At 43.9% G+C, this 55939-nt stretch carries 60 protein-coding genes and 1 riboswitch (2 of these 61 cut by a window edge); of the genes, 44 read left to right on the top strand and 16 right to left on the bottom strand.

Annotated features, from left to right (window positions below; all coding sequences use genetic code 11):
* The 6 genes from glmS to AC3AQ9_RS17645 all read left to right on the top strand — a co-directional run.
* On the top strand, positions 1-1527 hold the 3' portion of the coding sequence (glmS, locus tag AC3AQ9_RS17670; protein ID WP_488308798.1) for a glutamine--fructose-6-phosphate transaminase (isomerizing). Its footprint begins 276 nt before the window's first position; the window shows 1527 of its 1803 coding nt (coding positions 277-1803); its start codon lies beyond the left edge, outside the window; it ends in the stop codon at positions 1525-1527.
* A gap of 487 nt (positions 1528-2014) precedes the next feature.
* Positions 2015-3439, top strand: coding sequence for a purine-cytosine permease family protein (locus AC3AQ9_RS17665; protein ID WP_488308797.1), 1425 nt, complete (start codon positions 2015-2017; stop codon positions 3437-3439).
* 86 nt (positions 3440-3525) lie between these two features.
* The gene (locus tag AC3AQ9_RS17660) at positions 3526-4008 is read left to right on the top strand and encodes an SRPBCC family protein (protein ID WP_488308796.1); all 483 of its coding nucleotides are present in this window, start codon (positions 3526-3528) and stop codon (positions 4006-4008) included.
* A 134-nt stretch (positions 4009-4142) separates the two neighbouring features.
* A complete protein-coding gene (locus AC3AQ9_RS17655; RefSeq protein ID WP_488308795.1) occupies positions 4143-4916 on the top strand; it encodes a hypothetical protein in 774 nt (257 codons plus the stop codon).
* Between the two features lie 2 nt (positions 4917-4918).
* Entirely contained in the window at positions 4919-5488 is a 570-nt protein-coding gene (locus tag AC3AQ9_RS17650) for a histidine phosphatase family protein (RefSeq protein WP_488308794.1), read from the top strand.
* A complete protein-coding gene (locus AC3AQ9_RS17645) occupies positions 5485-6624 on the top strand; it encodes a GNAT family N-acetyltransferase (RefSeq protein WP_488308793.1) in 1140 nt (379 codons plus the stop codon). Before AC3AQ9_RS17650 ends, AC3AQ9_RS17645 begins: the two co-directional genes overlap by 4 nt.
* A gap of 68 nt (positions 6625-6692) precedes the next feature.
* On the opposite strand, the gene AC3AQ9_RS17640 is transcribed toward AC3AQ9_RS17645, so the two are convergent.
* Positions 6693-7139, bottom strand: coding sequence for a GDYXXLXY domain-containing protein (locus AC3AQ9_RS17640; RefSeq protein WP_488308792.1), 447 nt, complete (start codon positions 7137-7139; stop codon positions 6693-6695).
* The gene (locus AC3AQ9_RS17635) at positions 7136-8308 is read right to left on the bottom strand and encodes a DUF2157 domain-containing protein (protein WP_488308791.1); all 1173 of its coding nucleotides are present in this window, start codon (positions 8306-8308) and stop codon (positions 7136-7138) included. The genes AC3AQ9_RS17640 and AC3AQ9_RS17635 overlap by 4 nt, the downstream gene beginning before the upstream one ends.
* A gap of 287 nt (positions 8309-8595) precedes the next feature.
* Here AC3AQ9_RS17635 and AC3AQ9_RS17630 point away from each other — a divergent pair, with 287 nt between their 5' ends.
* Positions 8596-9687 carry a GGDEF domain-containing protein gene (locus AC3AQ9_RS17630; protein WP_488308790.1) on the top strand — a complete coding sequence of 364 codons (1092 nt, stop codon included), beginning with the start codon at positions 8596-8598 and terminating at the stop codon, positions 9685-9687.
* 38 nt (positions 9688-9725) lie between these two features.
* On the opposite strand, the gene AC3AQ9_RS17625 is transcribed toward AC3AQ9_RS17630, so the two are convergent.
* On the bottom strand, positions 9726-9950 hold the full coding sequence (locus tag AC3AQ9_RS17625; protein WP_488308812.1) for a hypothetical protein: 225 nt from the start codon (positions 9948-9950) through the stop codon (positions 9726-9728).
* Between the two features lie 281 nt (positions 9951-10231).
* Here AC3AQ9_RS17625 and AC3AQ9_RS17620 point away from each other — a divergent pair, with 281 nt between their 5' ends.
* From AC3AQ9_RS17620 to AC3AQ9_RS17580, 9 genes are all read left to right on the top strand, one after another.
* Positions 10232-11884, top strand: coding sequence for a peptide ABC transporter substrate-binding protein (locus tag AC3AQ9_RS17620; protein WP_488308789.1), 1653 nt, complete (start codon positions 10232-10234; stop codon positions 11882-11884).
* A gap of 104 nt (positions 11885-11988) precedes the next feature.
* Entirely contained in the window at positions 11989-12918 is a 930-nt protein-coding gene (locus tag AC3AQ9_RS17615) for an ABC transporter permease (protein ID WP_488308788.1), read from the top strand.
* Complete coding sequence (gene opp3C / locus AC3AQ9_RS17610) at positions 12915-13973, top strand: oligopeptide ABC transporter permease (RefSeq protein ID WP_488308787.1); 1059 nt, start codon at positions 12915-12917, stop codon at positions 13971-13973. The genes AC3AQ9_RS17615 and opp3C overlap by 4 nt, the downstream gene beginning before the upstream one ends.
* A 13-nt stretch (positions 13974-13986) precedes the next feature.
* On the top strand, positions 13987-15006 hold the full coding sequence (locus tag AC3AQ9_RS17605; RefSeq protein WP_488308786.1) for an ABC transporter ATP-binding protein: 1020 nt from the start codon (positions 13987-13989) through the stop codon (positions 15004-15006).
* A gap of 530 nt (positions 15007-15536) precedes the next feature.
* Entirely contained in the window at positions 15537-16310 is a 774-nt protein-coding gene (locus AC3AQ9_RS17600; RefSeq protein WP_488308811.1) for a transporter substrate-binding domain-containing protein, read from the top strand.
* An 88-nt stretch (positions 16311-16398) separates the two neighbouring features.
* Positions 16399-17553, top strand: a complete 1155-nt coding sequence (locus AC3AQ9_RS17595; protein WP_488308785.1) for a saccharopine dehydrogenase family protein — start codon at positions 16399-16401, stop codon at positions 17551-17553.
* A 40-nt stretch (positions 17554-17593) separates the two neighbouring features.
* Positions 17594-18250, top strand: a complete 657-nt coding sequence (locus tag AC3AQ9_RS17590; protein ID WP_488308784.1) for an amino acid ABC transporter permease — start codon at positions 17594-17596, stop codon at positions 18248-18250.
* Positions 18251-18273: 23 nt separating this feature from the next.
* The gene (locus AC3AQ9_RS17585; protein ID WP_488308810.1) at positions 18274-19032 is read left to right on the top strand and encodes an amino acid ABC transporter ATP-binding protein; all 759 of its coding nucleotides are present in this window, start codon (positions 18274-18276) and stop codon (positions 19030-19032) included.
* 97 nt (positions 19033-19129) lie between these two features.
* Positions 19130-19777 (top strand): NUDIX hydrolase, encoded by a 648-nt coding sequence (locus tag AC3AQ9_RS17580; protein WP_488308783.1) that lies wholly within the window; start codon positions 19130-19132, stop codon positions 19775-19777.
* A 125-nt stretch (positions 19778-19902) separates the two neighbouring features.
* Here the strand turns inward: AC3AQ9_RS17580 and AC3AQ9_RS17575 are convergent, their stop codons facing one another.
* From AC3AQ9_RS17575 to pxpB, 4 genes are read right to left on the bottom strand one after another with little or no spacing between them, the layout of a single operon-like run.
* On the bottom strand, positions 19903-21090 hold the full coding sequence (locus AC3AQ9_RS17575) for an NRAMP family divalent metal transporter (protein ID WP_488308782.1): 1188 nt from the start codon (positions 21088-21090) through the stop codon (positions 19903-19905).
* Positions 21091-21117: 27 nt separating this feature from the next.
* Positions 21118-21888, bottom strand: a complete 771-nt coding sequence (locus AC3AQ9_RS17570) for a LamB/YcsF family protein (RefSeq protein WP_488308781.1) — start codon at positions 21886-21888, stop codon at positions 21118-21120.
* The gene (locus AC3AQ9_RS17565) at positions 21885-22865 is read right to left on the bottom strand and encodes a 5-oxoprolinase subunit C family protein (protein ID WP_488308780.1); all 981 of its coding nucleotides are present in this window, start codon (positions 22863-22865) and stop codon (positions 21885-21887) included. Before AC3AQ9_RS17565 ends, AC3AQ9_RS17570 begins: the two co-directional genes overlap by 4 nt.
* Positions 22849-23547 carry a 5-oxoprolinase subunit PxpB gene (gene pxpB, locus AC3AQ9_RS17560; RefSeq protein WP_488308779.1) on the bottom strand — a complete coding sequence of 233 codons (699 nt, stop codon included), beginning with the start codon at positions 23545-23547 and terminating at the stop codon, positions 22849-22851. Before pxpB ends, AC3AQ9_RS17565 begins: the two co-directional genes overlap by 17 nt.
* Positions 23548-23761: 214 nt before the next feature.
* On the opposite strand from pxpB, the gene AC3AQ9_RS17555 reads away from it, so the two are divergent.
* Positions 23762-24304 carry a hypothetical protein gene (locus tag AC3AQ9_RS17555; protein WP_488308778.1) on the top strand — a complete coding sequence of 181 codons (543 nt, stop codon included), beginning with the start codon at positions 23762-23764 and terminating at the stop codon, positions 24302-24304.
* A 112-nt stretch (positions 24305-24416) separates the two neighbouring features.
* Here the strand turns inward: AC3AQ9_RS17555 and AC3AQ9_RS17550 are convergent, their stop codons facing one another.
* A complete protein-coding gene (locus AC3AQ9_RS17550; RefSeq protein ID WP_488308777.1) occupies positions 24417-25265 on the bottom strand; it encodes a transporter substrate-binding domain-containing protein in 849 nt (282 codons plus the stop codon).
* A 180-nt stretch (positions 25266-25445) separates the two neighbouring features.
* Here AC3AQ9_RS17550 and AC3AQ9_RS17545 point away from each other — a divergent pair, with 180 nt between their 5' ends.
* Genes AC3AQ9_RS17545 through AC3AQ9_RS17530 form a run of 4 tightly spaced genes read left to right on the top strand, consistent with a single transcriptional unit; the run spans position 25446 to position 28998 of the window.
* Positions 25446-26084: a TetR/AcrR family transcriptional regulator gene (locus AC3AQ9_RS17545; RefSeq protein WP_488308776.1), complete on the top strand. Its 639-nt coding sequence runs from the start codon at positions 25446-25448 to the stop codon at positions 26082-26084.
* Positions 26081-27010 carry an ABC transporter ATP-binding protein gene (locus tag AC3AQ9_RS17540; RefSeq protein ID WP_488308775.1) on the top strand — a complete coding sequence of 310 codons (930 nt, stop codon included), beginning with the start codon at positions 26081-26083 and terminating at the stop codon, positions 27008-27010. The genes AC3AQ9_RS17545 and AC3AQ9_RS17540 overlap by 4 nt, the downstream gene beginning before the upstream one ends.
* A complete protein-coding gene (locus tag AC3AQ9_RS17535) occupies positions 26991-28595 on the top strand; it encodes an ABC transporter permease (RefSeq protein ID WP_488308774.1) in 1605 nt (534 codons plus the stop codon). Before AC3AQ9_RS17540 ends, AC3AQ9_RS17535 begins: the two co-directional genes overlap by 20 nt.
* 19 nt (positions 28596-28614) lie before the next feature.
* Entirely contained in the window at positions 28615-28998 is a 384-nt protein-coding gene (locus AC3AQ9_RS17530; protein ID WP_488308773.1) for a VOC family protein, read from the top strand.
* Positions 28999-29113: 115 nt separating this feature from the next.
* On the opposite strand, the gene AC3AQ9_RS17525 is transcribed toward AC3AQ9_RS17530, so the two are convergent.
* Complete coding sequence (locus AC3AQ9_RS17525) at positions 29114-29803, bottom strand: LrgB family protein (protein ID WP_488308772.1); 690 nt, start codon at positions 29801-29803, stop codon at positions 29114-29116.
* A gap of 2 nt (positions 29804-29805) precedes the next feature.
* Positions 29806-30177 (bottom strand): CidA/LrgA family protein, encoded by a 372-nt coding sequence (locus AC3AQ9_RS17520; RefSeq protein ID WP_488308771.1) that lies wholly within the window; start codon positions 30175-30177, stop codon positions 29806-29808.
* Positions 30178-30377: 200 nt separating this feature from the next.
* On the opposite strand from AC3AQ9_RS17520, the gene AC3AQ9_RS17515 reads away from it, so the two are divergent.
* From AC3AQ9_RS17515 to brnQ, 5 genes are all read left to right on the top strand, one after another.
* Positions 30378-31025, top strand: coding sequence for a LysE family translocator (locus tag AC3AQ9_RS17515; protein WP_488308770.1), 648 nt, complete (start codon positions 30378-30380; stop codon positions 31023-31025).
* 54 nt (positions 31026-31079) lie between these two features.
* The gene (locus tag AC3AQ9_RS17510) at positions 31080-31778 is read left to right on the top strand and encodes an AIM24 family protein (protein WP_488308769.1); all 699 of its coding nucleotides are present in this window, start codon (positions 31080-31082) and stop codon (positions 31776-31778) included.
* Between the two features lie 74 nt (positions 31779-31852).
* The gene (locus tag AC3AQ9_RS17505; RefSeq protein ID WP_488308768.1) at positions 31853-32770 is read left to right on the top strand and encodes a DUF2971 domain-containing protein; all 918 of its coding nucleotides are present in this window, start codon (positions 31853-31855) and stop codon (positions 32768-32770) included.
* Positions 32771-32795: 25 nt separating this feature from the next.
* Complete coding sequence (locus AC3AQ9_RS17500) at positions 32796-33575, top strand: glucose 1-dehydrogenase (protein WP_488308767.1); 780 nt, start codon at positions 32796-32798, stop codon at positions 33573-33575.
* Positions 33576-33883: 308 nt separating this feature from the next.
* The gene (gene brnQ, locus AC3AQ9_RS17495; RefSeq protein ID WP_488308766.1) at positions 33884-35254 is read left to right on the top strand and encodes a branched-chain amino acid transport system II carrier protein; all 1371 of its coding nucleotides are present in this window, start codon (positions 33884-33886) and stop codon (positions 35252-35254) included.
* Positions 35255-35369: 115 nt separating this feature from the next.
* On the opposite strand, the gene AC3AQ9_RS17490 is transcribed toward brnQ, so the two are convergent.
* Positions 35370-36020, bottom strand: coding sequence for a GntR family transcriptional regulator (locus AC3AQ9_RS17490; RefSeq protein ID WP_488308765.1), 651 nt, complete (start codon positions 36018-36020; stop codon positions 35370-35372).
* Positions 36021-36343: 323 nt separating this feature from the next.
* On the opposite strand from AC3AQ9_RS17490, the gene AC3AQ9_RS17485 reads away from it, so the two are divergent.
* The 7 genes from AC3AQ9_RS17485 to AC3AQ9_RS17455 all read left to right on the top strand — a co-directional run bounded on the left by AC3AQ9_RS17485 (position 36344) and on the right by AC3AQ9_RS17455 (position 44182).
* Positions 36344-37537: a class I SAM-dependent rRNA methyltransferase gene (locus tag AC3AQ9_RS17485; protein WP_488308764.1), complete on the top strand. Its 1194-nt coding sequence runs from the start codon at positions 36344-36346 to the stop codon at positions 37535-37537.
* A 155-nt stretch (positions 37538-37692) separates the two neighbouring features.
* A complete protein-coding gene (locus AC3AQ9_RS17480) occupies positions 37693-38904 on the top strand; it encodes an MFS transporter (protein WP_488308763.1) in 1212 nt (403 codons plus the stop codon).
* A gap of 23 nt (positions 38905-38927) precedes the next feature.
* On the top strand, positions 38928-39488 hold the full coding sequence (locus tag AC3AQ9_RS17475; RefSeq protein WP_488308762.1) for a GNAT family N-acetyltransferase: 561 nt from the start codon (positions 38928-38930) through the stop codon (positions 39486-39488).
* Positions 39489-39537: 49 nt separating this feature from the next.
* Positions 39538-41277: an ABC transporter ATP-binding protein gene (locus AC3AQ9_RS17470; RefSeq protein ID WP_488308761.1), complete on the top strand. Its 1740-nt coding sequence runs from the start codon at positions 39538-39540 to the stop codon at positions 41275-41277.
* A 62-nt stretch (positions 41278-41339) separates the two neighbouring features.
* Complete coding sequence (locus AC3AQ9_RS17465) at positions 41340-42104, top strand: MerR family transcriptional regulator (RefSeq protein ID WP_488308760.1); 765 nt, start codon at positions 41340-41342, stop codon at positions 42102-42104.
* Between the two features lie 206 nt (positions 42105-42310).
* Complete coding sequence (locus AC3AQ9_RS17460; protein ID WP_488308759.1) at positions 42311-43153, top strand: endonuclease/exonuclease/phosphatase family protein; 843 nt, start codon at positions 42311-42313, stop codon at positions 43151-43153.
* A gap of 180 nt (positions 43154-43333) precedes the next feature.
* Positions 43334-44182, top strand: a complete 849-nt coding sequence (locus tag AC3AQ9_RS17455; protein ID WP_488308758.1) for an endonuclease/exonuclease/phosphatase family protein — start codon at positions 43334-43336, stop codon at positions 44180-44182.
* Between the two features lie 169 nt (positions 44183-44351).
* On the opposite strand, the gene queF is transcribed toward AC3AQ9_RS17455, so the two are convergent.
* Positions 44352-44846 carry a preQ(1) synthase gene (gene queF / locus AC3AQ9_RS17450; RefSeq protein WP_488308757.1) on the bottom strand — a complete coding sequence of 165 codons (495 nt, stop codon included), beginning with the start codon at positions 44844-44846 and terminating at the stop codon, positions 44352-44354.
* A gap of 97 nt (positions 44847-44943) precedes the next feature.
* A riboswitch (PreQ1 riboswitch) is annotated at positions 44944-44991 on the bottom strand.
* 190 nt (positions 44992-45181) lie between these two features.
* Here queF and cypC point away from each other — a divergent pair.
* The 5 genes from cypC to AC3AQ9_RS17425 all read left to right on the top strand — a co-directional run bounded on the left by cypC (position 45182) and on the right by AC3AQ9_RS17425 (position 48818).
* Positions 45182-46444 (top strand): CYP152 family fatty-acid peroxygenase CypC, encoded by a 1263-nt coding sequence (gene cypC, locus AC3AQ9_RS17445; RefSeq protein WP_488308756.1) that lies wholly within the window; start codon positions 45182-45184, stop codon positions 46442-46444.
* A gap of 146 nt (positions 46445-46590) precedes the next feature.
* A complete protein-coding gene (locus AC3AQ9_RS17440) occupies positions 46591-47526 on the top strand; it encodes a phosphotransferase family protein (RefSeq protein WP_488308755.1) in 936 nt (311 codons plus the stop codon).
* Positions 47527-47616: 90 nt separating this feature from the next.
* Positions 47617-48150, top strand: a complete 534-nt coding sequence (locus AC3AQ9_RS17435; RefSeq protein WP_488308754.1) for a TraR/DksA C4-type zinc finger protein — start codon at positions 47617-47619, stop codon at positions 48148-48150.
* Between the two features lie 69 nt (positions 48151-48219).
* Entirely contained in the window at positions 48220-48348 is a 129-nt protein-coding gene (locus AC3AQ9_RS17430; RefSeq protein ID WP_488308753.1) for a hypothetical protein, read from the top strand.
* 68 nt (positions 48349-48416) lie between these two features.
* Entirely contained in the window at positions 48417-48818 is a 402-nt protein-coding gene (locus AC3AQ9_RS17425; protein WP_488308752.1) for a thiol-disulfide oxidoreductase DCC family protein, read from the top strand.
* A 60-nt stretch (positions 48819-48878) separates the two neighbouring features.
* Here AC3AQ9_RS17425 and AC3AQ9_RS17420 read toward each other — a convergent pair whose 3' ends face one another.
* A complete protein-coding gene (locus AC3AQ9_RS17420) occupies positions 48879-50090 on the bottom strand; it encodes a DUF3238 domain-containing protein (RefSeq protein ID WP_488308751.1) in 1212 nt (403 codons plus the stop codon).
* Between the two features lie 311 nt (positions 50091-50401).
* On the opposite strand from AC3AQ9_RS17420, the gene AC3AQ9_RS17415 reads away from it, so the two are divergent.
* The gene (locus AC3AQ9_RS17415; RefSeq protein WP_488308750.1) at positions 50402-51274 is read left to right on the top strand and encodes an STAS domain-containing protein; all 873 of its coding nucleotides are present in this window, start codon (positions 50402-50404) and stop codon (positions 51272-51274) included.
* 18 nt (positions 51275-51292) lie between these two features.
* Here the strand turns inward: AC3AQ9_RS17415 and AC3AQ9_RS17410 are convergent, their stop codons facing one another.
* The gene (locus AC3AQ9_RS17410; protein WP_488308749.1) at positions 51293-51793 is read right to left on the bottom strand and encodes a metallophosphoesterase family protein; all 501 of its coding nucleotides are present in this window, start codon (positions 51791-51793) and stop codon (positions 51293-51295) included.
* 218 nt (positions 51794-52011) lie between these two features.
* On the opposite strand from AC3AQ9_RS17410, the gene AC3AQ9_RS17405 reads away from it, so the two are divergent.
* Together AC3AQ9_RS17405 and AC3AQ9_RS17400 are read left to right on the top strand one after the other, a co-directional pair.
* Positions 52012-52542: a dihydrofolate reductase family protein gene (locus AC3AQ9_RS17405; RefSeq protein WP_488308748.1), complete on the top strand. Its 531-nt coding sequence runs from the start codon at positions 52012-52014 to the stop codon at positions 52540-52542.
* 14 nt (positions 52543-52556) lie between these two features.
* Entirely contained in the window at positions 52557-53033 is a 477-nt protein-coding gene (locus AC3AQ9_RS17400) for an SRPBCC family protein (RefSeq protein WP_488308747.1), read from the top strand.
* 64 nt (positions 53034-53097) lie between these two features.
* Here the strand turns inward: AC3AQ9_RS17400 and AC3AQ9_RS17395 are convergent, their stop codons facing one another.
* Complete coding sequence (locus AC3AQ9_RS17395) at positions 53098-53469, bottom strand: PaaI family thioesterase (protein WP_488308746.1); 372 nt, start codon at positions 53467-53469, stop codon at positions 53098-53100.
* Positions 53470-53736: 267 nt separating this feature from the next.
* Between AC3AQ9_RS17395 and AC3AQ9_RS17390 the strand changes: the two genes are divergently transcribed.
* From AC3AQ9_RS17390 to AC3AQ9_RS17380, 3 genes are all read left to right on the top strand, one after another.
* A complete protein-coding gene (locus AC3AQ9_RS17390) occupies positions 53737-54360 on the top strand; it encodes a cell wall hydrolase (RefSeq protein ID WP_488308745.1) in 624 nt (207 codons plus the stop codon).
* Between the two features lie 165 nt (positions 54361-54525).
* Positions 54526-54873, top strand: a complete 348-nt coding sequence (locus tag AC3AQ9_RS17385) for an ASCH domain-containing protein (protein ID WP_488308744.1) — start codon at positions 54526-54528, stop codon at positions 54871-54873.
* 3 nt (positions 54874-54876) lie between these two features.
* Entirely contained in the window at positions 54877-55308 is a 432-nt protein-coding gene (locus tag AC3AQ9_RS17380; RefSeq protein ID WP_488308743.1) for a hypothetical protein, read from the top strand.
* 574 nt (positions 55309-55882) lie between these two features.
* On the opposite strand, the gene AC3AQ9_RS17375 is transcribed toward AC3AQ9_RS17380, so the two are convergent.
* On the bottom strand, positions 55883-55939 hold the 3' portion of the coding sequence (locus AC3AQ9_RS17375) for a carbohydrate ABC transporter permease (RefSeq protein ID WP_488308742.1). The gene runs 753 nt beyond the window's last position; only the last 57 of its 810 coding nucleotides appear in the window; the start codon falls outside the window, past its right edge; its stop codon occupies positions 55883-55885.

The following is a 55939-nucleotide window of genomic DNA, read 5'->3' as shown; positions in this document are numbered from 1 at the left end:
CGTTTTACATTGGTGCACAATGGAGTGATTGAAAACTATCACCACATTCAGCGCGATTATTTAGCTGGCGTGCAAATGGAATCAGACACAGATACAGAAATCATTGTGCAATTGATTGGCAAATTTGTAGCGGAAGGCATGACAACCCAAGAAGCATTCAGCAAGACGCTGACTTTGCTAAAAGGTTCATACGCCATCGCGTTATTGGATGCGGAAGAAGAGCACACAATTTTTGTGGCGAAAAACAAGAGCCCGTTGCTTGTCGGACTTGGAGATGGCTTTAACGTGGTCGCTAGCGATGCAATGGCTATGCTGCAAATCACAGACCAATTTGTGGAATTGATGGACAAAGAAATCGTGATCGTACGTAAAGACAGCGTTGAAATTTTAACATTGGACGGCGAAAAAATTAGCCGCCAGCCGTTCAAAGCTGAAATTGACATGAGCGATATTGAAAAAGGCACCTACCCTCATTATATGCTGAAAGAAATTGATGAGCAGCCAGCAGTTATGCGCAAAATCATTCAAGCTTACCAAGGCGCAGACGACAAATTGACGATTCAGCCTGAAATCATCCAAGCGTTGAAAGATGCGGATCGCATCCATATTATCGCTGCAGGCACAAGCTATCATGCTGGATTGATCGGCAAAGAATACTTGGAGAAAATGGCAGGCATTCCAGTAGAAGTGCATGTATCAAGTGAGTTTGGCTATAACATGCCTCTTCTTTCAGAGAAGCCTTTGTTTATCTTTATTTCCCAATCAGGAGAAACTGCTGACAGCCGCCAAGTATTGGTGAAGATTAAAAAACTGGGCCATCCATCGTTGACGATTACGAACGTAGCCGGCTCTACGCTTTCACGTGAAGCGGATTACACATTATTATTGTATGCAGGACCAGAAATTGCAGTCGCATCTACAAAAGCGTATACTGCACAAATTGCTGTTCTTTCAATTCTGGCTGCGGTAACTGCAGAGTCCAAAGGCATCGACATCGGCTTTGACTTGGTGCAGGAATTGGGAATTGTAGCGAATGCAATCCAAGCACAAGTGGACATGAAAGAAGAAATGGAGCAAATCGCCCGCGATTTCCTTTCAACTACACGCAATTGCTTCTTTATCGGTCGCGTTATGGATTACTTTGTAGGCCTTGAAGGCGCATTAAAGTTGAAAGAGATTTCGTATATCCAAGCAGAAGGCTTCGCTGGAGGCGAGCTGAAACACGGCACGATTGCGTTGATCGAAGAAGGCACTCCGGTTATCGCGCTTGCGACGCAAGAAGCCGTTAACCTCAGCATTCGCGGAAACGTCAAAGAAGTGGCGGCTCGCGGTGCAAATCCTTGCATCATTTCTATGGAAGGTTTGCAAGAAGAAGGCGATAGCTTAGTTCTTCCAAAAGTCCATGAACTGCTGTCCCCGCTCGTATCGGTTATTCCGATGCAGTTGATCAGCTATTACGCAGCGCTTCACCGCGACTGTGACGTGGACAAGCCACGTAACTTGGCTAAATCGGTTACGGTTGAATAAAATAAGTTCTTTAAAAGCCACTTACGACATTTTGCCGTAAGTGGCTTTTTTTATATTTTTGTTTAAGCGAAAGCTAAATATTATTATATGAGAAGAATAATATTTCCTTCATTTTGCCATTCTTAGAAAAAATCAAATTAATGGATATTGAATAGACCGTTCGAATGACTTTACCTATAAAAACTACAAGAAAACAAAAATTATGTTAAAATATAAAAGGAAGTGATTCACCCGTTCTAGCAACTGTTGCTGACGGGCGGAATTCATCTTTTTTTTTATTTTGAACGCTGGTTTTAAGCCTGCTTTATCCTCCCTAACACTCCTGCCCGCCCCGCAAGGAAATAACATATACTTTCCTTCATCAACCGCATACTTACTAAACAGTCTTTGCTTGTCAATTAGGATAAAGCAGTACGATTTATTTTGCTTAAAACATGTTGTTCGAGATGAAAAACTAAATATTTGTGAAAGAAAGGAAGATGATTTTATGAGATCTGACATTACTGCAGATCATCGATCGAGAGAAAAGGAATTCGTCAACAAACACAAACCAGAAAAAACTGCAGATTACACATTTGACCGAGTGCCAAGAGAGGAAAGGAAAATGGGCTGGTTAAGCATCACCAATATTACATTCGGGATTGCTACCGCTATTTTTTATTTTCAGATGGGAAGTGTCATGGCTTTGCAATTCGGAGCGGCCAATGCCATTATCTCAGCTATCTACGCGATTATCGTAGCAGGAATACTTGGAACGATTATTGTTTACCTGTCGGCTAAATCCGGCATGAACGTCAACTTATTATCCCGCGGAGGATTCGGTTATATCGGCGCCTCATTAACCTCGTTAATTTACGCTTCCAACTTTATCATGTACTGTGCGTTTGAAGGCATGATACTTGTGGCAGCTGTCCATGCATTTTTCCCCGCAATCCCCGTGTGGGCCCTGATCGTCCTCTTTGGATCAATCGTCATTCCGTTAAACTGGTTTGGCATCAAGCAATTGGATAAGTTGCAAAAATGGTCTTTGCCCATTTTTGGTTTGTTTTTAATCGCTGCTATTTATGTAGCGTTTAATCGTCCTTCTTTGTATGAAGGGAGTTTCTGGACATACATGCCTGAAGGTGTTCAAATAGGCGGCACGGCGCTGCTATTGTGCATCGGTATGCAACACGGCATTATGGGGCTGACTGCTTTGATCGCCTCTGATTACGCGCGTTTCTTAAAACCGAAAGATATAAAAGTCGGTTCAATCGCCATCGGATTTATTCCGCAGATTTTCTGTTTTGGGGTAATGGGTGGCCTTGGCATCTGGTTTGGCGTTACTTTGGGTGAATCCAATCCCGGTGTTTATATCGTTGTCTTATTAGGTCTTGGCGGTGTGCTGTTTACGATGCTGACTCAAGTGCGCATTAACATCACGAATATCTATAGCAGTTCGTTGTCATTGTCGAGTTTCTTTGAAAATATGTTCAACTTTTCACCGGGCCGACGCTTCTGGGTAGTGGTTTCAGGCATTGTTGCCATCATGCTGATGCTTGGCGGCATTGTAGATCATTTAGGTGTAGCCATGACTTTCCAAGGCGTAGCGCTTATGACTTGGGCATCCATATTGGTGACCGATGCGCTTGTTGTAAAGAAAATGCTGAAAATCGGGCCTGGCTATTATGAGTCCAGACAGAGAAATTTATATAAATGGAATCCTGTCGGCGTGGTATCGCTCTTGGTGCCAACTGCTTTGGGGACCATTGCAGCACTTGGATATTTCGGCTTATTCCTGCAAAGCACGGCGGCATTTTTCGCGGCTATCATGGCTGCCATTTTGACAGTAATTCTAGCTGTTTTGACTAAAGGCCGCTATTATACGAAAAGAGAAGTTAACGATATTCCAAAAGAAGATTATATTGCCTGAAAAAATGTTTTGGGGTAAAGTGGCAGTAAAGAGCATGACTCGCTTCAAGAATTTACCTATTACTTGATTTGGAGAGGATGAGCGAAATGGCAATCACTTCAACCGTAACTTTGAATATGGCTCGGCGTTTTAATGCAAAATCAGAAACGGTATTTGAAGCCTGGACCAATCCGGAAATCATGAAAAAATGGCTGTTTACAATGGAATCGACCAACAAAGTTGCTAAAAGCGATCTTCGCATAGGCGGGGCGTGGGAGATCGTTGATCGCCGGAACGGTGTCGATTACCAGGCTTTCGGTGAATACGTAGACATTATAAAGCCGAATAAGTTGGTATTTACCTTTAAAATGCCACAATTCAGTGATACGGAAGATGTCATCAGAGTTTTCATCTCTCCCGTTCAGGCAATGTGTGAAATGACTTTTTCGCAGGAAATTGTAGTTCCACATGAAGAAATTTGGACAGAAGAAGATATTGAAAAAGCGAAAGCTGAATACAGCACCCAATCCGAAGAAGGTTGGGGCATGATGTTTGAGAATTTAAAAAAGCTAGTCGAAATTCCAACCTGAATAAATGAAAAGACGATAAACCCGGAAAGTGCTTATGCGCTTTCCGGGTTTATTTTTTAAACCAAATTAATGAAGGAATCCTCTGCCAGAAAGTTGAAATAGAATAGCAATCTGAAAAAGAAGGTGAGTAAGAGATGAAAGCCCCTGAAGAAATTTTGGCTGTATGGAGCAGGTTTCATGATTTTCCGATGGAGACATTGACGAAAGCCTGGTTTTATTCGCGGTCGGGAAACAAAAAGCAGCGCAGCGTAGAGTTGATGAAAGAGCATAAAGCGCAGTACGGGATAACCGGCAATTGTTTTGATTTAGCTATTTGGTTACTGGATGAATTTAAAAAGGCCGGTATCGAAGCCTATCCCATCGGCAATGAATTAGGGACAGAAGAAGCGCATGCAGCACTCATCGCGCTTGATGAAAAAGGCAACCGGTATTTATGCGATCTCGGAGATCAGTGGCTGCAACCGGTGCTGATTGAGAGGGGACATGAATCCTATGCAGGGGAGAAACTGAGTGGTTTTTATCCTGCAGCCGATGTAGAGATTGTGCCGCGGCAAAATGAAGTGGAAATCATTTATCACCGCCCAGGGGGGAAACAATCGCGTCAGACTTACGACACTACACCGGTAACGGAAGCGGATTTTTGGCAGGCAGGTGAGTTCTCTCAAAATCATGTTTATCCGAAGCCGCTCGTAGAAGTGCGGCTTCCATATAAAAAAGAAGTGGCGCATTGGGAGTTTGACAACTGGAAAAGCTTTTTAAGTACCACGGAAGGCCTTATTCCGGATAAACCGGTGGCTACAATGGAAGAGTGGGTGGATAGAATCGGACAAAAAACCCACTTTGACCAGCAATTCTTAATGGATTCATTGAGTTTTTACAAGCAGTTGAACAAAGAAAGCAGGAGATAAAATTGCAGACGCATTTGTATTTTGTACGACATGCCCATTCGGATTACACACCAGATGAATTGTCTCGGCCGTTGTCAGAAAAAGGAGCAGCAGATGCTCAGAGAGTGGCAGCGGCGCTGAAAGAGGAAAAGATCGGACGAATCATTTCAAGCCCCTACAAGCGGGCTGTGCAGACGGTAGAAGGCATTTCCCGGGAAATTGGCATAGATATTGAACTGCTGGAAGGGTTTCGGGAGCGTTTGTTAAGCAGTGAACCGGTTGCTGATTTCCAAACAGCTATTTTGAAGGTGTGGAAAGATGAGCAGTTCGCTTTTAAAGGCGGCGAATCAAATCAAACCGCAAGAATGCGCGGGGTAAAAGAAGTGCTGAAGATTCTTCGCCGTTATAAAGGCGAACGCATTGCTATTGGAATGCATGGCAATCTCATGGTGCTGATCATGAGTTATTTTGACAGCCGTTATGGTGTTCAATTCTGGCAGCAGCTTAAGGTGCCGGATATCTACTGTCTAACTTTCGACGGCATGGAGTTAAGAGAAGTGCGGCAGATTGCTTTGGATGTGAAGGCCATATGATTAAAGCAGTAGTTTTTGATTTGGATGGCACTTTGTTAAATCGGGATGCTTCTTTGAAGCTGTTTGTTGACGCGCAGCATGAGCGCTTAAAGCCAACATTGGGGGTTATACCGAAAGGTCAGTACATGGAGCGGTTTATCGAATTAGACGCCCGGGGGATGGTTTGGAAAGACCGGGTTTATCAGCAGCTAATAGAAGAATTCCAGCTCAAAGGAACCACTTGGGAAGAGCTGCTGGCAGATTACTTGAATGGCTTTAAACAGCATTGTGTGCCTTTTTCGAATTTAACACCCATGCTTAAAGCATTAAAGGGCCAACCGATGCGTTTGGGCATTATTACAAACGGCAGAGGACAATTTCAGCTGGATGCTATATCGGCTTTGGGAATTGAACATTATTTCGACGTCATTTTGATTTCCGAATGGGAAGGCATGAAAAAACCGGATCCCCGCTTATTCAGAAAGGCATTAGCGGTGCTTGGAGTAGAAGCGGAAGAGACCTTATATGTAGGAGACCATCCGGATAATGATGTGCTAGCTGCGAAAGCAGTGGGCATTAAAACGGTCTGGAAAAAAGATTCACAATGGAGCGGTGCAGAAGCAGATTATGTTATCGAAGATTTAAATGAAATAATGGACATCATTAAAAAAGAGAATATCATGATCAGAAGGTTCCAGAGCCCGGACGTGAAAGAGATTGTCTCGCTATTTTATGAAACGGTTCATGAAGTCAATGCGGCAGATTATTCAAAGGAGCAATTGGCGGTCTGGGCTCCAATAGAAGAACAAGCGGAAAAGGCGGCGATGTGGCAGGAGTCTTTGCAGCAAAACGTAACTTATGTGGCTGACATCGACGGCAAGATAGCCGGTTTCTGCGATATGACAGAAGGTGGCTATTTAAATCGGCTGTATGTCCATAAAAATCATCAGCGGCAAGGAGTTGCTTCGATGCTCGTCGAACTGCTTGAACAAGAAGCGCGAAGACTGAAGCTCCGGGAAATCACTACCGAAGCGAGCCTCACCTCAAAGCCTTTCTTCGAAGAGCGGGGATACCAGGTTATCAGAAAGCAGTCTGTAGAACGAAAAGGCGTTGTCATGGCGAATTACAAAATGCTCAAAAAACTTTCTTCCCTTTGAGGAAGAAAGTTTTTTATGTCGTTTAAGTTCAGGTAGAATGGAAAACCTTCATTGATTGCAATTATTCTTTATTGCTGCCTGGCTTCCAGAAACACCGGCCGGATGGTGCCCCATGGCGCAACGTCTACCGTTACCGCTAGTTTCTCGGCCTGTTCAAGTCCTGGCCCGGTCCCTTGTTCTACATAGTATTGCTCCAATTGAGGTGCTGTTAAGGTGTCGCCGTAATAGGTGCCATGAATGGCTCCGAAAAAAGGTTCATTCGAAATCCGATTCACTACGGCAAAGCCATCCTCCCCTTCTTTTAATGTGAAATAAACATCTCCGTTTCGCACAAGTGCATCAGGTTTTAAATCAGGATATTGAAGCAAAATGTATTCGCCGTAAAACGGGTCAGATGGATCGTATGGCTCCGCCCGCAGGACAAACTGATTGCCGAACCATGACGCTGCGTAAAAGCTCAAGACAATCATCAGTACAACGCAGGTTTGCAGAAATGGAAACAGATAGTTTTTCATGACGCAGTCCTCGCTTTCTTGCGGTTAAACCACCAGGCAACTCCAGATAAGCCAAACAGAAGAAGCGCACCAATCAGGAAGAACAGTGACATATTGAGCCGCTCCCAAGCGTAAATGAAATAAATTACAACCTGTACCAGGATAAAATAGACAAAAGCGATCCCGAGTGGCTGATTTTGGCGATGACAAAAAGCCAGATAACTAAGTGCCACGGTTTCTGTTAAGATGGCAAGCCCGATTGCTGAACTGTCAAACAACAATAACCCGACGGCACCGAGTGGTGAGACCCAAAAAATAGGGCGCGAGCGGAAATAGCATGATACTAAAACTGCCAATGCGGCGATTAAGAGGCTGATGGACTCCAACATATTTAAATCATTGAAGGCGAATACTGAAGAACCCCGGACAGCCAAATAGATAATCGATAATGCTCCGCCAATTAGTAAATAAAGAGGCTGTATTATCTTCTTCTTTTCTAGAGAAGCCAGGAATAGGAGCCCTGTTAAAACAAATAAGGTCCAAATCGGCCATAACCAGCTTTCATAATCGACCACGGTCCATAGCATTAATCCTGAACCGAACAACAAAAGCCAGCTGGAAACTGCAGGAATCTTATCTGTGCTGAAATAAAACCAGACGAGAGCCACAGCAATGAAAACTATCCATTCCACCCAGCCCATGGCGACAACAGATGACACCAAGACTTGAATTCCAAAAACAAATGCCACCACTGCATAGGCGACATGGCGCCAATAAAAATAATGGCCAATCGCTGCCAGGAAAAGAGCCCATCCAATCAGAGAGCCTGATAATGGCAAATGGAATGATTGAACAGCTACCACGATCGCTGCCCCGAACATGGCGAGACCGATCAGCCGGAAAGTGTGAGGCAAGCCGAAATTTTTCAGCTGTGCCAAGTGCCCGAGCCCATAAAACAACCACATTAACAGCAGAACTAAACTGATTTTTAAGGCTGCCGGCATCACTTGCCAATTGGCGGCGATAAAGCTGAAAACTGCCAGTGAAAAGAAAATAAGTCCGATAACCAGCAATAACGGCATTTTTTTAGAGCCGGGCTGCTGATGTTCATATGCCAGAATTTTTTCAACTGTAGTTTGATCAATCAGACCTGCCTTTTGCCAATGCAATAATTTGTTTTTAATATCCATTTATTCCCCTCTTACTTAGCGCCATTATAAGCTTTTGCCGTTTTGAAGGATAGGCCTCTGACAGGGATTTCTGTCTTTTATCAGCTATGTAGACCGCTTCGATATGCGATGCAGTATAGATACACAAAATTCGGGTCTGCTATGGATTGGCCGATAAACGAGTTTCATGTAATAAAACAAGAACCTATAAATATGTAAGATACAAATTATATTAAATAAACCTGTAATTTTTTTACTTTAATTGCTAGAATGTGAAGTAACGTAATCATTAGGAGTTGTATGAAATAATGGATTTACTGCTTTTTTTCTTTGTGGAGAACATGGCTTTGATTATCGCCTTGATGTATTTAGCCCTGAAAATGAAGGAATTGTTTTTACTGGAAATGAAAAAGCCCTCCCATTTACTATTGCTATCTTCACTTTTCATTAGTTTTTTAACTTTTTCTGTCATGTATAATCCATATATTTATGAAGGGATGCGCCTAGATTTAAGGGAAGTTCCTCTATTTTTTATTACTTATGTGGGTGGCTGGAAATTCGGAATCCTGTCAGCGATTATTCCAGCTGTTTTTCGGGTTTCAATGGGAGGTCCAACTGTAGAAATTGGCATTCTTCAATCTATCTTGCTTCCGGTTCTAATTGGAGCTCTTTTCCATGACAAAAGGCCGGTCGATAAATTTTTCCCTCGAATTGACTTAAAACGGATGATAACCGGTTTTGTTGTATTTGAAATTTTAAAATCTATTTGGATGTTCTTTTATACACCGGTCACTCTGGCGATTATCGTGCCGATTTTCTTTTTTGCCTTGATTGCAGTTTTAGCCATGTCCATGATATTGAATGAAGAAAATCGAACCCTTCTTTTGCGAAAAGAACTTGAGATGTATTCGAACCAAGATTCGTTAACCCGTTTGCCAAATATCCGCTTCTTTAAAAATAAAGTGGAAGATCTTCTCTCTAAAAATACACCAATGCTGGTTTCTATGGTCGACGTTGATTATTTTAAAGTCTACAACGATACGCATGGCCATCAAAAAGGTGATTCGGTTCTTCGTACTCTCGGGCAATTGTTAATGGAAAGCGCAAGGGAAGAAGATATCGTAGCACGTTACGGTGGAGAAGAATTCATCATTTGCTATACGAATGTTTCAAAACCGGAAGAAGTGATTTTTCTGGCCGAACGGTTCCGCAAAAAAGTGGAGGAATACAAATTCGAAGGAGAAGAATTCCAGCCGGGCGGAAAATTGACGGTTTCGATGGGATTAAGTTTTTCATCGGAAAATAGAACTTTGGAGCAGATTATTGAGGAAGCCGATCAGGCCCTTTATCTGTCCAAGCGCCGCGGGAAAAATCAGGTAACGATATATGAAGCATCTTAAAAACCTTCTGCTTTTATAAGCTGAAGGTTTTTGTCTGTCTAAAAGAAATAAATGGCTGATGAAACGAGCAGGCTTGCTGCACAGAACAGCACTCCGACCTGGAAAAAAATTTTTCGGGACGGAAATTTTTTTGCATATTCCACCGATTGCGTCGACCGTTTTTCGCTTTCCCTAATGAGTTGCTCTCTTTTATTAATTTTTGCAAAAAAGTTTTTGCTGCTTTGGATAAAGGCTGAGAAAAATTTGCCTTCGATTAAAATCATTCCTGAGCTGATCATTAAAAGAAGAAGTCCAACTAGAAAAACAGCATCGAGCCATTCTGTGAAACTCCAGCTGGAACTAAGCAGGAAAGATATTAAAAAAGAACTTAGCAGCGATAGAAAAATTAAGGTGAATTTAAAAGTCATAAATAGAAGTCCTTTCCTTAGTTATTTAAAGATTACCACTCCTACATAGTTTTTGAAAATTTAAATATCTTGTTGCCTATTAATTGAATTACTATTATGATTAAAAGGAATTATTAGAAAAATAGGGGGTAGGGGAAATGGAGAGAAAATTTAAAGCTCAAGCATTAATGATTCTCATGGCGTTCGTTTTAATATTATCCGGATGTAATTTTAATTCTTCAGAGAACACCAAGGAAGAAAGTAAAACTGCAGATGGAAAAGAAGGGGCAGCAGGCCAAGTATTGAATATTTCAGCAGTAGCAGATATTCCTACGTTGGACTCAACAAAGGCACATGATGGGGTTGCATTTACTGTATTGAATAACGTAAATGAAGGATTGTACCGCCAAGATGAAAACCATCAGCCGATCGAAGCGTTAGTAACCGAACATACCGAAAATGAAGATCAAACGGTTCATACTTTCAAATTGCGTGAATCTACATGGAGCAATGGAGACCCTGTGACAGCGCAGGATTTCGAATATGCTTGGAAACGTGTTATGAAAGATGCAAGTCCTTATAATTTCATGTTCGTAACGGCAAGCATTAAAAACGCCGAAGCGATTATGAACGGGGAAAAAGATGCAGCAGAACTTGGGGTAAAAGCTGTGGATGAGCAGACATTGGAAGTGACACTGGAAAGTGCAAACCCGCTGCTGCAGTCATTGTTGACTTTCCCGACATTCTTGCCGCAAAACCAGAAGTTTGTTGAAGAACAAGGGGATCAATATGCTCTGGAGGCAGAAAATATTTTATTCAATGGACCATTCAAGCTTGTTGAATGGACACATGATCAAGGATGGAAATACGAAAAGAACGAAGATTATTGGGATGCAGAAGCAGTTAAGTTGGATAAGATCAATGCTTTTGTTGTAAAAGACCCAACTACTGGAGTTAATTTATATGAAACGAACAAAGTGGATCGCATCGATTTGAGTTCAGAGTCAGTTGACCAGTACAAGAGCGATGAAAACTTTGACACGATTTTAGAGCCAAGCATGATTTTCCTTCGCTTTAACCATAACCACCCTGTATTAGGGAACAAAAACATCCGCCAGGCAATCAATATGGCCATCGATAAGAAAAGTTTGACAGATGTTATTTTGAAAGATGGCTCTACGGCCTTAAATGGTGTGGTTCCTAAAGGGTTCTACCAATCTCCGGAAGGCAAAGATTATCGCGATTTGAACGGGGACATCAATACCGGAACAGTGGAAGAAGCGCAAAAACTTTGGGAAGCTGGTTTGAAAGAAACGGGTGCATCTGATGTAGCAGTTTCCATCAACATTTCAGATTCAGAAGATCACAAGAAAGTGGCAGAATATCTTCAAGCACAATTAGAAGATAACCTTCCAGGATTTAAACTGGAAATCAAAGCGGTTCCTTTCGCACAGCGTCTGGAAATAGAAAAAGCCATTGAATACGATTTGTCCTTGTCTTCATGGGGGCCTGACTACAGCGACCCGATGACTTACTTGGATATGTGGGTAAAAGGCGGGTCTGCTAACCGTATGGATTACCACAACCCGAAATTGGATGAATTGGTCACTCAGGCAAGAACAGAGACAGACCTTTCCAAACGTTTTGAAATGCTTTTGAACATCGAGAAAATCCTTTTGGAAGAAGATGCTGCAATTGCGCCTCTTTACCAAGATGGAACATCAATCTTGATGAGAGGTAAAATTAAAGATCTAATTGTACACCCGACTGGTGCTTCCCATACTTATAAATGGGCATCTATCCAAGAGTGATCAAAAGGTTATACAGCTATAGATACGAGGGTGTAGCCGGAATTATGGCCCCCTCGTATTTTTCATCCAGAAGGATACTCAACTTATAGAATTGAGGTGTTTCCATGAAGCGATATTTAGTACAGCGAATTGGATATATGCTAATTACGCTTTTTATCATCGTCACTGCAACTTTCTTTCTGATGCAGCTTTTGCCAGGTACGCCTTTCACAAATCCCGAGAAATTGACGGCACAACAGCTAACGGTATTGAATGCAAAATATGGCTTGGATCAACCCGTTGCTATGCAGTACATACGTTATCTTGGGAATTTGATACAAGGCGATTTGGGCTATTCTTTCCAGCATGAAGGAAGAACCGTTTCCAGTATGATCAGTACCCGCATCGGACCTTCTGCATTTATCGGTCTGCAGGCTTTGATCATCGGGGCAATCCTCGGCTTAGTGCTTGGCATCGTTTCTGCACTAAAGCATAATTCGGTATTCGATTACGGTTCCGTGGCATTAGCAGTTCTCGGAATGTCGATTCCTTCTTTTGTTTTTGCAGCATTGCTGCAATACTATATCGGCGTAAAACTGGAATGGCTGCCTGTAGCATTGTGGGAAGGATATTCCAGTACCTTGATGCCGTCCATCGCATTGTCGGTTACAGTCACTGCGACCGTTGCCCGCTTTATCCGCAGTGAAATGCTCGAAGTGCTTGGACAAGATTATGTTATAACTGCGCGAGCCAAGGGGATGAAGGAAAATCAGGTGATCGTCAAGCATGTAATCCGAAATGCATTGATTCCAGTAGTCACGATGCTTGGACCGCTTGCAGTCTCAATCATGACCGGAACATTGGTTATTGAAAAAATCTTCTCCGTTCCAGGGCTAGGGGAACAATTTACCTTATCCATCCTCGTGTTGGATTATAGCGTCATCATGGGGATTACGATTTTCTACAGTGCGTTGTTCATTTTCGTGGTTTTCGTTGTCGATATCATTTATGGCTTCTTGGATCCCCGCATCAATTACAGGGGGGAAGCGACATGAAAGAATTCGATGCAAAACTGCCATTGCAGCAGGATATCCATACGCAAAACAATTACATCCCGGATGATATTCCAGCCGACTTGTTTGTAAAAGCTCCGCTTGACCAAAAAAAGAGTGAAGAAATTTCAACGCCTTCGGTTTCTTTCTGGCAAGAAGCCTTTCAGCGGCTAGCAAAGAATAAAGGGGCTATGATTTCTTTGGTCCTGTTGATTTTTTTAATAGTGATGGCACTTATCGGGCCGAGTATGAATGAATTTACGTACAGAGAGCAGAATTTGGCCCATTCCAATATGCCGCCTAAAGTGGCCGGCTTAGAGTGGATGGGGTTTGACGGTGTAGATGCAAACGGAGTGGACCAGTATGCAGAGCGTGAAGTTGCAACCAATTACTGGTTTGGAACGGACGAGTTCGGACGCGATTTATGGACGCGTGTTTGGAAAGGGACTCAGATTTCCTTGTTTATCGCTTTAGTGGCCGCGTTGCTCGATTTGGTCATCGGTGTCATTTATGGCGGGATTTCTTCGTTTTACGGAGGAAGAGTCGACAATGTGATGCAGCGAATCATTGAAATTTTGATGGGGATTCCGAACTTGATTGTCATTATCCTCTTTATCCTGGTGCTTGAACCAGGCATCCGTTCTATAATCTTAGCGATGATTATCACGGGCTGGGTAGGGATGGCGCGAGTGGTGCGTGGGCAGATCCTCCAGCTGAAAGGGCAAGAATTTGTCCTGGCTTCCCGTACGCTAGGGGCTTCAAATAGCCGGTTAATTTGGAAGCACCTGATGCCGAACGTTATGGGTCCGGTCATTGTGACAGTCATGTTCACCATACCTACAGCCATTTTCTTTGAAGCTTTCTTAAGCTTTATCGGACTGGGGTTGCAAGCGCCACTCGCTTCTCTGGGTGTATTGATTGAAGATGGCTATAAATCCATGCGGTATTTCCCGTATAAGCTGATTTATCCTGCACTGGTTATCAGTATAATCATGATCTGCTTCAACTTGCTTGCTGATGGCCTGCGAGATGCACTAGATCCGAAAATGAAAAAATAGGGGAGGGTCCGTTATGAAAAATACTGTCCTGAAAGTTGAAGATCTGCATGTTTCATTTAAGACCCAAACCGGTAAAATTACGGCGGTGCGGGGCGTTAATTTTGAATTGAAGAAAGGCGAGACATTGGCAATTGTCGGTGAATCGGGTTCTGGAAAATCGGTGACGGCCAAGTCGATCATGCGTCTGCTTCCAAAAAGCACGACGGAAATCACAAAAGGCGATATTTTATACGATGATAAAAGTTTGTTGAAGCTATCAAATAGAGAAATAACCAATATTCGTGGTTCAGAAATTTCAATGGTTTTCCAGGATCCAATGACTTCACTGAACCCGACCATGAAAGTCGGCAAGCAAATCATGGAAGGTCTGCAGCGCCATGAAAACATGACGAAATCCCAAGCAAGGGAACGGGCACTGGAAATGCTGAAACTTGTTGGGATCCCGAAAGCTGAAATGCGGCTGGATAATTATCCGCATCAATTTTCAGGCGGCATGCGGCAGCGTGTCGTTATTGCATTGGCCCTTGCCTGCAATCCGAAAGTGTTGATTGCGGATGAACCGACGACAGCTCTTGATGTAACGATACAAGCGCAGATTTTGGATTTGATGAAAGACCTGCAAAGGAAAACAGATACCGCTATTATTTTAATTACCCACGATTTAGGTGTAGTGGCGAATATGGCCGATCGGGTAGCAGTGATGTATGGCGGGAAAATTGTCGAACAAGGTACGTTGGACGAGATCTTCTATAATCCGAAGCATCCCTATACGTTAGGCTTGTTGCAATCAATGCCGAAAATGAACGAAGACCGATCTCAGCCGTTATTGCCAATTGCTGGATCGCCTCCGAACTTGGCGACACTTGGGGAAGGCTGTGCGTTTGCCGCCCGCTGCCCACATACGATGAAAGTTTGCCATACATTTACTCCACCTGAAACGGTTGTAGGAAATGACTTGCATACGGCAGCTTGCTGGCTGCAGGATCCACGGACTCCAAAAGCGGAACCGGAGGAAGTACTAGTTATTAACTGATGTAAATACCAGTAAAAAAGAATGGTTGGGCCGCTGTAGAAATCATTCTGCTACAGTAAAACTGTAGGCAAACTCGAAAAAATCGAGGATGTCTGCAGTTTTTTTATGGTCATAAATTCTTTGGCATAAGAAGCAATCAACTTTGAGAAGCGGCCGAAGCTATGTATAAAAAGCAGGGGTTTTAGCTTATTTTAGAAAGATGAAATCCGCCTTAAGTTTTCGGAAAAGTCTGTAAACTTTATTGACTTTCTACCCTCTGTGAGGAATAATGAATGGAACACCTTGTAGAAAAAGGAACTTAAAATAAAGCGTTAAATCCTCCTGCAATACCTTATTCGCTAGTATTCCCCGTCCAAAGAATGTCATTCACCTATGTTCTCCGATCCATCATTTACAGATTTGTTTTGTATGCAAATCGGCTGAACGTTATTTTTCCGCATCAAAAGAAAAAAGCAGTTCTACAAAAGAAGGGGGAAAATAAATTGAAAAAAAAAGCTGTGTGGTCATTCATTGTTTTATTAGTTATTAGTATGTTGGCAGCTTGTGGTTCAGAAGATGCCAAGGAAACAACGCAAGGGGAAAAAGAAAGCAATAAAGACAGCGTCCTTAGCAGGATTGAGGAATCTAAGGAATTGAAAGTAGCTTTTGAAGGAACTTATCCGCCTTTTAATTTTATTGATGATAATGACGAGTACCAAGGGTTTGATGTGGACATTTCAAATGAAATCGCTAAGCGCCTGGGCGTTGAAACGAATTTTATTGCAACGAAATGGGACGGGTTAATTGGCGGATTGAAGGCCGATAAATTCGATATCATCATCGGCCAGATGACGGTGACAGAAGAGCGGAAGAAAAGTGTGGATTTCACGGATCCATACGTCATTACCGGCTCCGTACTGATCACGCGCGAAGAAACGAATGATATTACCAAACTTGAAGATATCAAGGGCAAGAAAGTTGGCGTGGGTGGCGGAACGACGTTTGAGGAAGTGGCGAACAGCGTCGATGGAGCAGAAGTCAAACTTTATAAAGCTGTCGGCGATTATATCCAAGACTTAACGAACAAGCGTCTGGATGTAATTATCAACGACCAATTGCTGATCAGCTACAATATCAAAGAACAAGGCCTTCCTATTAAAATAGCCAGCGATATTTTAAATAAAGATGAAATCGGCATGGCAGTTAATAAAGGCAATGAAGATTTCATTGAAAAAGTGAATGTGGCGCTAGCCGAAATGAAGGAAGATGGAACTTATAACGAAATTTACAAAAAATGGTTTGGGACAGAGCCATTAGAAAATTAATGGCGGGAAGGAGTGGTCAAAGGAACATCTTTGATCACTTTGTTTTTCAATTTTTTCGGCTGGAACGTGGAGAAGGAGGATGAGAAGCTTGCATATCTTCGTGTTAGGCACAGGGATGATCGGTACAACGGTCGTCACAGAAATGGCTGGATTTATAGAAGTCGACAGGATTACCGCTGTGGATGTCGACCAAGCGAGCATAGACAGGTGCATAGCTAAATCCGGCAGCTCTAAAGTCACCGGCAAAGTAGCAGTGCTGCAGACAGAAGAAGACATCGCGCGCGTGTTGGAGGAAGCGGATGTAGCTGTAGCTTGCCTGCCTCATTCGCTCAGTCTGGCAGCCATTAAAGCAGCTATTTCTTCAAATTGCCATTTGGTGGATTTGGTCGGGGCGCAGTTTATGGAGAAAATGGAGTTGGACGAGCAAGCAAAACAGGCGGGGCTTATTGTCGTTCCAGGGTGCGGTGTGGCTCCGGGAATTACCAATTTCTTAGCGGCGCAAGGCATCGACCTCCTCGATGAAGCGGATGAAGCAATTATGACATGCGGCGGTATCCCTATGAATCCGATTCCGCCTCTCTGGTATCAAGTGGTCTACCGGCTTGAAAGTTTATTGAGGCTATATACAAAACCAGCTATTGCCATTCAGGACGGAGAAATTGTCGAATTGGCTCCATTGTCAAACCTGCAGGAAATCACTTTTCCTGAGCCGGTCGGACTTTGCGAAACCGTCATTACCGATGCCCATAGCACGGCTTTCATACTAAACGGAAAAGTAAAGAATCTATGTGAAAGAACAGTCCGCTATCCTGGGCATTGGGGGAAAATGAAAGTGATCGGTGAACTGGGCTTCCTGGATGATACACCGGTCGCCATCGAAGGAATTACTACTACCCCGCGCGCTTTTGCCGAGAAGATACTGGCAACGAAAATGAAAGGAGACTCGCATAAGGATATTACCGTTCTGCGAGTCGAAGTGACGGGCATAAAAGATGGAAAACGCATAAAGCATCGATGGGAAATGGTTGATTTGTATGACCATCAACGCAACATTAGCTCTATGGCTAAAACAACGGCACTCCCGGCGCTGCTCATCGCGAAACTGATTGCTACAAAACAAATAACCGAGACAGGGGTTATTCCAATCGAAAGTTTAATTATCCGAGACCGGTTCCAGCCGTTTCTGGCAGAGCTGAAAAGTTTAGGAATCGATATTAGCTATAGGGAAGAAACTTTCGCTTAAGTGGAATAATGGGCACAGCACTTGTCTGATTGGAGGACATATGGACTTTACCATCATTATTGATTCATTGCCGTCCTTGCTAAAAGCGACGTTGATGACAATTTTCTTAGCGGCTATTTCCATTCTGATTGCATTGGTCATTGGATTTTTGACAGCTATCATTCGGATCTTGAAAGTGAAAGTATTGAACGAAGTGGCAAACGCTTATGTTTCCCTTATGAGGGGAACGCCGCTTTTGGTCCAAATCTTTGTCATATATTACGGATTGCCGCAAATAGGAATTTCACTGGATCCAATTTCTTCAGGAATAGTGGCCTTGAGTTTAAATGCGGGAGCGTATCTTTCGGAATCCTTCCGCGCCTCCATCCTGGCAGTCGACAACGGGCAGATGGAAGCGTCAATGTCCATGGGCATGACCTATCCACAAGCGCTGAAGCGAATCATTTTGCCGCAGAGCATGCGGATAGCCATTCCGACATTATCCAATTCCTTTATTGTGCTCATCAAAGATACTTCTCTTGTTTCAGTCATAACCGTCACAGAATTATTGCAGATGTCGAGTTTAATCATTGCAAAAACCTTTGAACCGCTGACGATTTACTTAGTCGCCGCCGCAATTTATTGGATTTTGATTTCATTTTTCACCAAGCTGCTGGACAAACTGGAAGTTCAAAGTTCCAAATACCTAGTCCGTTGATGAGTTAGGAGATGGCTATGACAATGATCCAAATCGAACATTTAAAAAAGGCTTTTGGCGCCAATGAAGTGCTAAAAGGCATCGATTTAACAATCAGCAAAAGTGAAGTAGTGGTCATTATGGGGCCGAGCGGTTCCGGAAAATCTACTTTGCTGCGTTGTATGAATTTCCTGGAAGAGCCGACCGATGGCATTATTCAAATTGGCGAATACCAAGTGCACGCAGGCGGGAAAATTGATAGATATCGCAAAAAAGTGATTCGGGAATTGAGGAAAAAAACCGGCTTTGTGTTCCAGTCGTTCAATTTGTTTCCCCATAAAACCGCCATGGAAAATGTTATGGAAGGCCCTATTGCTATCCACGGCGCAAAACCGGAAGAAGCGAAGAAAATTGCTGAAGCTTTGCTGGCCAAAGTAGGGTTGGCCGACCGCAGCGGCCATTTTCCGGCCCAATTGTCTGGCGGCCAGCAACAGCGCGTAGCGATTGCCAGGTCGCTTGCCTTGAATCCGCTCGTTATGCTTTTTGATGAACCCACGTCAGCACTGGATCCGGAACTTGTGCGAGAAGTCCTGTTGGTTATCAAAAGCTTAGCCGAAGAAGGGATGACAATGGTCATCGTTACGCATGAAATGAACTTTGCGAAAGAAGTGGCTGACCGCGTCGTTTTTATGGACGAAGGAGTCATCGTAGAGCAAGGAACATCGAAAGAAATTTTCCAAAACCCGAAAGAAGAAAGAACAAAGCAATTCCTTTATCAAGTCGAGGCGGTAGTGGTGGATTAAAGAAAATGGATAATGCTTTCAAGAAACCGGCCAATAACTCATTGACCGGTTTCTTTTTTGGGTACAATAAAAAAGAAGAGGGAGAAAGGAAGATTTCATGGAGTCGGAAAAGATAAAGATTTACACAAAGGACAGCCGATATCTTGGCGTCGCCACGCGTGAAGAAGTCCATAAAAAAGGCCATTGGCATCAGACCTTCCATTGCTGGTTCATCAGCCGGAGATGCGGCAAAGACTGGATTCATCTCCAATTGCGGAGCAGTACCAAGAAAGACTTTCCGAACCTGCTCGACATCACGGCTGCTGGCCATCTGTTGGCAGATGAGGACGTTGAGGACGGCGTGCGGGAAGTGGAAGAAGAACTGGGCATCATTGTGGAATTTAAAGACTTGATTTCACTTGGCACAATAAAAGACCAGATCCACCAGGATGGCTTCTTCGATAATGAGCTATGCCAGGTTTTTCTGTTTCATTTGGAAAATGATAACGACGCAGTGTATAAGCTGCAACAAGAAGAAGTCGCCGGTATAATGGCAGTGGAATTTCAGGATTTTTACGAATTGTGTTTTGGGCAAACAGCAGAAATGGAAGCGACGGGATTTGAAATATGGGCGGACAGCACAAGTCATGAAGTAAAGAAAAAAATCAATTTGCAGGATATTGTTCCGCATAGCCGTCAATATTTACATTATGTCGCTGCTTCCATCGCGAAGGAACTGGGTTATCAACATTTAAAGCGGAATTGACGAAATCGCTCCAGCTCTTTCCTATGTTTTGAAACTGGCAGTACCTTTCCCGGATAACTGGAACTAAGATAAAACGGCATGGTCAGAATGCTGTCCATGCCGTTTTCTATTTTATTCAGTCCCTATCATTCAAAAAGCTGAGGGATACCATTCGATAATGTATAAATGCCCATCCAGGCCATTGTAACGACAATGACGATGCCGAAAATAGTCATCCATAGCGGGTGTTTGTAGTCGCCGACGATTTTCGCTTTATGCGCGGCAACCAGCATAACTCCAAGGGCAATCGGTAAAATCAAGCCGTTCAATGAACCGACAAGAACAAGAATCAGCACGGGCTGTCCGACAATGACAAAAACGGTAGTAGAAATAATAATAAAAGCGATGACCAGCCAGCGGTTGTACTTGTCGAGAAATGGACTGAACGTCCGGATAAAAGAAACGGACGTATAAGCAGCCCCGACCACTGAAGTGATGGCGGCAGCCCACATAACGACACCGAAAATCTTATAGCCGATATTTCCAGCAGCCAATTGGAAGACAGAAGCCGGCGGATTGGCCGGATCCAATGAAAGCCCTTGTGAAACGACTCCAAGGACTGCCAGGAAAAGAATGATACGCATAATGGAAGCAATCCCGATGGCATAGATTGAACTGCGGGTAACTTGTGGAACAGCCGCTCTGCCGGTAAGTCCAGCATCAATAAGACGATGCCCGCCGGCAAATGTGATGTATCCACCGACGGTACCGCCGACAAGCGTCACAATTGCGAAGATGCTGATGGTATCCGGAGCGAAAGTTTTAACTACTGCCTCCCCAAGTGGCGGCTGGGCGGTAAACATAACGTAAAAGGTTAAACCGATCATAACGAAACCAAGGATTTGGGCAAATCGGTCCATCGCCCGTCCTGCTTCTTTCACTACGAAGATGCCGACTGCTATAAGGCCACTTGCCAAAGCGCCGATTTTAGGGTCAATGCCTAACAATACATTGATTCCAAGGCCAGCTCCGGCAACGTTGCCAATATTAAAAGCAAGACCGCCCATAACCACCAGAAGGGCTAGGAAGTAACCAAGGCCAGGAAGGACATCGTTGGCAATGTCCTGAGCCCGTTTTCCGGATACCGCAATGATGCGCCAGATATTTGTTTGGGCACCGATATCAATAATGATGGAAATAAGGATAACAAATCCGAACGAAGCCAGTAATTGTTCCGTAAAAACGGTGGTCTGTGTCAGGAAACCTGGACCGATAGCGGAAGTCGCCATCAGGAAAGCTGCACCAATCAAAATACTGCGGTTCGTGTTCTTCATAACTCTCCCTCCCTTTGAATTTATGTCCTACATAAACTCTTCCACTTTTGTGATATCAATTCCCGCCTCCTTTAATGATTTAGAGATAGCGGCAGCAAATTCAAGTGCCGTAACTCCGTCGCCATGTATGCAGATAGTTTCTGCTTTGATGCCGATATCCTGGTTTTGTACAGTATGGACTTTCTTTTCCTGGACCATGCGGATAACTTGGCCAATTGCAGTCCCCGGGTCAGTAATCAAAGCATTGGGCTGGGTGCGCGGCGTCAAGGTGCCGTCCTGTTGGTACGTACGGTCAGAGAATACTTCATTGGCGGTGCGCAGGCCAATTTTTTCACCCGCTTTCATCAATTCACTGCCGGACAAGCCGAATAAAATCAGTTCCGGATTTACTTTATACACCGCTTCCGCAATCGCTTCTGACAATGCAGCGTCTTTAGCGGCCATATTGTATAGAGCACCATGCGCTTTTACATGCTGCAAGCGGCCGCCTTCGGCTTGCACAAAGCCGGATAAGGCACCAATTTGATACACTGTCAGGTCATAAGCTTCCTGAGGGGAAATGGAGATATTCCGGCGACCGAAACCGACCAGATCCTGAAGTCCTGGATGGGCACCGATTCCAACATTTTTCTCAAGCGCCATCGCTACCGTTTTCCGCATGGTAGCAGGATCTCCGGCGTGAAAACCGCAGGCAATGTTGGCCGAAGTCACGAAATTCAATATTTGCTCGTCATTTCCAAGCTTATAAGCCCCGAAACTCTCGCCCATGTCACAATTCAAATCCACTTTAAAGGTCATTTCCATTCCTCCTTTTTTAAATAGATACCAATTTTTAATTGGCGGATTTGGCGTTCTTGTTCGATATACCGTTTTTGCGCTTCTTCCACAGTAATTTCTTTAAAACGCATTTGGTCTCCAGGCTTCAATTGGCTGATCAGCGGCAAATCGACGGACGCGACTTGCCCGATTTTTGGATAACCGCCGGTTGTTTGGCGGTCTGCCAAGAGAACAATCGGATTGCCATCTGCCGGTACTTGAATCGAGCCGAATGACACCGCCTCTGAAATCAATTCTTTCGGTTCTTCCAGTGACAATGCGACCCCTTCAAGGCGATAGCCCATTCGGTCGGAATGGGAAGAAACTGAAAAAGCTTCGCTGAAAATCTTTTCTTTACTGTCGCTGTTAAACAACTCATACTGGCGTCCTTTCATCATGCGGACGACAGGCTCGTTAAAATAACGGGGAGCGGCAATTTTCCATTCCAGTTCATTGTCAGTGATACGGAGTAAGGAAGTGGCGTGGCCAGAAGAAACAGGATGCGTCGGGATAATATCGCCTGCTTTTAATGCCCGTCCATGGAAGCCGCCGATTCCAGCCCGCAGATAAGTGGATTTACTGTTCATGACATCCGGCACATCAATGCCGCCCGCTACAGCCAAATACACTCGGCATCCGGTATGGGGCGCTCCGAATTTGAGAACACTTCCTTTTTTAACAGCAACTGTCCTCCACATTTTGATATCAGTGCCATTGATTTTCGGTGACAGGTCTCCTCCACAAAGCGCGATAAATGCATCTTCTTCAAATTGTATAGCAGGACCCACCATCGCGATTTCAAGGGTTGCAGCGTTTTCTTCATTGCCCACCAGCAAATTGGCTGTCCGATGTGCGAAAGGGTCCATCGCGCCGCTTACGATGACGCCGTATTTCTGGAAACTGAAGCGGCCGAGATCCTGGACGGTAGTTTGAAGGCCGCTTTTAATGATCTTCAGCATGCTGTTCCTCCTTCAATGAATGATACTCGCTTTCTGATATTTCCTTGAAGACTATTTTATCTCCGGCCCGCAGCAAGCTTGGAATTTCCTGTTCAGGACGGAACAGTCGGATAGGCGTGCGGCCAATCAGCTGCCATCCGCCAGGCGTTTCAATTGGATAAACGCCTGTTTGCATGCCAGCGATGCCTACTGTGCGTTCTGGGATGCGGAGCCGCGGGGATTCGCGGCGAGGGGCTGCGATTTTTTCAGACATTCCCCCGATGAATGGAAAGCCTGGGGCAAAGCCGATCATATAGACTGTATAAGTTCCGCCGGTATGAATTTTGATCACTTCTTCCGGACGCAGACCATTATGCTGTGCCACAAAGTCAAGATCTGGTCCAAAATCGCCTCCATAACAGACCGGAATCTCGATGGTGCGAGTCTCATCCGAGGTGGCTTCGGAAGTGTGTTGAACAAGTTCTTCAAGTTCATGCTGTACCGTTCCATATAAAGCGGCCAGAGAACGATAAAAAACCGTGACGGTGGTGAAAGCCGGAATGATTTCTATCATCCAAGGAGGCGGATTGGCTTCCAGTTGCGCTGTAATGGCGCGTACACGTTCCTGTACTTTTTCATTGATTTCCTGCCCGACTTCAATGACAATCGCTTGGTCCCCAAGTGGTGAAAAAGAAAAGTTCATGTCGGCACCTCATCTTCTGATTATTCTAAATACTAATTTCAGTATAAGGCTTAACCTGAGAAGGTGAAAGCTTTCCTTGCAGGCGGGAGCATTATTAACAAAAAATTATTTGCTGCATAATTTTCATAAAAAGGAATTTAGACAAAAAAAGGAATCATAATGGAAAAGGACGAATACTTAGTGAATAGAGGAATATAAAAGGGGATGAGGCAAAATGAAAACCAAGTTAGTTTTGCTGATATCATTGTTTTTACTAAGTGCAGGAATCATCGGTTTGTTATCTGGAAATGATTCAGAAAAAGTGGAAGCGGCTGTAGGAAGCCAGGTGCAAGTCTCAGAATGGGAATATGTTGAAATTTTTGACGACCGGCAAAAAGCGGTGGCTTTTGTCAGCACGAACGAGGGAGTTGAACAGGAGGTATTTCTAGAGAAAAACTGGTTTAACTGGAACGTTAAAAAAGCATTTACACATGAAGCCGTAGAATCGGACGAACCAATCCATCTGACGTTTTCCAGTTCGACCTACCGCGAAGACAATCAGATAATTCTAATCATCCGGACATTTGATGAAGAGATAAAAAGCGTGGACATCCAAACAGAAGACGGACAAACCACCACTGTTGAAATATCAGTCGCAAAGTCCGGTCCCGCAACAGGATTTGGTGTTCTCGAAACAACAGACAACAAGATCTACAAAGCAAAGTTTATTTCAAAGAATGCGGATGGGGAATTTTTGTATGTGAGAAAAGCGGATTAGCAAATATAGAGGTGCTTTATGGAGAGAGCTTAAAAGTTTGCCCTCTATTTTTAATGCAGATAATCCTTAAAGACAACAAAGAAGCTGCCCACACACGGGCAGCTTCTTTTTCTTATTCTTCAATATCGACTTTCTGAGTCACATCAGCGCCAGCAAAGAATTCACCGGAAATTTTGGCAATGGTGCCGTCTTCCAGCATTTCTTCGATCGCGCGGTTCACGTTTTCGGCAAGTTCGGTATTGTCTTTGTTCATCACAACGCCTACTTCAGAAGGGCTGTATTTCAAATCCGGATGAATCGTGATGTTCAGTTCAGGGAAAGCGGCAAGAGCCAAAGTCTGCAGGTAATAATCATTCAAAATAACATCTGTGCGTCCGATGGCTACGTCACGCAGATACACTTCGTTGGTGGCATTGTCATAAACCACTTCTTCGGCCCCATATTCACGCGCTGTTTCCATATAAACGGATGTGGAAGCGCCAGCTGCTTTTTTGCCTTTCAAATCTTCCATTGTTTTGATTCCGGATAAATCATCTTTCCGGACAATGGCGGTGCCGTAGGAATACTTGAACGGTGTAGAAAACGTAAATTTATCTTTCCGGTCTTCCGTCACTTCGATATCATTAGCCGCCAAATCCACTTGGCCTGTTTGGACGGACGTCAGCATCTCATCAAAGCCTAGCTCTGTAAATTCAACTTCAAGCTCCAGGCGCTCAGCAAGTTCACGTACGACCTCGACTTCAAAGCCAGTCAATTCATCGGTGCCTTCCGCGCGGTAAGAAGTCGGGAACAGGGTACCGGAAGTGGCAACGGTCAAGACACCTTCTTCCTGGATTCTATCCCATTCCGAAGGCTCTTCTTCCGCTGTGTTTTCTGCATTGTTTCCACAGCCGGCTAGTAAGAGCAATGCCAATATTCCAGCGATTAATGAGCCGCTTTTTTTGCTAAACAAGTTTTTCAATTATTATTCCTCCTATAATGTATTTCACTTAGAACATAGCATTATCCTGGTCACGGGGCAAAGGTTTAATTCTGAAAAATTAAAAATAGACAATTGCAAAAACTGTATTGACCAGTAGGATCCAAAGGAGTATTCTGTAGTCGACCAATGTGGTCTAAAAGAGTGGAGAGGCTGGAGAAAATGGAGAAATTCAAAAACCTGGAGGAAAACAAAAAACAGACGATACTGAATGCTGCGCTTCAGGAATTTGCGGAAAATGGCTATCGGCAAGCTTCCACAAATCGCATTGTGAAAAAAGCGAGAATCGGCAAAGGGATGCTGTTTTATTATTTTAAAAGCAAACGAGAGCTATATGACTACTTAATCGAATACAGTATGGACATCATTGTGAACAGTTATTATAAGCAAGTGGATGTAAGGGAAACGGATTTTATTGAACGCCTTAAACAAGCGGCACAAGTCAAAATGAAAGCACAGTTGGAAAATAAGCAAGTCTTTGATTTCTTAGGAACTTTTGTGCTCGCGAAAGATGAGGAATTGCCGGAACGTTTACAGAAAAAATACTTGGAATTGAATGCTTTGGGTGCTGCATTGATTTATGAAGGTGTCGATCAGTCATTGATCAGAAAAGATTTGAATGCGGACAAAGCATTCAAATTAATCCGCTGGTCCATTGAAGGATATCAAAATGAATTATTGCAGCGGCTGGAAGGCCAAAAAATAGCTTCTATTGATTTTGGGCCTTATTGGGAAGAGTTCTATGGCTACCTCGATATTCTAAAGAAAAGCTTTTATATGGAAAAGGAGGATTTGGCATGAGCATTTTGAAAACCACCGCTTTGACTAAAAAATTCGGAGAATTCACAGCATTGGATGGTGTGGACATTGAAGTCGGCAAAGGAGAAGTGTACGGTTTTATCGGCCCGAACGGCGCAGGCAAGTCGACCACCATCCGCATACTTCTCGGCCTCTTGAAAGCGACTTCCGGAAAAGCCGAGATTTTTGGGCAAGACGTGTGGGAAGACGCAGTGGCTATTCATAAGCGCGTGGCTTATGTTCCGGGGGATGTTAATTTATGGCCTAATTTGACTGGCGGAGAGGTCATTGACTTGTTTGTGAAATTGCGAAGTGGCAATGGCAAAACGCAGCGGGAAGAATTGATCCGGAAATTTGATTTAGACCCGACTAAAAAGTGCCGGACGTATTCGAAAGGCAATCGGCAAAAAGTGGCGCTGGTGGCGGCTTTGTCCATGGATGCCGATCTTTATGTCCTCGATGAACCGACTTCAGGGCTCGATCCTTTGATGGAACGTGTTTTTCAGGAATGGGTGGCAGAAGCTAAAGCGCAAGGCAAAAGTATTTTGCTTTCCAGCCATATCTTATCCGAAGTTGAAAAACTATGTGATAAAGTCGCTATCATCCGGCAAGGGAAAATCATTGAAACAGGCACTTTACAAGAGTTGCGCCATCTGACAGGAGCCGTTTTGAGAGTGGAGACAAAACGGCCGATGCCTTTGCTGCATGAATTAAGGGGCGTACGAGGACTGCAGGAAAAGCAGGGGATTCTTTCTTTTCAAGTGGACGCGGAAGAGTTGGATCAGGTGATCCGCTATATCAGTGGATTCGGCATTGTTCGGCTGGAAAGTTCTCCTCCGACTCTAGAAGAATTATTCATGCGCCATTACGAAGGAGAAAGTACAACGCACAAACAGGAGGCGGCCTACCATGGACAAAAGCTTGTTTGATGAAACGAGTGCATTGATGCAATTCATCTGGCGCCGGGACCGTATCCGCATTCCGGTATGGCTGTTTTCTTTCGCCGTTGCGTCGATGCTGACAGCCATCGCTTTTACAGATTTATATCAGAATGCAGCGGAGCGGCAAGCTATTGCAGAAACGATGAAGAACCCAGCCATGACTGCAATGGTCGGTCCGGGATTTGGCTTGGATAACTATACCGTAGGCGCCATGATGGCCCATCAAATGCTTTTGATGACCGCTGTGGTCGTCGGGCTGATGAGTATTTTGCTAGTAGCCCGCCATACGCGCAGCGATGAGGAAGACGGCCGGATCGAGTTGATCCGATCATTGCCGGTGGGGCGTTTATCGAATCTACAATCAGTACTGGTTGTCATGTTTGCGGTCAATGTATTACTTGCTGTAAGTACCGGTCTTGGACTTTTCTTTTTAGGAATTGACAGCATGGGTTTGGAAGGCTCGTTGCTTTACGGAGCAGCTTTGGGTGCAACCGGCTTGTTTTTTGCGGCAATCACGGCCGTCTTTGCCCAACTTTCACAAAACTCGCGAACGGCAATTGGCCAATCGATCGCCGTGCTCCTCCTTGCTTATGCTGTGAGGGCCGTTGGGGATATTGGAAACGAAGCCTTGTCCTGGGCTTCTCCGCTTGGCTGGATTTTGCGGTCAGAGGTATATGTCCAAAATATATGGTGGCCAATCTGGCTGGCAGTAGCCGTATCTTTTTTGCTGGCACTCCTTGCCCTGTATTTGAATTCCATCCGAGATTTAGGCTCGGGATTTTTGCCGGCAAGAACCGGTAAAGCGCATGCTTCGCAGATTTTGCAAAGTCCGTTCGGATTGGCTGTCCGTCTACAGCGTACGGGTTTTATCGCCTGGACATCAGGGATATTTCTGCTTGGTGCTTCCTATGGTTCAGTGCTTGGCGATTTGGAATCTTTTTTTGCAGATGTTGAAATCATGCAGGATTTTCTGACGGAGACGCCGGGTTTTTCATTGACGGAGCAATTTATTCCTATGCTGATGTCAGTTATGGCGATTGTCGCAACCATCCCGACCTTATTGGCTATTTTAAAGCTGAAAAACGAAGAGAAGAACAGCCGTTTGGAACATTTGTTGAGCCGTGCGGTTTCCAGAAACCGCTTAATGGGTAGTTATGTAATGATTTCCTTTGTTACTAGTTTCCTCATGTTGTCTTTCGCTGGGTTGGGGCTTGGCTTAGTGGGCAAGGCAATGATGGAAGAAGGGCTTTCGCTGGGAATGGTCTATAAGGCTGCGATGGCTTACCTGCCAGCTGTCTGGATTCTGCTTGGCGCAACAGCTGGATTGATTGGCTGGGCACCAAGATTATCCAGTCTAGTATGGCTGTATTTGGTTTTCTCATTTGTCGTTGTTTATTTGGGCGGTTTGTTCCAGTTCCCGGATTGGGTAGAAAAAACAACGCCATTTGGCCATGTTCCGCAGCTTCCGATTGAGCAGCTGAATTTTGCGGCATTGGCAATTTTGCTGGCCATAGCTGTGCTTTTATTAATAATCGGTTTTATCGGCTTTAATCGGAGAGATATTAGCAATTGAAAAAAGGAGCGTATGCATAGTGGAAAAAGTGATTCCGAAAATCACCACATTTTTAATGTTTTCAGGGCAGGCAGAACAAGCGATGGAATTTTATACTTCGCTGTTTGAAGACTCCCGTATCGACAATATTGTCCATAATGAAGATGGTACCGTCATGCATGCCACTTTTACATTGAACGGGCAGACCTTGATGTGCATCGATAGCATCGTCAATCATGAATTTACTTTTACACCGGCGATTTCTTTGTATGTCACGTGTGACAGCGAAGAAGAAATTGACCGTGTTTTCGCCCAACTTTCGGAAGGCGGCGGTGTCTTGATGCCGCTTGACCAGTACCCTTTCAGCAGAAAGTTCGGCTGGCTGGTTGACCGCTTCGGTGTCTCCTGGCAGTTGAATTACTAAAAAAGATAAATCCTGTATGGAAATGGCTTTGTTCATTTTTATGCAGGATTTTTGTTTTAAGAGGCAGCAACCAAATGTTGAAAAAATTTTGGCCAAACCAACTGGCTGTTCTTTGTTAAAAGAACAGCCAGACGATGGCCGGTCCGAGAAATGAACCGACGACTGCACTTAAAGTCATCGCAACAGAGCTCATAGAAGCTTCTTCCGGGCCGTATTCAAAAGCTTTTGCTGTACCCAGGCCATGAGCAGAAGACCCAAGGCCGATGCCAAGCCCGATCGATGAATCGATGCGCAAAATTTTTAACAGCCAAGGCCCGGCAATAATTCCTGTAAAGCCCGCAGTCATGACATAAACCGCCGCCAGTGAAGGAATGCCTCCAAGCGCTTCCGCCATTTGCATGGCGACTGGTGTCGTAATCGACTTCGGCAGCATCGTCAGAACCATTTCATTGGAAAATCGGAACAGCTTCGTCAACAAAGCGCCACTGGTTAAACCGACAATCGCTCCCGCAGTGACACCGATGGCGATAGGAAGCAAATTTTGACGCAGCAAATCTCGCTGCTTATAGAGGGGAACAGCCAAAGCCACTACAGCAGGGCCAAGCAACTCGCCGATCCACTTTCCTCCGAGCATATAACTTTCATAAGAAATATCGAACACCAGTAAAATAATGATTAAGGCTATGGTAGTGGTCAGCACGGGATTTAACAGCGTCCACCGGTATTTATTGTATTGGCCGTTCAAAAAAAGATAAGCCACTATTGTAAGTCCTGCAAACAGCAGAGGCAGAAGAAAAATTTCCATTGTCAACGCTCCTCTCTTTGGCTGGATAAACGGCTGGACCATTGGCTTAATAAAGAGGAAACCGCCATCGTCAAAAATGTGCTAAACACCGCAATGATGATGAGCCAGATGCCTTTTCCCATAAAAACACCCGCATAATCGATGACCCCGACAGTTGCTGGAATAAAATACAGTGATAAGAAAGCCAACAAGAAATGCGCACCCGAATCGATCCATTTCAATGGATAAATTTTCAGCAAAAGGGCCGCGAACAGCAATAAGAATCCAATGATGCTGCCTGGGAGCGGCAAATTAAAGAATTCGCGCAACCATTCGCCGAACAGATAAAAGCCATATAAAACAACAAGTTGAATAAAAACCAGCAGGAATTTCATATGTAATCGCGCCTTTCTTTAAATAAAAAAGTGAAGCGGTAATCTTTGACATAATAAGCTATTTTACAGCATTTTTCTTTAAATGCGAGCAGTGTGCATATATAGAAACAAACAGTTAAAAATCAAATTCTTCTTTTTAAATTTACAGAAGCGGGTAAAGGGAGAACATCATATCAATACCGCCAGGGAGGGAGGATGCTGTGGCCAATGGATTCCTTGGTTTTATCATCTTAGGTTTCTCTTTATCAGTTCCAGTAGGAGCGATCACTATTGAAATGATTAAAAGAGGGATTCAAGGCGGGTTTATGCACGCCTGGATGGTGGGCTTAGGCGGCATGTCCGCTGATATTGTGTTAATGCTGCTCATTTACTACGGCGTTTCCAGTTTTTTGGCCAGCTTTGCAGCCCAGACTGTGCTTTGGCTTTTGGGTTTTGTCGTGCTGGTGTATTTAGGAAGTGAAAGCGTTAAAGATGCATTTCGGATAACAGGCATAGACGTTTTAACAGCAGAGAAATCAGAACCGTTGGCTGGAGCTTATCTATCAGGGTTCGCAATTGCGATTTCCAATCCGTTGAATATCATTTTCTGGATTGGCATCTATGGAGCGGTTTTAAGCAGCGCGCTCCAGAAAGCAAGCGGTGGGGAAGTGCTGTTGTACAGCAGCGCCATCTTTATCGGCATCGCAGCATGGGATTTGGTAATTGCCGTTGCTGCGCATATCGGCAAAAGTTTTGCAGGACAGCGTTTTATGAAGGGGTTTTCCGTCATAGCAGGATTGGCTTTGATTGGGTTTGGCTTGTCATTTGGCTGGCAGGCTATACAAAACCTGATGCTTTTAATGGATTGAAACTTTTGGCAATCGATAACGTAAATACACCAACACAGAAGGGGGAAATGGACGATGAGCAATTACACAATTGAAGAATTTATTCGGCAGACGAAACAAGATGAAAGAGAGAACGATTATTTCGAACTCGAAACACCGCGTATTCTGGAAGTGAACTTAACGGATATGGTATGGGCAAAAGTTGGCTCGATGATATCGTACACGGGGCAGATTAAATTTGAGCGGGAACGCATGCTTGAGCATGGCGTCGGAGTGATGTTCAAAAAAGCATTGACGGGAGAAGGCACTTCGCTGATGAAAGCTACCGGGCAAGGCCGCTTATATTTGGCAGATCAAGGCAAAAAAATCACCATTTTTGAATTGAATAACGAGTCTATCACAGTCAACGGCAATGATCTTCTCGCTTTTGAACCGGGTATCCAATGGGAAATCAAGATGATGAGAAAAGTCGCCGGGATGATGGCGGGGGGATTGTTCAACGTCACCTTGAAAGGAAAAGGGAGAGTGGCCATCACATCCCATTATGAACCGTTGACGCTGCTGGTAAAACCAGGCGAGCCGGTGATTACAGACCCGGGTGCCACTGTTGCCTGGTCGGGCGATTTAACACCGGAATTCCGGACAGATATCAGCATCAGAACCTTCCTTGGCCGTGGCAGCGGGGAATCGGTCCAGATGGAATTTAAAGGAGAAGGCTTTGTAATCGTCCAGCCCTTTGAAGAAGTATACACAGCTGGAAATGGCTCTTCTTAAGCCGTTTGAATGCCGGGTAATCGGGAATAAAAGGACCAATCAGCTGTATCATTTCAAAGAAAGGAGCTGCCGTTATGGCAGAACATATAAAGTTGGCAGATGCATTGGAATGGCAGTTCCGGAATGAAGTCGATAAACAAGTCAGGAAAACCCATGAATCCGGCCAGACGCTCTATCATTACACCAGTCTCCAGAGTTTGATGGGAATGATCGAGACAAATAATCTATGGATGAGTAAAGGCAACTTCTTGAATGATTCCAGTGAACTGATTTACTTTTCAAATGTCTTAAAAGGCGTTATCAGCAAGATGAAAATTCAAAATGAGACAGACCTATGGCGGCTATTCATCCGGGAATTGAAACTTTCGATGAACCGATTTTTGAAGAAAATCGAAGAAAGCGGTTTTGAAGTCTACATCTTTTCCATGTCGCATACACAAGACTCGCTGGCACTTTGGTATAACTATGCGAAAGGGGAAGGCTACAATCTCGGTTTTTATGCGGAAGAACTATTGAAAAAAACAAGTGCCTTTCCTGATGAAGCAAACGTGGTCCATGGCCTTGTGGTATATGACCGCCAGGAACAAGAGCTTGTTCTGATGAACTTCTTGATAGAAACCTTTAAGCTTGTCGCCCAATACGAAGCGGAAGAAGTAAAAGAAGCGTTGCCGGCCCACTTCTTTTCGGTAATTGCGACATGTGCTATTTTTTTTAAAGACCCTGCTTTTAAAAGCGAAGAAGAGTACCGGATTGCCTATATGAATACCAGTGGTGAAATGCAGCCGCAAGCACGGTTTCGGGCGCAAAACGGGGTGATTATCCCATACATCGCTGTAGATTTTGAAGAACGGCTGCCAATCAGCCACATAACCATTGGTCCGAAAAACAACATTGATATTGCCAAAAGAGGCATGGAGCATTATTTAAACAGTAAAGGCTACGATATGAAAGAAATCTCTATCAGTAAATCGGTCGCTGCCCTTAGATATTAAATTCAAAAGGACGAGGAGTGATTGGATGTATCCGGATTTAGCAGGGAAAACAGCCATTGTAACGGGAGCTTCAAAAGGAATCGGCAAAGGAATCGCTGAACGTTTTGGGAAAGAAAAAATGAACGTCGTGGTGGATTACCATACAGACCAAAGCGGTGCTGAAGAGACGGTGGCGGCAATTGTAGCAAATGGCGGAAATGCTGTATCCGTAGAGGCCGATGTTGCAAGTGAAGAAGGGATTCAGAAGCTGATTGCCGCAGCACTTGATCAATACGGTTCGATTGATGTGTTGGTGAATAATGCCGGGTTCAGCAAGAGCGAACCATCAGAAGAATTAAGTCTGGAAAATTGGCAGCGTGTATTGGATGTTAATTTAACAGGAGCGTTTATTGCCAGCCGTGAAGCGATCAAACAGATGCTGGCGAAGGACAGACCTGGCTGCATCCTTAACATCACCAGTGTCCACCAGGTGATTCCGAAAGTGGACAATGCGCATTATGCTGTGACCAAAGCCGGCCTTAAGATGCTGACGGAAACGCTGGCACTCGAGTATGCGGAGCAAGGCATCCGGGTCAATGCGATAGCTCCCGGCACCATTAACACCCCCGCCAATCCGGCTGAAGAGGCAGATCCGGAAGAAAAGAAAAAGACACTGGATAAAATACCAATGAAAAAGATTGGCCAGCCTGAGCAAATTGCAGCCGCAGCTGCCTGGATTGTATCTTCAGAAGCAGATTATGTAACCGGGACGACTTTATTTGTAGATGGCGGCATGACTTTATACCCTTCACAATTATTGAAATAAGAAAAAAGGCATTGCCAAGGGGGCAATGCCTTTTTTATGGCTTTTTTTCTTCTTGAGCCCTTCTGTACTCTCATTTTTTAGGAGAAATTATTCTAAGAAAATTACTTATATTTCCTTAATTCACATAATAGACAGATTTTTTGAAAATTATATTTAATTTGTGTTGCATTTTAGCTTAAATCCTGTATTATTACTTTAAGCGATATATTGCATACTTAGATTAGGGACACGAAGTATTATAGTAAGATCATTTTTGATGAAACAGGATATACAACTGCCAGAGTTTCATACACCTAGGAGGAAAACAAATGGACACTAAGTTATCGTTCAACGCATATGCCGTAGTTGGCATGATGCTATTCGCATTATTTTTTGGAGCAGGGAACCTGATTTTCCCAGCTCAGCTCGGCCAGTACGCCGGTTCGGAAGTATGGATTGCCATCGCCGGATTTTTAATCACAGGTGTCGGGTTGCCATTGCTTGGTATTTTGGCAATCGGTTACTCGAAAAGCAGTGACCTACAAGATCTTTCCAGCCGTGTTCATCCGATTTTTGGGTTAGTCTTCACTTCATTGCTGTATTTGACAATCGGGCCGTTCTTCGCATTGCCAAGAACTGGAGCAGTTTCTTATGAAGTCGGGATTGCACCTTTTATTGGCCAAGAATATATGACCATCGGTCTTCTTATTTTTTCTGCTGTGTTTTTCGGAATTTCGCTTTGGCTTTCTCTGAACCCATCAAAAATGGTGGATAGTATTGGGAAGTTTTTGTCTCCAGCTATTTTAGTGACATTAGGGGCATTGTTAATTGTTGCTATTTTCAATCCAATGGGTTCACCGGAAGCACCACAAGAAGCATATGCAGGCAATGCATTTTTGAAAGGCTTCACAGAAGGCTATAACACAATGGATGCTTTGGCGTCATTAGTGTTCGGAATTATTGTCATTGCAACCGTCCGTAAGCTTGGAGTCACTTCATCCAAAGGAATTTTAGCGGCTACATTGAAAAGCGGCATCGTTGCAGCTGCATTATTGGCAGTTGTTTATACGGGAATTGCTTACTTGGGAGCGACAAGCACAAGTACGCTTGGCCTATTAGATACAGGCGGCCCAGTACTAAGCGGAGCATCCGCTCATTACTTCGGGACGTTCGGCACATTGCTGCTGGCAGTTATCATCACGCTGGCATGTTTAACAACTGCTATTGGGTTGATCGTAGCCAATGCGGAATTCTTCCATAAGCTGACGCCTAAAATCAGCTACAAAACGTATGTTGTTATTTTCTCAGTATTCTCGTTTGTCGTAGCCAATGCAGGACTGGCAAATATCATTACTTACTCAATTCCAGTATTGATGTTCCTATATCCTCTTGCAATTGTCTTGATCATATTAGCTTTCACATCACCACTATTCAAACATGATCGCCTTGTTTATGTTTCGGCTATCACTGTGACATTCTTTATCGCTATTATCGATGGCTTAAAGACATTAACCGGTTCACTGGGTGTAGCAAATCCAAGCTGGCTGCAGGCAATCGTTGACTTTTATTCCGCATCGCTACCTTTATATGCAGACGGTCTTGGCTGGTTGTTGCCGGCAGTAATTGTTATCGCAGTTACAGGATTGATTGCCCGCAACAGAAAAGGCGTCAATGTTCAAACGGCTCAAAACGAAGGCTGAAAATATTAGTACAGGTTGGTTCAAAAAATTGAGCTGGCTTCTATTATAAAAAGCTGTCTCGAAAGCAAAATGCTTTCGAGACAGCTTTTTCAATTATCTATAAGGAAGGGACGGTTTACAGAGATAATTCTTCGACAGTCCGAATCCAGTTGGATTTCATAAGTTTTGAGACTTTTTCAATGTCTTTTTCTTTAAGAGCCTTGATAATGTGAATGTGCTCTTCAACAGAATGACGGGTCAGAATAAGCGAATTGTGGTAAAATTGCCTTCTTACATGTGCTTGGAGACGATCCAAAAGTTTATACACATAAGGGTTCTCAGCAGCGGTTACGATATGCCGATGGAATTCCTCGTCAATTTTCAAAGAGGAATAATGATCATTTGCTTCAACAGCTTCTGCAAAACGCCGATTTGTATCTTCCAACAATTCAATGGCTTTTTCATCTAAATTTGGAATCGCCAGTTCAGCAGCTAATGCTTGAAGTGCAGCGAGCGGAGGCAAGAGGGTCTTCAGGTCTTCTTTTTCCACTTTGGTCACACGCGTTGCCTTGCCGGGAAACATTTCTACAAAACCTTGAGCTTCTAATAGCTGCAGAGCTTCCCTAACAGGGGTTCTGCTTAAGTTGAGTGCCTGTGCAAGTTCGGTATCGACTAATTTCTCATCAGGTTGCAACGTGCCATCAATAATCCATTGTTGTAATTGTTCATATGCACTTTCTTTTGCGGTAACCCGAACCGGTTTCGCATGGTCTACTGGAATCGGCATTGCAGATTCACCCTTTCTATGGTGTACTGGATAGTATAATTATACACCAATTTGTGGAAAAATGAAATATTCTCAATACAATATATCGCTAACATTGTACTTTTTTAACGTTTCTTGAAAAGGAATAATAGAGAAAAAAACTTTAGAATGGAAGTTTATTAGGAATGGATAAAAATTAAATACGTGTTGTCGCAAAGCATCTCCCAATGCCAGCCTAAATGGTGTTTTTGATAAAACTTCCTAATGGCAACAGGTATAAATGAAGACGTCTTTGTATTACACTTAGGACAAGACTCGGGCAATCGCAGATAGGATGAATAATAATGAGACAAGAAATTTCACTGACGGTGACAGACAAAGCCAAAGCGGAGTTTCAACGGGGAATGCCGTTGATTTCGAAAGAGGCACTTGAAAATACAGATAAGCTAATTACAGAAGGCACCATTGTGAACCTGACTGATAAGCAAGGAAAATTCTTGGCAAAAGGTTATTATGGCAAGCAGAACAAAGGTTACGGCTGGGTGCTGACACGCAATAAGGACGAAGCAATCGGACAAGGTTTTATTGAGCGGACCCTTACAGCCGCTCTTGCAGAACGCCAAAGATTTTTTGATGATCCGAAAACCACTGCGTTTCGGGTGTTCAACGGAGAAGGCGATGGCTTTGGCGGTTTGACGATTGATTACTATGATGGCTTTTATATGCTGAGCTGGTACAGTGAAGGTGTTTATACTTTCAAAGATGAAGTGGTAGCAGCATTGCAGAACGTAGCAGATTGCAAAGGGATTTATCAGAAGAAACGTTTTGATACGAAAGGCCAATACATCGAAGAAGATGATTTTGTTGCAGGTGAACGCGGCGAATTCCCTTTGATTGTCAAAGAAAATGGAGTGAACTTTGCAGTTTACTTGAATGACGGTGCAATGACGGGAATTTTCTTGGACCAGCGCGATGTGCGGAATGCCATTAAAGAAAAGTATGCCAAAGGAAAAACTGTATTGAATACTTTTTCTTACACAGGCGCTTTTTCCGTTGCGGCGGCTTTAGGCGGTGCCGAAAAAACAACAAGCGTGGATTTGGCGAAGCGCAGCTCGGCAAAGACCATCGAACAATTCAGCGTCAATGGCATTGATTATGAAAATCAGGACATCCTGGTGATGGATGTCTTTAATTACTTCAAGTATGCCAAGCGCAAAGAGTTGAAATTCGATTTAGTAGTTCTAGATCCGCCAAGTTTTGCGCGTTCGAAAAAATATACATTCAGTACAGCGAAAGACTATACAAGTTTGATGAAAGAAGCAATTGCCATCACTGAGAAGCAAGGAACTATTGTTGCTTCAACCAATAATGCGTCATTCGGAATGAAGAAATTTAAAGGATTTATCGACAAGGCGTTCCAAGAAGAAGGAAAGAAATACCGCATTGTGGAAGAATTTACGCTTCCTTCCGACTTCCGTGTACGCAAAGAGTTTCAAGAAGGCGATTATTTAAAAGTATTGTTTGTGGAATTGGTTTAAGCAGCGGGCAATTATCTCCCTTTATAATAGAAAACAACTGAGACACCTGCGGAATTTGTTCCGCAGGTGTTTTTTAGCGTTAATGAATATCGAATAATGAGAAAGTGCTCTATAATGGAAATATCTGAATTTATTATTTTATTGGAGGCAGTTTGATGACGAAAGCAATCAGTACCCCTTTGGCTGGAAATCCCGTTTATCCAATTATGTTCGCTATGGGCGCCTGCCACATGTTGAATGACTCTTTGCAGGCAGTCATACCGGCCATGTTCCCGATTCTTGAAACCGACCTTGGACTCTCCTTTACCCAGCTGGGGCTTATCGCTTTTGCTCTGAACATTGTGGCATCTGTCTTGCAGCCGGTCGTGGGTTATATCAGTGACCGCAAGCCGATGCCTTTTGCGTTGCCGCTTGGCATGACCAGCTCATTTGTAGGAATGGCAGGGCTCGCATTTGCCCCTGAATACTGGATGATTCTGGTGTCGGTCATGTTCCTTGGGCTTGGATCCGCCATTTTCCATCCGGAAGGTTCACGCGTTTCGTATATGGCTGCAGGAACAAGACGCGGATTGTCGCAGTCAATCTATCAGGTTGGTGGAAACTCCGGCCAAGCACTGGCTCCGTTGATCAGTGCATTCATATTAGTGCCGCTTGGGCAGCACGGTGCCGCGCTATTTTTATTCGTCGCGGCTATCGGCATATTCATCCTTTCGAAAATTTCGGCGTGGTATAAGAGCCAGTTGGCCAAAGAGAAATTGCAAAAAGGCAAACGAGCCATTTTATCTTCACTGCCGGAATTGACGAAAAAACAAGTAGGAATAGCACTGACTTTATTGTTGATTATCATTTTTGCCCGGTCTTTCTATGTAACCAATATGACGAGCTTTTATATTTTTCATTTGATGGAGTCCTATGGGCTGACCATCCAAACCGGACAGCTTTATATTTTCTTGTTTTTGGCAGTAGGGGCAGCGGGAACATTTTTTGGTGGGCCAATGGCGGATAAAGTCGGACGGAAAAACGTCATTGTCTTGTCGCTTTTTGTACCAATTCCACTGGCCATCGCTTTGCCTTATGTTCCTTTGTTTGCTGTCATCGTACTTTTAGTATTGATCGGGTTTTTCATTATGTTGAGCTTTTCGGTCACTGTTGTCTATGCACAGGAGCTGGTACCGAGTAAAATCGGCACGATGTCCGGCCTCACTGTTGGACTGGCATTTGGCATGGGGGCCATTGGCGGTGTGGTTATCGGTATTTTGATGGATTATATTGGTGTTTACGAAACCATGATCGTGGTCTCATTTTTGCCTATTATCGGACTGGTCGGCTTAGGATTGCCGAAGGACCGGAAAATAACTGCTGCTTAATCTATTGAAAAGGGTGAATCGATATGGACAAAACAATACCGGAAATACCGGCTGAAATTAAAACAGAGCGGCTGCTCCTCCGCATGCCGATGCCAGGGGACGGTAAAATGGTGAATGCGGCCATCCGTACTTCCATCAAAGAGCTGAAGCCATGGCTGCCATTTGCGCAGGAAGTGCCTTCTGTAGAAGAGACCGAAATCAATATACTGGAAGCTCACATCAATTTCTTGAAACGGGACGTACTGCGGTATGTCATCTTCAACAAAGAAACTGGGGAATTTATTGGTTTCAGTGGTTTTCATGCGATTGAATGGGACATTCCGAAAATGGAAATCGGTTATTGGATTGATACGAGATGGACTGGTTTTGGCTATATGGCGGAAGCGGTGTCTGCCCTGTCTGAATTGGCTCTGGATGATTTTGGCTGCAAGCGCTTGGAAATCAGGTGCGATGCAGAAAATGTCAAAAGCCGGGCAATCCCTGAAAATCTTGGATTTGTGCTGGAAGGCGTCCTCCACAACGACGAGTTGTCAGTGGATGGCAAGAATTTGACCGATACATGCATTTACGCGAAATTCAGTTGAACGTTAAAGAAAGCAGGATTTTAATTTTTATTGAATGGAGCTTTCAATTATGGAAAAACAGCATGCAACCACAGGGTTAAAAGCATTTGTTTCTCTTATCCTGTCGTTGAAGATACCAAAGTGGGCACTGGCGATTGGTTTGGCATCAAGCGTCATCACGACTTTAGTCGGATTAGCGGTACCGCTTTTGACAAGAGAGTTAGTGGATGGCTTTTCAGTGGATTGGATCAGTCCGTGGCTTATCGGCGGTCTGGCCGCTGCGTTTATCTTACAGGCAGTCATTAATGGGATATCGATTTATTTATTGAGCATGGTGGGGCAAAAAACAGTGGCTGGACTGCGGAGCCGGATGTGGATTCATTTAATCCGCTTGCGGGTTTCTTATTTTGACCAGCAGGCAAGCGGAAAAACGGTTAGCCGGGTCGTTAACGACACAGGGATTGTCCGAAACTTGATCACAGACCATTTCCCCCAATTCATCACCGGCATCATTTCCATTATCGGAGCTGTCATTATCTTATTGGTGATGGATTGGAAAATGACATTGATTATGCTTTTATCCGTGCCTGTCACCATCGCGATTATGATTCCGCTGGGCCGCAGGATGGCCAAGATTTCCCGCAATCTGCAGGATGAGACAGCAGTATTCACTGGACATGTCCAGCAAACATTAAGCGAAATCCGCTTAATGAAATCTTCAACCGCTGAAGCGATTGAAGAAGACCGGGGACTGGGCGGCATCCACAAGCTATTCCAGATCGGTTTAAGGGAAGCGAAAATCTATGCGTTGATCGCCCCGCTAATGTATACAGTCGTAATGGCTGTCATTGTCATGATTATCGGATATGGTGGCATCCGTGTAGCTGAAGGAACCATGTCGACAGGCTCGCTGGTGGCTTTCCTTTTGTATCTGTTTCAAATTGTGATGCCGATGACTACTTTTGCATTGTTTTTTACGGAACTCCAAAAAGCAAAAGGCGCAACAGAACGTATTATCGAAATTCTGGAGCTGCCGCTTGAAGAAGGCCAAGAAGGTCTGGAAATCGATATCGCCAACAAGCCTTTGCGTCTTGAAAACGTGGATTTTGCTTATGAAAAAGGAGAGTTGATTCTCCGTGGAATTACCTTTGAAGCACAGCCGGGTGAAATGATTGCTTTTGCAGGACCGAGCGGAGGCGGAAAAACAACCGTATTTGGCTTGATTGAACGGTTTTATGAACCGATAGCAGGAGCCATCACAATTGGCGGCATTCCAATCAATGAGCTGTCAATGACTTCCTGGCGCAGCCAAATTGGCTATGTATCCCAGGAAAGTGCCATGATGGGTGGCACAGTCCGGGCAAACTTGACTTACGGCTTGCCGGATGCAGATACTATTTCGGATGAAGAATTGTGGTATGTCGCCCGGATGGCTTACGCGGAAGAATTTATCAAAGGCTTTTCGGGCGGTCTGGACACGGAAGTCGGGGAACGCGGAGTGAAATTATCCGGTGGCCAAAGGCAGCGGATTGCCATTGCCCGGGCATTTCTGCGCAATCCCAAAATTCTCATGATGGATGAAGCAACAGCAAGCCTCGACAGCCAGTCAGAAGGAATAGTCCAGCAGGCTTTGAGCCGTTTAATGGAAGGACGTACTACGCTGGTCATTGCACATCGTTTATCGACGATTGTCGATGCTGATAAAATTATCTTTATTGAAAAAGGGCGAGTTACCGGCATAGGAACGCACCTTGAATTAAGCCGTTCCCATGAACTTTACAGCGAATTTGCGGAGCAGCAATTAACTTGAATTTCCGGCTTGACCTTGACGTTGCGTCAAGGTGTAGAGTGGAAGTATCAGGAGGTGAGCGCATGGAATACACCGTTCAGAAACTGGGGAGCTTGGCAGGAGTCAGCACGAGGACATTGCGGTATTACGATGAAATAGGAATTCTCAAGCCGGCGAGAAAAAATTCAGCTGGATACCGTATTTACGGCCGGAACGAAGTGGATAAGCTGCAGCAAATCCTCTTTTACCGGGAACTTGGGCTCGATTTGGAAAGCATCAAAAAAATTGTCAATGATACGGCATTTGACGGACCGCAGGCTTTGAAAAAACACCGGCAGCAGCTCCTGGAAAAGCGCCAACAGCTGGACCTCTTGATCAATAATGTGGAAAAAACCATTTCCGCAGCAGAAGGGAAGAGTCACATGGCTGACAAGGAAAAGTTCCAAGGTTTTAAGCAGAAATTAGTTGATGACAACGAAAAGCAATACGGCGAAGAAGTCCGTGCAAAATACGGAGATGATGTGGTCGACCGTTCCAATGCAAAAATGCTGAATATGAGCGAAGCGCAATACGAAGAATTTATGCGTTTGGAAATGGAATTGATGGAGTCGCTTGCTGAGGCTTGCGAAAATGGGGACCCTGCAAGTGGAATGGCTCAAAGAACAGCGGATTTGCATAAGCAGTGGTTGTCCTTCACGTGGCCTTCCTACAGCAAAGAAGCACATGCGGGACTGGCCCGAATGTATGTGGATGATGAGCGCTTTGCCGCTTATTACAACAAAGTGCATCCGGGCGCCGCTGAATTTTTGCGGGATGCGATTTTAATTTACACGCAAGACCATTCATAAGCGATTGTATGAAAGACGGGTTTGGCCATTTGGCTAAACCCGTCTTTTTGATGTGGAAAATGTTTGTCACCGGCATGTTCAATTCCTTTACAAACACTTAACAGAAATTTACATATTAACAATAAAATTTTGCTGTTTGCTTTGTTATAATCAAGGTGACCAAGATAGTGGACGGTAAATTGCTTCATTCAAAAGGAGAGGGTTGCATGCTTGAGGAAAGAAAGGAACCAGTTGTTTCTGTTAAAGTCATGTCATTTAACATCGCTCACGGTTTAGGAATGAATGGGATAGTGGACTTGGAAAAAACCGCTGGCATCATTGAAGACTCATGTGCCAATATTATTGCGTTACAAGAAGTGGACTGCTATTTTTCTTCCCGCAGTGCTTTTGTTGACCAGGCACAGTGGTTAAGTGAACGGTTGGGAATGCAAGTGGTGTTTGGAGCGAATTTGGATTTAGATCCGATTGAAGCGGGTGAACCAAGGCGCCATTACGGTAACGCAATTTTAAGCAAGTACCCGATCAAGTATACAGAAAATCATCGATTGACCCAAGTTCTCACAGATTTCGGAAAGAATGAGCAGCGCGGTGTTTTAGAAGCAGTGATAGAAGTGAAAGGAAATCTGATTACGGTATACAACACCCATCTTTCTTTAAAAGAGGAAGAATTGAAAATCAGTATTGGCGAATTGATCGGCATCACTGAAAAGCGCCAGTTTCCCCGAATTGTAATGGGAGATTTTAATGCACCTCCTGAAGATGGACAAATCAGAAGGCTAAACCGGCATTTTGCAGATACCTTCTTGAAAATGAAAAGAGGAGACGCTTATACGTATCCTTCGCCTTACCGAAACGAGGAAACAGGTGAAAACTTCAAGCCGGTTACCCGCATTGACTACATTTTTGCAGATCCTGAGTTGGAGCCGGTGCAGGTAGCGGTGATGGAGACCGATACTTCAGATCACCTGCCCATTGTGGCCGATTTTGTTGTATCCACAGCTAAAAAACACACTCAAGAAGCAGCACAAACAGAACTTCAGAAAGTCTAAGAGGGTATCTTGTCTTCTATAGAAAAACAAAAGCTGCTTGATATTTTTAGCTTTTGAATATCTTGAACTTTTTTTGAAATGAGCACATAAATAACAGCATTTTTTGTATTATTTTGCTACAATCAATGCATCCATTATCCCTTGCCAAGGACTCGTTTCATCTTAAAAGGAGATGTTTTTATGGAGAGAGAAAAACTCCCCCCCACCGTGCCCATAAAAGTGATGTCATTCAACATTGCCCACGGATTAGGCATGAACAATGTCGTCGATTTGGAAAAGACAGCAAGTGTCATCGAGCAATCAGGAGCGGAAATTGTCGGATTGCAGGAACTTGATCGGCATTTTACTGAACGTAGTGATTTTATCGACCAAGTAGACTGGCTTAGCAGCCGGCTTGGCATGTACGGAGCTTTTGGCGCCAATTTAGACTTGGAACCAAATGAACCCGAAAGGCCACGGCGCCAGTACGGCAATGCGGTGTTAAGCAAACATCCGATTAAATACGTTGAAAACCATTTGCTGACAAAAGTAATCTCGCCAATCGCCAATAGTGAACAACGGGGAATGCTGGAAGTTGTGCTCGAAGTAAAAGGGACTTACCTCAGTTTCTTTAATACGCATTTATCGTTAAAAGAGGAAGAGCTCAAGGTAAGTATTGATGAAATTTTGGAGATTACAGAAAAAAGCCGATTTCCAAAAATCATCACAGGGGATTTCAATGCAGCACCGGATCACCTGCAAATCAAAAGACTGGAAAATCATTACGATGATGTCTTCTTAAAATTAAATAAAAACAACTCTTATACGTACCCGGCTCCTTACGCACATGATGCTGATGGAGTAAAGTTAAAGCCGGTGACGCGCATCGATTATATATTTACAGATCAAAACCTGGAGCCTGAAAAGGCAACGGTCATCGAAACCGCTGTATCGGATCATTTGCCGATTGCAGCAGATCTAGTTCTGTCGAGAACAGCCAATGTGATGAAGTCTTCAGCACAAGCGAAAAATTTGAAGTTGTTTAAGTGAAATTTTATTAAGTAATTGAACTTTTACGGAGAATATTTTTCTTCAACTAATAAAAACTGTAGCCAGACTCGCTTTTGCGGAGTCTGGCTACAGTTTTTTTGTTTCTTTATTCAAATAACTCTACAGGAAGCGTTCCATAACCTAACTATGCTTAACTGAAAATGTTTCTTTACCGATTGGTGATGGTTTCCGGGTACATATCATGGTTCATCATCCGGTACGAAGCTATTTCTTCGTATTTTGTGCCAGGTTTTCCATAGTTCGTGTAAGGGTCAATCGACAAGCCGCCGCGAGGGGTGAATTTGCCCCATACTTCAATGTATCGAGGTTCAAGCAATTTGATCAAATCGTTCATGATGATATTGACCACATCTTCGTGGAAATCACCATGGTTGCGGAAACTGAACAAGTATAATTTCAAAGATTTACTTTCCACCAATTTTTTGTCCGGGATAAAGCTAAGGTAAATCGTTGCGAAATCAGGCTGTCCAGTCTGCGGGCAAAGTGACGTAAATTCCGGGCAGTTGAACTTTACGAAATAATCACGCGTGTGTAAGTTATCGATTGCTTCTAAAATATCCGGGTCATACTCAAAGTTATACTTCGTGTTTTGATTGCCGAGCAGCGACAAATGGTCTAATGTATCTTCGTTTCTTCCTGCCATAGGTAAAGGCCTCCTTCAAGTGTGTGGCTTGAGAGAGGCCGTATAAAAAACAGGAAAAGAAAAAGCCAAATCGCATGTGGATTTGGCTGAATTTCGTCAATCCATAGTTTTTTATAGAGGGTAAAATGCTATGAACCTCTCCCGTCACCGGGTTATTTATTTTTTACTAACCTCACTTATAGTAAAAGACTTTCCGTTCACTGTCAATTCTCTTTTTTTCCCAAAAGATCGAAGAAGATGCACCCTCACTTTAAGGGATATCCTTTGTTTGCGCGGTATATCGGTCGGGTAAGTTAACTAGAAAAGTTCCGCAATTAAAGGAGGAGTTGCAACTCATGGCAGAGACAAAACCAGTCCCCCGCGATAAAGGTGTGGACAACACATTAGCATTGATGACGGAAGGCTATCTGTTCATTCCAAACCGTGCAAGGGAACTGAATTCGGACATTTTCCAAACACGGCTGCTCGGTCAGAAAACGGTTTGCATGGTCGGGGAAGACGCGGCTCGTGTGTTTTATGATGAAAGTAAGTTTCGGCGGAGAGGAGCGGTTCCAAAAAGAGTACAAAAAAGCTTACTAGGAGAAAAAGCCATCCAGACAATGGATGATGAAGCACATAAGCATCGCAAGGAGCTTTTTATGTCGCTTATGACCCCTAGGCGGTTGCAGCTCTTAAACCTGTATGTGACAGAAGAATGGCGTTCTGCTGTAGAGAGATGGAGTGCAATGGAGGAAATCGTGTTTTTTAAAGAAGTGGAAGAATTGATGATGCGCGTTGCCTGCCGCTGGGCAGGAGTGCCTCTTCGGGAATCTGAAGTGGAAATGCGGGCACGTGACATGGGTGCTTTGATTGATTCATTCGGAGGTGCAGGGCCGAGGCACTGGAAAGGCAGAAAAGCGCGGGACCGGTCGGAAGAGTGGGTTGAAAAAATGGTGAAAGCGGTGCGTAAAGGAAAATTGAGAGCACCGGACGGAACTGCGCTTCGGGCCATGTCCTGGTATAAGCAGCCTAATGGAAAAAAGATGACAAGCCGCATGGCAGCTATAGAAATAATCAATATTCTGCGCCCGATTGTGGCCATCGGCCGTTATATCACTTTTGGGGCAGTAGCTTTGCATGAGCATTCGGAGACACGTGAAAAATTGGCTGTCAATAGAGGGGATTATAGCCAATGGTTTGTGCAGGAAGTACGGCGCTATTATCCATTCGGCCCTTTTACAGGAGCAAGAGTACGCCAGGACTTCGTCTGGCAGAATCATCGGTTTAAAAAAGGGACGCTTGTATTTTTAGATATTTACGGCACAAATCATCATCCTGAGCTATGGGAAAATCCAGAAGAATTTCGTCCGGAACGATTCCAGGACTGGAAAGAGAGCCCGTTCAGCTTTATTCCGCAGGGCGGCGGAGAATATAATTTGGGGCATCGATGTGCAGGTGAATGGGTGACAATCGAAGCGATGAAAACGAGCCTTGAATTTCTTGTAAGAAAAATGGAGTATGATGTACCGGATCAAGATGTAAGCTATAGTATGGCCAGAATACCTACTATTCCCAAAAGCCGTTTTGTTATTAGAAATGTACGTTTAAAGGGATATTAAGCCGGATATAAGCAGGCCTGCCTGAAGTTGGTTTATCCAAAAGGCAGGTCTTTTATGGATAAGAGAAACTTCAATCAACGGGGTTCTCCAATTCCTGCTGATTGTTAAAACGGGGAAATTACTGCCAAACGAAAAGAGGAATTGGAATGCTTGTTAATAATGCTGGTGGATTGTCAGCTGAAGCAATGGATTGGGTAAAAGAAATGTTGGGAGGAGAAGCGGTGCTTGTGCAGATTCAGCCTCTTGCTGGCGGGACATCTTCTCACTTATACGAAATGCGCTGTTTGAATGGCGAAGTGGAAACAGCTTATGTGCTGCGTCTTTTTTCAAAAGAAGATTGGCTTGCTTTAGAGCCGGATTTGGCAAAACACGAAGCAGCCAGTTTACAGGCTGCCCAAGAAACGGGTGTGACTGTACCTCAAATACTGAGTTTTGATGCTACAGGTGAAAAATGCGGAATGCCCGCCGTTTTGATGACAAAGATCGAAGGCGAAGTTGTGCTGAAGCCGTTAAAAGAAGCGGAATGGCTTGAAGGAGTGGCAAAAACACTGGCTCAAATCCATTCTTATAAAGCTAATGGGTTTCCGTGGGAATATTTTTCCTACAATGACGCTTTGTCTATGGAAAAGCCGGTATGGTCCAAAAATCAAAACGACTGGATGCGGGCATTTTATATCGTTGCAGGTGTGCGTCCGCCAGCAGACTACTGTTTTCTTCATCGGGACTACCACCCCGCGAATGTGCTGTGGAATGGCCAACGGATCAGTGGAGTAGTGGACTGGGTCAATGCCTGCAGAGGACCGGCCGGAGTAGACGTCGGGCATTGCCGTGTAAACTTAGCGCAGCTTTACGGTACATCGACTGCTGATCAATTTCTTGACGCTTATATTCGGCATACTTCTGGAACTTTTACATACTATCCTTATTGGGATTTGCTGGCTTTGGTCGATGCGCTGGACGGCCCTCCAGCAGTGTATCCAGGCTGGGCAGTTTTTGGAATGACCGGTTTAACGGATGAATTGATAAGGCATCGATTAGATGATTATCTGCTCAGCGTGCTTGATCGTTTTGATGAATATTGATGCTGCACACGGCGCACTTCACTTCATCAGGTTTGATTTCTCTGAAAAAGGAAATATACAGAACAAGCAAGTTTTTAAGGAGGAACCCGGATGACTGAGGAACAATTGAAGCAATTGAAAGACCAATTGATTGAACAGAAAAGTTCTCTTGAAGGACGGATAGAGCATACGGAAGAGTTCGATACAAGCGAACTTTCTAATTACGATAACCACCCTGCCGACAATGCGACGGACTTATTTGATCAGGAGCGTGGTCTTGCGCTAAACCAATTTAAAGAGAGTGAGTTGGATGACACGAATGCAGCTCTTGAGGCAATAGAGAATGGGACTTACGGCAAATGTACAGTGTGCGGCAAAGACATCCCATTTGAGCGTTTAGAAGTTTTGCCGACCGCATTAACTTGTATTGACCATGCTCAGCAAGACATTGATATGACATCCCGCCCTCCGGAAGAAGATGTGCTGAGAGGATTTGCGGGCCAGCCGGTGGAAAAAGAAGACAGCAGGCTTCGGGATTATACGGATACGTTTCAGGATGTCGAAGATTTCGGTTCTTCAGACAGCCCGCAGGATCAGCCCGGAAATGATGAAGATATGGAAGACTTCTATGAAGAAAAAGATTGATTCACACCCCTATGCCATTCTGGCATGGGGGTTTCTTTCGATAAAATACGATTGACCTCGAATCTTCGGATGCCTAAAGTAAAAGAAGTGGCTAATGAAGATGAAGGGAAGCAAGATTTAGAGAAAGAAATTTCAAAGTTTGAATTACACATTCTGGAGCCAGAAGCTGTTTTTCATCAAGGAACTCTTTCGACCTGAAGGTGTTTGAGCTGGGGGAAAAGAGGATATGGAATAACTAGTACTTTTTAGAGCAAAGGAGGATTCAGATGGAACATGCGGTTGTATTATTTGATGGTGATTGCAATTTCTGTGATAGCAGTGTCCAGTTCATCATAAACCATGATCCAGCGGGCTATTATCAATTTGCTTCCCTACAAAGTGATATTGGACGGGAGCTTAGACAAAAGCATCAAGTCGCGGAAGATGTGGACAGTCTCGTACTGATACAAGACGGCAAAGCCTATGTTAAATCCGAAGGGGCATTGATGATTTCCCGGCATTTAACTGGATTATGGAAGCTGGCGTTTTACCTAAAGTCATTTCCACGTTCTTTGCGCGATGGCGCTTACGATGTGGTCGCAAAAAATCGTTATAAGGTATTTGGGAAACTCAACAGTTGTATGCTGCCGCCTCCACATATCCGTAAAAGATTTCTTGATAAACAATAAAGGCTCTGATGCGCCGAGGCGTATCAGGCCTTTTTGTTTGCTGCTGTGCTTCCGCTTTTCCTATTCAAAATTGGAAATTCGCCAGTATTGGCTGGCAATCGAGCGGGACATCCATGCCAATCCTTTACTTTCGGCTTCGTGAATTTGAAACCATTCATCCATTTTATCGTTTTTCAAGTAAACTTCATGATTGGGGGCTTGGTCGTGCAGCCCTACAATATCGTAGTGGCCATCCCGATAAAATGTCGCAGATACGTCATAGTCAATATTGGGAGAAGTTGTTAAGGGATTGCCGACACTATGTTTCAGGATAACCTTAACGTTTCGTTCGTCTTCTTTCACTTTTTCCAGCTGAATGCCTTCAGAAGAAGCCACATCTGCTTTCCGGAATTTTTTCCGCCAATCGTAGGCGACGCTCATGCCCACATCCTTTTTCAATTCTAAAGTAGAATCCTCTTTCCCCAGTTGAAGCGAAAAGTTTACTTGTGTGCGGTAATGGGAGGAATCTGGGGTAAATGTTCGGTTGTCTCCAGCAAAATAACGGTTGGGCGACAGCAGATTCGGATTGGCTAAAAACTTATCAGGCAAGAAAGTGGTATAGCGAAAATCCCAAATTCTATTAAATTCCGATACGTTCACTTGGGGGGAATCAGCTAATAATCGTTCCAAAGGCGCAATCTTTTTGGTGATCCAAAATTCTTCCATGGCAGCTTCTTCTTGTGAGGACTTAATATTAAAAAAACCAAAAAGATGAGCAGCTACCGACTTCTCTTCACTAAAACCAGTTTCTGATTTTTCCAACGGACGCTTCGCCCGAATCCAATATGAATATTCACGATCCATTTCTACATCGCGGTCAGTAAATTGGGTTTTTGAGATGGTATCCACCGGTTCGCCGTCCCGATAAATTTCATATTCATCAATCCCATCGATGGCTCCCCATGCCAATATAATTTTCGAATCCGAGACAATTGTGGTAACGGCAATTTGCTGAAGATAGTTGATGCTGTCTTGTGTATGGTCTTCTGTGCTAGTTTGCATTTTAATCCGCTCTTTTACCTTGCCTTCCTCATCAAGGCGCTCAATTGTATAGGTATACAATTCACCAATTTGCAGGTTTTCATCTTTCCAGCTGTTTTCAGTGCCGCTGTAGAGAGTATCTGCATCTCTTTTGACTACACAAGTATCACCTGTATTTGACCATTTGAAATAAATCATCGTATCCGTTTGCTGCAACAGATCAATTTCTAAACGCTTCTCCAACGCAGCCATTAAATCATCTCCTCACAAGGGTATGTTAAGCTATACCCGGTTCTTAAAAATCCTGAACCCTTCTCTTTAAGTCGGGACATAATTGTTACATAAATAAAATAATAGATTAAAAAAACAAATGTATAATAAAGGAAAGAAGCTGGTCGCTACCTCGATTGTCCAGACAAAATGGAAGTCCGCCAAACCGAATAAAACTGTTCCTTATCAAGGGCTGGTTTTTGCTAAGGATAGATTTGCAAAGCTGCACGACAACTAGTATGTTAAAGAAAGAATTAGAAGACGGATTTAAGAGAGAAGGGGAGGGCGTGGGAATGGCATTTGCGGAAACTGAAAAAACAGGCAGCTTTAAAAGTTTTGATGACGCAGCGGAGCAAATTTTAAAACTGCTCAGCCAACAGCTGGAAATCAATACTTTATTCATTGCTAAAAATGATGGACAGACCAATGAAATCATTAAAGCTTTGAATGCAGCTGAAGAACTAGTCACACAAGGCAGCTTATCTCCTCTTGAACAGACTTTTTGCAATTTGAGCATCGATTTTGGAAAAGAGCCGTTAGTTATCAAAGACATTTCCAATAACGTTCGCTCCAATAAATTAGAAATTGCATCTCGTTTTGGTAATGGTTCGTTTATCGGAATACCAATTTTGTATGAGAGCGGAGAAGTCTATGGCACCATTTGTGGCATTGACCAAGTGCCTTTTGATTTCACAGAAGAACATCAACAAGCATTTGCCACCATGTCGTCTTTATTGACATATGTTTTGGAACTGGCAAAAGCAAACGAACAAATTCAATCCCTCTCTTCTCCACTCGTTCCAGTGACTCAAAGAGTCGCTATTTTACCAGTCATTGGGGAAGTGACAGCCCGACGAGCCGAAACCATTATCAATCATGTTTTGCAAAAATGCGGAGAAAATGAATTGGATTATTTAATCATCGATGTTTCCGGCGTTTCTCAAATCAACTCTGCCGTAGGGGAGTACTTGTTAAAGCTTGTCAATATCTTAAAGATAATTGGCGTGACTCCGGTTGTTACCGGCATCCAGCCTTTCATGGCTTTGAAAGTGCCGCATTTTGCCACGGCTTTAAAAGGCATTCTGATTGAAGCGAATCTTGAAATGGCACTGAAGCAACTCGGATTTGTATTGATAAAAGAGTGTGATAAAAAATCGAGCCGATAAGAAAACCGGCTCGATTTCTTATTCTTCTTTATTAAAAAAAATGTGTTTGAGTTCCCATGTCCCATCAATTTCGAGCAACCCAAATGAGTATTGAGGCTGCATACGCTTGTCAGTAGGAGAACCTGGATTAAACAACGTAATGCCGTCCACTTCACGCATCATTGGAATATGGGAATGGCCAAAAACGATGATATCGACTTGTTCATCTGAAAAAGCTTCAAAAGCGCGCTGTTCGGTTGTGTTGCGGATACCGTCTCCATGGATGACTCCCACTTTCACATCACCAAAAGTGAATATCTTTTTCTTGCCGAACCGGTCTGCTATTTCCCATGGATCCACATTGCCCGTTACACCATCCGTTTTTGTATAAGCTGCCAATTCATGATATACATCCAGTGTCTGCCAGTCGCCGGCATGGATAATGAAATCTGCAGTTTGGCATTCGTCTACCAGACGACTCGGCAGCTTTTTTGCACGGGCAGGAATATGAGTATCCGAGACAATAACGATTTTTTGCATGTAAAGACCTCCCATTTTTTGAGTTTCCTCCACTTTAACAAAAAAATTTGGTCGCGTCTCATTCCTGGCAAAATTGAAGAGCTATTGAGAGGATTAGCAGAACGATAAAGTGGGGAAATAAAGAGAAACTTGAATCAGTAGGGACTCTTCCCCACTGAGCGTTAAAGCCGGATAAATGAAAGTGATTTTTCGACGCTACAAAAAAGAGGAGGGAAAAAATGGCTCAAGAACGGAAAGTCACGTGTTACATCGCTATCAGTCTAGACGGTTATATCGCTACAAAAGATGACTCTTTGGATTGGCTCTTCAAAGTGGAAATGGAAGGAGATGCCGGTTATGCAGACTTCATGGAAACGATTGATACTGTTGTCATGGGGCGCCGCACGTATGATTGGATAATGGAAATGGAAAAGGGAAAAGTTCCATATCCGGATAAAAAATGCTATGTATTTTCGAACTCGAAAAGCGGGCAGGCTGAGCATGTCATTTTCACCAACGAAGATGTAAAGTCTTTTGTAGAAAGAGAAAAGAGTCTGCCAGGGAAAGATATTTGGGTAGTCGGGGGAGGCAATCTTCTTCACAGTTTTTTAAAGGAAAAGCTAATTGATGAATTTCTTATTTCCATCGCTCCTACAGTAATCGGCCAAGGCATTCCACTTTTTCAAGAACTTGATTTTGAGATAGAATTTACGCTGAAAAGCGCCAAACAATCGGGACAGTTTACGCAAATGCATTTAGTCCGTAAGTGAAAGGGGAAATGAAGATGATTACCTTAAACCAGGAACCGGTTGTTAAGGCTGAAATGAACATTAGAAGGCCTGTTGAAGAAGTATTTGAGGCATTTGTCGATCCTGAGATCACCACCAAATTCTGGTTCACTAAAAGCAGCGGGAAGCTGGAATTTGGCAAGCATGTCAAATGGGAGTGGGAAATGTACGGTGCGTCTACAAACGTTTATGTGAAACAGTTGGAGGAAAACAAGAGCATCTTGATTGAATGGGAAGAACCTTATGGCTATTCTACCGTGCAATGGACGTTTACTCCCCGTGCCGACCAGGAAACGATCGTTTCGATCACAAATTCCGGCTTTAAAGGGGATGGAGATGACATGGTCGCACAAGCCGTCGACTCCATGGGAGGATTTACAATGGTGCTGTGCGGATTAAAGGCATTTTTAGAACATGGCATCACCTTAAATCTTATTGCAGATAAAGCGCCTGATGCCCATATTAAACAATAATTGCAATCAAATAGCAGGAGCCATGAGAGGGACCGTTAACGGGTCCTTTTTCTTTTAGCTCCGCTTAATGATTGAAGAGGATGGCTCTTGCTTTAGCGATTACATGATCTTCATCATCGTGAATAATACAATCAGCATGCGTAAGGTTACGTCCTTCTTTTATAGCAAAAGCCCGCGCAGTTAAAAATTTAGACTTGGCCCCTTTCAAAAAGGTGACATTCAATTCAACCATCACCACTTTTTGTACCCCGTTTTCATCAGGTGCCACCGTATTACAGAGCGCTATATCTGCCAACGCGGAAATAATGCCGCCATGAACCACCCCTACACTATTAACGTATAACGGCTTAATGGGTAAGGTCACTTTTACGCTGTTTTCGGCTATCCGTTCATACTTTATTTCTAAAAATTCATCAAAAGGCTGTCGGATAAACAAAGTATTTCCTCCTTTGAAACAGTGTCATGGTTGTTTTATTCGCTTCAATGAGGCTTGAACCCTTTTTCCTTAACATATCTAAGCATATTTTCTCATATTTTTTTCATTTCGAGTAGAATTTTATTCCATAAAATAGTTTCGCACGACTTTTGAACTTTTATTAATTGGAAATTGAGTAGGTCTGTTGGATTTTATTCGTTTTACTCCAACTCTATACTAATGAGAGGAATTGGTTTAACAATTCCGTTGATAGAAGGGAGAGAAAGCATGAAAAGCATCAAAACATTAGCATTCGGATTGTTTGTTGTACTATTCTTAAGTTTTTCTCAAACAGAGGCTGAAGCACATTCGCCCGATCTTCATGTAGGCTCTGCAGGACAAGGAGTCACAGAACTGCAATCATCATTGCAGAAACTCGGTTATTTACAGGTCAATCCAACAGGCTATTATGGTTCTTTGACAAAAAATGCAGTGAGCCAGTTCCAGCGTGATTTTAATGTCCCGTCTACAGGATATACGGGCTCATTGACGCGCAGCAAGCTCGATCAAGTTAAAATGATGGCACGTGTCGTGCATGGAGAAGCGAGAGGCGAAAGCTACAAAGGCCAAGTAGGGGTAGCAGCAGTCATTTTGAATCGAATGGATTCAAGCAAATTCCCTGACAGTGCATATAACGTCATTTTCCAGCGCAATGCGTTTACAGCAATCAATGATGGACAGTACTGGCTTACGCCTGATGCTGCCGCTTACCAGGCGGTCCGTGATGCTTACCAAGGATGGGATCCTACTGGAGGAGCCACATATTACTACAATCCAGCCGGCGTCAGCGACAAATGGATATATTCGCGCACGGTCATTACACAAATCGGTAAACATTATTTTGCGAAGTAAAGAAAAAGAGTCTTGGGAAAATTCCAAGACTCTTTTTTAGCTGTTGCAATGAGGACTAAGTGAAAATCAGCTACAGAACATGCCACCAATTTTTGAGAAGAAAAGGTATGCAGTTTCTCGGCTTTGTTTATAATGAAGAGGGACTCACAGAAAGGCGGAATGAAAATGGTTGAATTACACAATAATGAATTGCCACCAAAAACATGCAGCATTGAGAGATTAATAACAAATAAAAAGGATGTAGCGAAAGTGCTGGCCGGACAAAAAACGGCAACTCGCCGAAATGGGCGTTATGCAGATGCCGGTGAAATAATGGTGCTGGAAGGAAATGAATTTAAAGTGGAGCGTGTCTATATGCAAACGCTTGGCGAGCTGACCGATGAAGCAGCCCGTCAAGAAGGGTATGACAGTGTTGAAGAGTATAAACAATCGATTCTAAAATTCCATCCCGGAATGCCCTGGCTGCCGCATATGACTGTTTGGGTTCATGAATTTACTCCGATATTGAGGTAAGCCATGTATACGTTGATTTTATTTCTTCATATCATGAGTGCCATTTTGTCCATTGGCCCATTTTTTGTCTTGGTGCCGTTGGTTAAACAGATGAAGAGCGCTCAGGATACAGTGCTGCAATCGCAAATCACCACTTTTCGTTCAGCTATCCGCCTCGTTAAACATGCGGGGCATGTGCTGGTGGCGACCGGAGCGTTGTTGATATGGCAAAGCCACTGGCAATGGACAACGCCGTGGATACTAGCGACATTGGCCATCATGTTCAGCTCGATCTTTTTTCTGGCCCGCGCATTCAAACCAGTGCTGCTGAAATTTGATGGGCCTCATGCAGACCGTACTGCTCTGATCAATAAATTAAACCGGTCCATTTGGCTGTATATCGGCTTGCTGGTAGCTATGCTGTGGCTCATGGTAGCTAAACCTGGGCTGTGGTAAGGAAAATGAAAAAGCTGATGTCTTAGGACATCAGCTTTTTCCAGCTTGTTGAGAAAGTAAAAACTTGTATTAGCCCTCATCCCTTAACCGATATTCCGCCAACCAGCTGCGCTTGCCGCGGGCGAGCGCCAAGCCTCCTCAGCCGCTTCGCGTCTTGCGGGGTCTCGGCTGTCTCGCTTTCCCGCAGGCGTCTCCGCTGTTTGGCTCCATATCTAGTGAGCAGAACCAAACAATAGAAAGCTTTCTCAAACATTCATTGTTTGAGAGAACAACCTAAGATAACTAAAAGAAACTGAATGAAGCGGAAGGCGGCGAAGGGCAAAGATGTGCTCCTGTTTCTGCATCGCTACGCTAGCTTCGAAACATGAAAGGGCGTTGCAGCGCCAGGCGCTTCGTCGCAAAGGCATCACCCAACTATGGTTGGCTGATGCCTTTCCTGCGGGAGCAGCGATGCAGGAGCACAAGGGTTTCGCCAGCGAGCGAGGAGGCTCAGGCCGCCCCCCGCGGAAAGCGTCCGTCCTGGAGCGAAATGAAAAAAGAGAATAAAAGTTTCTCGTCAGCTTTTTCTATACTATTAACCTTTCACAGCACCAGCTGTCATGCCGGCAACGAAGAAGCGCTGCAGGAAGAC

It is taken from the genome of Planococcus sp. VCh962 (assembly GCF_057748275.1).
Note: the sequence above shows the minus strand (reverse complement) of the source record. Positions and strands in the feature narration are given on the sequence as shown.

What these genes read in the sequence shown, in the direction of transcription:
- AC3AQ9_RS17665 (WP_488308797.1), top strand. Translation starts at nt 2,015, where the DNA reads ATGAGATCTGACATTACTGCAGATCATCGATCGAGAGAAAAGGAATTC.
- AC3AQ9_RS17660 (WP_488308796.1), top strand. Translation starts at nt 3,526, where the DNA reads ATGGCAATCACTTCAACCGTAACTTTGAATATGGCTCGGCGTTTTAAT.
- AC3AQ9_RS17655 (WP_488308795.1), top strand. Translation starts at nt 4,143, where the DNA reads ATGAAAGCCCCTGAAGAAATTTTGGCTGTATGGAGCAGGTTTCATGAT.
- AC3AQ9_RS17645 (WP_488308793.1), top strand. Translation starts at nt 5,485, where the DNA reads ATGATTAAAGCAGTAGTTTTTGATTTGGATGGCACTTTGTTAAATCGG.
- AC3AQ9_RS17640 (WP_488308792.1), bottom strand. Translation starts at nt 7,139, where the DNA reads ATGAAAAACTATCTGTTTCCATTTCTGCAAACCTGCGTTGTACTGATG.
- AC3AQ9_RS17635 (WP_488308791.1), bottom strand. Translation starts at nt 8,308, where the DNA reads ATGGATATTAAAAACAAATTATTGCATTGGCAAAAGGCAGGTCTGATT.
- AC3AQ9_RS17630 (WP_488308790.1), top strand. Translation starts at nt 8,596, where the DNA reads ATGGATTTACTGCTTTTTTTCTTTGTGGAGAACATGGCTTTGATTATC.
- AC3AQ9_RS17625 (WP_488308812.1), bottom strand. Translation starts at nt 9,950, where the DNA reads ATGATTTTAATCGAAGGCAAATTTTTCTCAGCCTTTATCCAAAGCAGC.
- AC3AQ9_RS17620 (WP_488308789.1), top strand. Translation starts at nt 10,232, where the DNA reads ATGGAGAGAAAATTTAAAGCTCAAGCATTAATGATTCTCATGGCGTTC.
- AC3AQ9_RS17615 (WP_488308788.1), top strand. Translation starts at nt 11,989, where the DNA reads ATGAAGCGATATTTAGTACAGCGAATTGGATATATGCTAATTACGCTT.
- opp3C (WP_488308787.1), top strand. Translation starts at nt 12,915, where the DNA reads ATGAAAGAATTCGATGCAAAACTGCCATTGCAGCAGGATATCCATACG.
- AC3AQ9_RS17605 (WP_488308786.1), top strand. Translation starts at nt 13,987, where the DNA reads ATGAAAAATACTGTCCTGAAAGTTGAAGATCTGCATGTTTCATTTAAG.
- AC3AQ9_RS17600 (WP_488308811.1), top strand. Translation starts at nt 15,537, where the DNA reads ATGTTGGCAGCTTGTGGTTCAGAAGATGCCAAGGAAACAACGCAAGGG.
- AC3AQ9_RS17590 (WP_488308784.1), top strand. Translation starts at nt 17,594, where the DNA reads ATGGACTTTACCATCATTATTGATTCATTGCCGTCCTTGCTAAAAGCG.
- AC3AQ9_RS17585 (WP_488308810.1), top strand. Translation starts at nt 18,274, where the DNA reads ATGATCCAAATCGAACATTTAAAAAAGGCTTTTGGCGCCAATGAAGTG.
- AC3AQ9_RS17580 (WP_488308783.1), top strand. Translation starts at nt 19,130, where the DNA reads ATGGAGTCGGAAAAGATAAAGATTTACACAAAGGACAGCCGATATCTT.
- AC3AQ9_RS17575 (WP_488308782.1), bottom strand. Translation starts at nt 21,090, where the DNA reads ATGAAGAACACGAACCGCAGTATTTTGATTGGTGCAGCTTTCCTGATG.
- AC3AQ9_RS17570 (WP_488308781.1), bottom strand. Translation starts at nt 21,888, where the DNA reads ATGACCTTTAAAGTGGATTTGAATTGTGACATGGGCGAGAGTTTCGGG.
- AC3AQ9_RS17565 (WP_488308780.1), bottom strand. Translation starts at nt 22,865, where the DNA reads ATGCTGAAGATCATTAAAAGCGGCCTTCAAACTACCGTCCAGGATCTC.
- pxpB (WP_488308779.1), bottom strand. Translation starts at nt 23,547, where the DNA reads ATGAACTTTTCTTTTTCACCACTTGGGGACCAAGCGATTGTCATTGAA.
- AC3AQ9_RS17555 (WP_488308778.1), top strand. Translation starts at nt 23,762, where the DNA reads ATGAAAACCAAGTTAGTTTTGCTGATATCATTGTTTTTACTAAGTGCA.
- AC3AQ9_RS17545 (WP_488308776.1), top strand. Translation starts at nt 25,446, where the DNA reads ATGGAGAAATTCAAAAACCTGGAGGAAAACAAAAAACAGACGATACTG.
- AC3AQ9_RS17540 (WP_488308775.1), top strand. Translation starts at nt 26,081, where the DNA reads ATGAGCATTTTGAAAACCACCGCTTTGACTAAAAAATTCGGAGAATTC.
- AC3AQ9_RS17535 (WP_488308774.1), top strand. Translation starts at nt 26,991, where the DNA reads ATGGACAAAAGCTTGTTTGATGAAACGAGTGCATTGATGCAATTCATC.
- AC3AQ9_RS17525 (WP_488308772.1), bottom strand. Translation starts at nt 29,803, where the DNA reads ATGGAAATTTTTCTTCTGCCTCTGCTGTTTGCAGGACTTACAATAGTG.
- AC3AQ9_RS17520 (WP_488308771.1), bottom strand. Translation starts at nt 30,177, where the DNA reads ATGAAATTCCTGCTGGTTTTTATTCAACTTGTTGTTTTATATGGCTTT.
- AC3AQ9_RS17510 (WP_488308769.1), top strand. Translation starts at nt 31,080, where the DNA reads ATGAGCAATTACACAATTGAAGAATTTATTCGGCAGACGAAACAAGAT.
- AC3AQ9_RS17505 (WP_488308768.1), top strand. Translation starts at nt 31,853, where the DNA reads ATGGCAGAACATATAAAGTTGGCAGATGCATTGGAATGGCAGTTCCGG.
- AC3AQ9_RS17500 (WP_488308767.1), top strand. Translation starts at nt 32,796, where the DNA reads ATGTATCCGGATTTAGCAGGGAAAACAGCCATTGTAACGGGAGCTTCA.
- brnQ (WP_488308766.1), top strand. Translation starts at nt 33,884, where the DNA reads ATGGACACTAAGTTATCGTTCAACGCATATGCCGTAGTTGGCATGATG.
- AC3AQ9_RS17490 (WP_488308765.1), bottom strand. Translation starts at nt 36,020, where the DNA reads ATGCCGATTCCAGTAGACCATGCGAAACCGGTTCGGGTTACCGCAAAA.
- AC3AQ9_RS17485 (WP_488308764.1), top strand. Translation starts at nt 36,344, where the DNA reads ATGAGACAAGAAATTTCACTGACGGTGACAGACAAAGCCAAAGCGGAG.
- AC3AQ9_RS17480 (WP_488308763.1), top strand. Translation starts at nt 37,693, where the DNA reads ATGACGAAAGCAATCAGTACCCCTTTGGCTGGAAATCCCGTTTATCCA.
- AC3AQ9_RS17475 (WP_488308762.1), top strand. Translation starts at nt 38,928, where the DNA reads ATGGACAAAACAATACCGGAAATACCGGCTGAAATTAAAACAGAGCGG.
- AC3AQ9_RS17470 (WP_488308761.1), top strand. Translation starts at nt 39,538, where the DNA reads ATGGAAAAACAGCATGCAACCACAGGGTTAAAAGCATTTGTTTCTCTT.
- AC3AQ9_RS17465 (WP_488308760.1), top strand. Translation starts at nt 41,340, where the DNA reads ATGGAATACACCGTTCAGAAACTGGGGAGCTTGGCAGGAGTCAGCACG.
- AC3AQ9_RS17460 (WP_488308759.1), top strand. Translation starts at nt 42,311, where the DNA reads ATGCTTGAGGAAAGAAAGGAACCAGTTGTTTCTGTTAAAGTCATGTCA.
- AC3AQ9_RS17455 (WP_488308758.1), top strand. Translation starts at nt 43,334, where the DNA reads ATGGAGAGAGAAAAACTCCCCCCCACCGTGCCCATAAAAGTGATGTCA.
- queF (WP_488308757.1), bottom strand. Translation starts at nt 44,846, where the DNA reads ATGGCAGGAAGAAACGAAGATACATTAGACCATTTGTCGCTGCTCGGC.
- cypC (WP_488308756.1), top strand. Translation starts at nt 45,182, where the DNA reads ATGGCAGAGACAAAACCAGTCCCCCGCGATAAAGGTGTGGACAACACA.
- AC3AQ9_RS17440 (WP_488308755.1), top strand. Translation starts at nt 46,591, where the DNA reads ATGCTTGTTAATAATGCTGGTGGATTGTCAGCTGAAGCAATGGATTGG.
- AC3AQ9_RS17435 (WP_488308754.1), top strand. Translation starts at nt 47,617, where the DNA reads ATGACTGAGGAACAATTGAAGCAATTGAAAGACCAATTGATTGAACAG.
- AC3AQ9_RS17430 (WP_488308753.1), top strand. Translation starts at nt 48,220, where the DNA reads ATGCCTAAAGTAAAAGAAGTGGCTAATGAAGATGAAGGGAAGCAAGAT.
- AC3AQ9_RS17425 (WP_488308752.1), top strand. Translation starts at nt 48,417, where the DNA reads ATGGAACATGCGGTTGTATTATTTGATGGTGATTGCAATTTCTGTGAT.
- AC3AQ9_RS17420 (WP_488308751.1), bottom strand. Translation starts at nt 50,090, where the DNA reads ATGGCTGCGTTGGAGAAGCGTTTAGAAATTGATCTGTTGCAGCAAACG.
- AC3AQ9_RS17415 (WP_488308750.1), top strand. Translation starts at nt 50,402, where the DNA reads ATGGCATTTGCGGAAACTGAAAAAACAGGCAGCTTTAAAAGTTTTGAT.
- AC3AQ9_RS17410 (WP_488308749.1), bottom strand. Translation starts at nt 51,793, where the DNA reads ATGCAAAAAATCGTTATTGTCTCGGATACTCATATTCCTGCCCGTGCA.
- AC3AQ9_RS17405 (WP_488308748.1), top strand. Translation starts at nt 52,012, where the DNA reads ATGGCTCAAGAACGGAAAGTCACGTGTTACATCGCTATCAGTCTAGAC.
- AC3AQ9_RS17400 (WP_488308747.1), top strand. Translation starts at nt 52,557, where the DNA reads ATGATTACCTTAAACCAGGAACCGGTTGTTAAGGCTGAAATGAACATT.
- AC3AQ9_RS17390 (WP_488308745.1), top strand. Translation starts at nt 53,737, where the DNA reads ATGAAAAGCATCAAAACATTAGCATTCGGATTGTTTGTTGTACTATTC.
- AC3AQ9_RS17385 (WP_488308744.1), top strand. Translation starts at nt 54,526, where the DNA reads ATGGTTGAATTACACAATAATGAATTGCCACCAAAAACATGCAGCATT.
- AC3AQ9_RS17380 (WP_488308743.1), top strand. Translation starts at nt 54,877, where the DNA reads ATGTATACGTTGATTTTATTTCTTCATATCATGAGTGCCATTTTGTCC.